The sequence below is a fragment of the Nocardia abscessus NBRC 100374 genome, from assembly GCF_000308455.1.
GTDB lineage: Bacteria > Actinomycetota > Actinomycetes > Mycobacteriales > Mycobacteriaceae > Nocardia > Nocardia abscessus.
This window is the reverse complement of the sequence record NZ_BAFP01000034.1, coordinates 1-56,832: the sequence shown is the minus strand read 5'-3', so window position 1 is coordinate 56,832 and position 56,832 is coordinate 1. Positions and strand designations below refer to the sequence as shown.

53 protein-coding genes, 2 tRNA genes and 1 pseudogene (1 of these 56 only partly in view) are annotated in these 56,832 nt (G+C 68.8%); 18 read left to right on the top strand and 38 right to left on the bottom strand.

The features are described 5' to 3' along the window. The 10 genes from ON19_RS06375 to atpB form a co-directional block, all read right to left on the bottom strand. Positions 1 to 468, bottom strand: partial view of a cob(I)yrinic acid a,c-diamide adenosyltransferase gene (locus tag ON19_RS06375; RefSeq protein ID WP_043688230.1) — the 5' portion only. The gene continues 114 nt to the left of window position 1, outside the view; 468 of the gene's 582 nt are visible here — the first part of the coding sequence; the start codon lies at positions 466 to 468; its stop codon lies beyond the left edge, outside the window. Between the two features lie 52 nt (positions 469 to 520). Beyond that, positions 521 to 943: a DUF2550 domain-containing protein gene (locus ON19_RS06370; RefSeq protein ID WP_043688229.1), complete on the bottom strand. Its 423-nt coding sequence runs from the start codon at positions 941 to 943 to the stop codon at positions 521 to 523. Between the two features lie 261 nt (positions 944 to 1,204). After that, the gene (locus ON19_RS06365; RefSeq protein WP_043688226.1) at positions 1,205 to 1,582 is read right to left on the bottom strand and encodes a F0F1 ATP synthase subunit epsilon; all 378 of its coding nucleotides are present in this window, start codon (positions 1,580 to 1,582) and stop codon (positions 1,205 to 1,207) included. Positions 1,583 to 1,588: 6 nt separating this feature from the next. Continuing rightward, positions 1,589 to 3,037, bottom strand: a complete 1,449-nt coding sequence (gene atpD, locus ON19_RS06360; RefSeq protein ID WP_043688224.1) for a F0F1 ATP synthase subunit beta — start codon at positions 3,035 to 3,037, stop codon at positions 1,589 to 1,591. A gap of 96 nt (positions 3,038 to 3,133) precedes the next feature. Further along, the gene (locus ON19_RS06355) at positions 3,134 to 4,105 is read right to left on the bottom strand and encodes a F0F1 ATP synthase subunit gamma (RefSeq protein WP_043688223.1); all 972 of its coding nucleotides are present in this window, start codon (positions 4,103 to 4,105) and stop codon (positions 3,134 to 3,136) included. Positions 4,106 to 4,237: 132 nt separating this feature from the next. After that, on the bottom strand, positions 4,238 to 5,875 hold the full coding sequence (gene atpA, locus ON19_RS06350; RefSeq protein WP_043688221.1) for a F0F1 ATP synthase subunit alpha: 1,638 nt from the start codon (positions 5,873 to 5,875) through the stop codon (positions 4,238 to 4,240). Between the two features lie 53 nt (positions 5,876 to 5,928). Continuing rightward, the gene (locus ON19_RS06345; RefSeq protein ID WP_043688220.1) at positions 5,929 to 6,738 is read right to left on the bottom strand and encodes a F0F1 ATP synthase subunit delta; all 810 of its coding nucleotides are present in this window, start codon (positions 6,736 to 6,738) and stop codon (positions 5,929 to 5,931) included. A gap of 19 nt (positions 6,739 to 6,757) precedes the next feature. Continuing rightward, positions 6,758 to 7,318 carry a F0F1 ATP synthase subunit B gene (locus ON19_RS06340; RefSeq protein ID WP_043688218.1) on the bottom strand — a complete coding sequence of 187 codons (561 nt, stop codon included), beginning with the start codon at positions 7,316 to 7,318 and terminating at the stop codon, positions 6,758 to 6,760. Between the two features lie 5 nt (positions 7,319 to 7,323). Beyond that, entirely contained in the window at positions 7,324 to 7,572 is a 249-nt protein-coding gene (locus tag ON19_RS06335; RefSeq protein ID WP_039796339.1) for an ATP synthase F0 subunit C, read from the bottom strand. 76 nt (positions 7,573 to 7,648) lie between these two features. Continuing rightward, a complete protein-coding gene (gene atpB / locus ON19_RS06330) occupies positions 7,649 to 8,476 on the bottom strand; it encodes a F0F1 ATP synthase subunit A (protein ID WP_483238127.1) in 828 nt (275 codons plus the stop codon). A 20-nt stretch (positions 8,477 to 8,496) separates the two neighbouring features. Between atpB and ON19_RS06325 the strand changes: the two genes are divergently transcribed. After that, positions 8,497 to 8,751, top strand: coding sequence for a hypothetical protein (locus tag ON19_RS06325; RefSeq protein ID WP_043688216.1), 255 nt, complete (start codon positions 8,497 to 8,499; stop codon positions 8,749 to 8,751). Positions 8,752 to 8,767: 16 nt separating this feature from the next. Here the strand turns inward: ON19_RS06325 and ON19_RS06320 are convergent, their stop codons facing one another. The 12 genes from ON19_RS06320 to argS form a co-directional block, all read right to left on the bottom strand. Next, the gene (locus ON19_RS06320; protein WP_043688215.1) at positions 8,768 to 9,223 is read right to left on the bottom strand and encodes a Cg1360 family ATP-synthase-associated protein; all 456 of its coding nucleotides are present in this window, start codon (positions 9,221 to 9,223) and stop codon (positions 8,768 to 8,770) included. A gap of 11 nt (positions 9,224 to 9,234) precedes the next feature. Then, the gene (locus ON19_RS06315; protein WP_043688213.1) at positions 9,235 to 10,392 is read right to left on the bottom strand and encodes a glycosyltransferase family 4 protein; all 1,158 of its coding nucleotides are present in this window, start codon (positions 10,390 to 10,392) and stop codon (positions 9,235 to 9,237) included. Beyond that, on the bottom strand, positions 10,389 to 11,057 hold the full coding sequence (locus ON19_RS06310) for an L-threonylcarbamoyladenylate synthase (RefSeq protein WP_043688245.1): 669 nt from the start codon (positions 11,055 to 11,057) through the stop codon (positions 10,389 to 10,391). The genes ON19_RS06315 and ON19_RS06310 overlap by 4 nt, the downstream gene beginning before the upstream one ends. Before the next feature lie 240 nt (positions 11,058 to 11,297). Continuing rightward, positions 11,298 to 12,170: a peptide chain release factor N(5)-glutamine methyltransferase gene (gene prmC / locus ON19_RS06305; protein ID WP_043688212.1), complete on the bottom strand. Its 873-nt coding sequence runs from the start codon at positions 12,168 to 12,170 to the stop codon at positions 11,298 to 11,300. A 31-nt stretch (positions 12,171 to 12,201) separates the two neighbouring features. After that, a complete protein-coding gene (gene prfA / locus ON19_RS06300; RefSeq protein WP_043688210.1) occupies positions 12,202 to 13,272 on the bottom strand; it encodes a peptide chain release factor 1 in 1,071 nt (356 codons plus the stop codon). 81 nt (positions 13,273 to 13,353) lie between these two features. Continuing rightward, positions 13,354 to 13,584, bottom strand: coding sequence for a 50S ribosomal protein L31 (rpmE, locus tag ON19_RS06295; protein ID WP_039796334.1), 231 nt, complete (start codon positions 13,582 to 13,584; stop codon positions 13,354 to 13,356). 694 nt (positions 13,585 to 14,278) lie between these two features. Continuing rightward, entirely contained in the window at positions 14,279 to 16,378 is a 2,100-nt protein-coding gene (gene rho, locus ON19_RS06290; protein WP_043688208.1) for a transcription termination factor Rho, read from the bottom strand. A gap of 328 nt (positions 16,379 to 16,706) precedes the next feature. Next, a complete protein-coding gene (thrB, locus tag ON19_RS06285; protein WP_043688206.1) occupies positions 16,707 to 17,660 on the bottom strand; it encodes a homoserine kinase in 954 nt (317 codons plus the stop codon). A gap of 25 nt (positions 17,661 to 17,685) precedes the next feature. Further along, positions 17,686 to 18,747, bottom strand: coding sequence for a threonine synthase (gene thrC / locus ON19_RS06280; RefSeq protein ID WP_043688205.1), 1,062 nt, complete (start codon positions 18,745 to 18,747; stop codon positions 17,686 to 17,688). Positions 18,748 to 18,827: 80 nt separating this feature from the next. Further along, complete coding sequence (locus ON19_RS06275) at positions 18,828 to 20,183, bottom strand: homoserine dehydrogenase (protein WP_083899172.1); 1,356 nt, start codon at positions 20,181 to 20,183, stop codon at positions 18,828 to 18,830. Then, positions 20,180 to 21,601 (bottom strand): diaminopimelate decarboxylase, encoded by a 1,422-nt coding sequence (lysA, locus tag ON19_RS06270; RefSeq protein ID WP_043688202.1) that lies wholly within the window; start codon positions 21,599 to 21,601, stop codon positions 20,180 to 20,182. The genes ON19_RS06275 and lysA overlap by 4 nt, the downstream gene beginning before the upstream one ends. A gap of 61 nt (positions 21,602 to 21,662) precedes the next feature. Next, on the bottom strand, positions 21,663 to 23,321 hold the full coding sequence (argS, locus tag ON19_RS06265) for an arginine--tRNA ligase (protein ID WP_043688201.1): 1,659 nt from the start codon (positions 23,319 to 23,321) through the stop codon (positions 21,663 to 21,665). A gap of 93 nt (positions 23,322 to 23,414) precedes the next feature. On the opposite strand from argS, the gene ON19_RS06260 reads away from it, so the two are divergent. From ON19_RS06260 to ON19_RS06250, 3 genes are all read left to right on the top strand, one after another. After that, entirely contained in the window at positions 23,415 to 24,335 is a 921-nt protein-coding gene (locus tag ON19_RS06260; RefSeq protein WP_043688199.1) for a thioredoxin-like domain-containing protein, read from the top strand. Between the two features lie 332 nt (positions 24,336 to 24,667). Beyond that, positions 24,668 to 25,480 (top strand): DUF305 domain-containing protein, encoded by an 813-nt coding sequence (locus ON19_RS06255; RefSeq protein ID WP_083899171.1) that lies wholly within the window; start codon positions 24,668 to 24,670, stop codon positions 25,478 to 25,480. 106 nt (positions 25,481 to 25,586) lie between these two features. Beyond that, positions 25,587 to 25,659: transfer RNA gene (locus ON19_RS06250), tRNA-Arg, on the top strand. An 85-nt stretch (positions 25,660 to 25,744) separates the two neighbouring features. Here the strand turns inward: ON19_RS06250 and ON19_RS41680 are convergent. The 3 genes from ON19_RS41680 to ON19_RS06240 all read right to left on the bottom strand — a co-directional run bounded on the left by ON19_RS41680 (position 25,745) and on the right by ON19_RS06240 (position 27,099). After that, positions 25,745 to 26,041, bottom strand: coding sequence for a hypothetical protein (locus tag ON19_RS41680; protein WP_218006380.1), 297 nt, complete (start codon positions 26,039 to 26,041; stop codon positions 25,745 to 25,747). A gap of 227 nt (positions 26,042 to 26,268) precedes the next feature. Next, on the bottom strand, positions 26,269 to 26,646 hold the full coding sequence (locus ON19_RS06245; protein ID WP_043688197.1) for a hypothetical protein: 378 nt from the start codon (positions 26,644 to 26,646) through the stop codon (positions 26,269 to 26,271). Between the two features lie 78 nt (positions 26,647 to 26,724). Further along, the gene (locus tag ON19_RS06240) at positions 26,725 to 27,099 is read right to left on the bottom strand and encodes a hypothetical protein (RefSeq protein ID WP_157229604.1); all 375 of its coding nucleotides are present in this window, start codon (positions 27,097 to 27,099) and stop codon (positions 26,725 to 26,727) included. Between the two features lie 324 nt (positions 27,100 to 27,423). Between ON19_RS06240 and ON19_RS06235 the strand changes: the two genes are divergently transcribed. Next, positions 27,424 to 27,972, top strand: a complete 549-nt coding sequence (locus ON19_RS06235) for a L,D-transpeptidase family protein (RefSeq protein ID WP_218006379.1) — start codon at positions 27,424 to 27,426, stop codon at positions 27,970 to 27,972. A gap of 119 nt (positions 27,973 to 28,091) precedes the next feature. Here ON19_RS06235 and ON19_RS06230 read toward each other — a convergent pair whose 3' ends face one another. Next, positions 28,092 to 28,775: a hypothetical protein gene (locus ON19_RS06230; RefSeq protein WP_043688194.1), complete on the bottom strand. Its 684-nt coding sequence runs from the start codon at positions 28,773 to 28,775 to the stop codon at positions 28,092 to 28,094. 186 nt (positions 28,776 to 28,961) lie between these two features. Further along, positions 28,962 to 29,327 (bottom strand): hypothetical protein, encoded by a 366-nt coding sequence (locus ON19_RS06225; protein WP_043688192.1) that lies wholly within the window; start codon positions 29,325 to 29,327, stop codon positions 28,962 to 28,964. A gap of 148 nt (positions 29,328 to 29,475) precedes the next feature. On the opposite strand from ON19_RS06225, the gene ON19_RS06220 reads away from it, so the two are divergent. The 6 genes from ON19_RS06220 (at position 29,476) to ON19_RS06195 (ending at position 35,748) form a co-directional block, all read left to right on the top strand. Then, a complete protein-coding gene (locus tag ON19_RS06220) occupies positions 29,476 to 29,877 on the top strand; it encodes a nuclear transport factor 2 family protein (protein ID WP_043688190.1) in 402 nt (133 codons plus the stop codon). Between the two features lie 132 nt (positions 29,878 to 30,009). Beyond that, positions 30,010 to 30,606: an Rv0361 family membrane protein gene (locus ON19_RS06215; RefSeq protein ID WP_043688189.1), complete on the top strand. Its 597-nt coding sequence runs from the start codon at positions 30,010 to 30,012 to the stop codon at positions 30,604 to 30,606. 4 nt (positions 30,607 to 30,610) lie between these two features. Beyond that, positions 30,611 to 32,029, top strand: a complete 1,419-nt coding sequence (locus ON19_RS06210) for a metallophosphoesterase (RefSeq protein ID WP_227954452.1) — start codon at positions 30,611 to 30,613, stop codon at positions 32,027 to 32,029. Positions 32,030 to 32,126: 97 nt separating this feature from the next. Next, positions 32,127 to 33,149 (top strand): iron ABC transporter substrate-binding protein, encoded by a 1,023-nt coding sequence (locus ON19_RS06205; protein ID WP_043688186.1) that lies wholly within the window; start codon positions 32,127 to 32,129, stop codon positions 33,147 to 33,149. Positions 33,150 to 33,151: 2 nt separating this feature from the next. Then, the gene (locus ON19_RS06200) at positions 33,152 to 34,705 is read left to right on the top strand and encodes an ABC transporter permease (RefSeq protein ID WP_051168583.1); all 1,554 of its coding nucleotides are present in this window, start codon (positions 33,152 to 33,154) and stop codon (positions 34,703 to 34,705) included. Beyond that, on the top strand, positions 34,702 to 35,748 hold the full coding sequence (locus tag ON19_RS06195; protein WP_043688185.1) for an ABC transporter ATP-binding protein: 1,047 nt from the start codon (positions 34,702 to 34,704) through the stop codon (positions 35,746 to 35,748). The genes ON19_RS06200 and ON19_RS06195 overlap by 4 nt, the downstream gene beginning before the upstream one ends. Before the next feature lie 107 nt (positions 35,749 to 35,855). Here the strand turns inward: ON19_RS06195 and ON19_RS06190 are convergent. Then, a tRNA-Cys gene (locus tag ON19_RS06190) sits at positions 35,856 to 35,930 on the bottom strand. Between the two features lie 114 nt (positions 35,931 to 36,044). On the opposite strand from ON19_RS06190, the gene ON19_RS06185 reads away from it, so the two are divergent. Then, positions 36,045 to 36,596, top strand: coding sequence for a MarR family winged helix-turn-helix transcriptional regulator (locus ON19_RS06185; protein WP_043688183.1), 552 nt, complete (start codon positions 36,045 to 36,047; stop codon positions 36,594 to 36,596). Between the two features lie 124 nt (positions 36,597 to 36,720). Continuing rightward, positions 36,721 to 37,767: an Hsp70 family protein gene (locus ON19_RS06180; RefSeq protein ID WP_043688182.1), complete on the top strand. Its 1,047-nt coding sequence runs from the start codon at positions 36,721 to 36,723 to the stop codon at positions 37,765 to 37,767. A gap of 49 nt (positions 37,768 to 37,816) precedes the next feature. On the opposite strand, the gene ON19_RS06175 is transcribed toward ON19_RS06180, so the two are convergent. The 6 genes from ON19_RS06175 to ON19_RS06150 form a co-directional block, all read right to left on the bottom strand. Continuing rightward, positions 37,817 to 38,644 carry an enoyl-CoA hydratase gene (locus ON19_RS06175; protein ID WP_051168582.1) on the bottom strand — a complete coding sequence of 276 codons (828 nt, stop codon included), beginning with the start codon at positions 38,642 to 38,644 and terminating at the stop codon, positions 37,817 to 37,819. A gap of 3 nt (positions 38,645 to 38,647) precedes the next feature. Continuing rightward, positions 38,648 to 39,541, bottom strand: coding sequence for a 3-hydroxyisobutyrate dehydrogenase (mmsB, locus tag ON19_RS06170; RefSeq protein ID WP_043688181.1), 894 nt, complete (start codon positions 39,539 to 39,541; stop codon positions 38,648 to 38,650). Further along, positions 39,541 to 40,602, bottom strand: coding sequence for an enoyl-CoA hydratase/isomerase family protein (locus ON19_RS06165; protein ID WP_043688180.1), 1,062 nt, complete (start codon positions 40,600 to 40,602; stop codon positions 39,541 to 39,543). Before ON19_RS06165 ends, mmsB begins: the two co-directional genes overlap by 1 nt. Before the next feature lie 148 nt (positions 40,603 to 40,750). Continuing rightward, complete coding sequence (locus ON19_RS06160) at positions 40,751 to 41,893, bottom strand: acyl-CoA dehydrogenase family protein (RefSeq protein ID WP_043688179.1); 1,143 nt, start codon at positions 41,891 to 41,893, stop codon at positions 40,751 to 40,753. Positions 41,894 to 41,898: 5 nt separating this feature from the next. Continuing rightward, positions 41,899 to 43,398, bottom strand: a complete 1,500-nt coding sequence (locus ON19_RS06155; protein ID WP_043688178.1) for a CoA-acylating methylmalonate-semialdehyde dehydrogenase — start codon at positions 43,396 to 43,398, stop codon at positions 41,899 to 41,901. Between the two features lie 185 nt (positions 43,399 to 43,583). Continuing rightward, entirely contained in the window at positions 43,584 to 44,558 is a 975-nt protein-coding gene (locus ON19_RS06150) for a DUF2157 domain-containing protein (RefSeq protein WP_043688177.1), read from the bottom strand. 177 nt (positions 44,559 to 44,735) lie between these two features. On the opposite strand from ON19_RS06150, the gene icmF reads away from it, so the two are divergent. The 3 genes from icmF (at position 44,736) to ON19_RS06135 (ending at position 49,584) form a co-directional block, all read left to right on the top strand. After that, positions 44,736 to 47,954, top strand: coding sequence for a fused isobutyryl-CoA mutase/GTPase IcmF (gene icmF, locus ON19_RS06145; RefSeq protein ID WP_043688176.1), 3,219 nt, complete (start codon positions 44,736 to 44,738; stop codon positions 47,952 to 47,954). Between the two features lie 94 nt (positions 47,955 to 48,048). After that, positions 48,049 to 49,119, top strand: a complete 1,071-nt coding sequence (locus tag ON19_RS06140; protein ID WP_051168581.1) for an amidohydrolase family protein — start codon at positions 48,049 to 48,051, stop codon at positions 49,117 to 49,119. Between the two features lie 57 nt (positions 49,120 to 49,176). Beyond that, positions 49,177 to 49,584, top strand: a complete 408-nt coding sequence (locus ON19_RS06135; protein ID WP_043688235.1) for a DUF3224 domain-containing protein — start codon at positions 49,177 to 49,179, stop codon at positions 49,582 to 49,584. Here the strand turns inward: ON19_RS06135 and ON19_RS06130 are convergent. The 3 genes and pseudogenes from ON19_RS06130 to ON19_RS06120 form a co-directional block, all read right to left on the bottom strand. After that, positions 49,569 to 50,357 carry a helical backbone metal receptor gene (locus ON19_RS06130; RefSeq protein ID WP_043688174.1) on the bottom strand — a complete coding sequence of 263 codons (789 nt, stop codon included), beginning with the start codon at positions 50,355 to 50,357 and terminating at the stop codon, positions 49,569 to 49,571. The genes ON19_RS06135 and ON19_RS06130 overlap by 16 nt on opposite strands. A 288-nt stretch (positions 50,358 to 50,645) precedes the next feature. Further along, positions 50,646 to 51,413, bottom strand: a complete 768-nt coding sequence (locus ON19_RS06125; protein ID WP_043688173.1) for an SWIM zinc finger family protein — start codon at positions 51,411 to 51,413, stop codon at positions 50,646 to 50,648. Then, positions 51,410 to 54,227 (bottom strand): annotated as a pseudogene (locus tag ON19_RS06120) (DEAD/DEAH box helicase). Before ON19_RS06120 ends, ON19_RS06125 begins: the two are co-directional and overlap by 4 nt. Before the next feature lie 150 nt (positions 54,228 to 54,377). Here ON19_RS06120 and ON19_RS06115 point away from each other — a divergent pair. Then, positions 54,378 to 54,740, top strand: a complete 363-nt coding sequence (locus ON19_RS06115) for a hypothetical protein (protein WP_043688171.1) — start codon at positions 54,378 to 54,380, stop codon at positions 54,738 to 54,740. 66 nt (positions 54,741 to 54,806) lie between these two features. Here the strand turns inward: ON19_RS06115 and ON19_RS06110 are convergent, their stop codons facing one another. Beyond that, positions 54,807 to 55,625 (bottom strand): sulfurtransferase, encoded by an 819-nt coding sequence (locus tag ON19_RS06110; protein WP_083899170.1) that lies wholly within the window; start codon positions 55,623 to 55,625, stop codon positions 54,807 to 54,809. Between the two features lie 237 nt (positions 55,626 to 55,862). Here ON19_RS06110 and ON19_RS06105 point away from each other — a divergent pair. Then, a partial coding sequence (locus ON19_RS06105; protein WP_051168585.1) for a benzoate/H(+) symporter BenE family transporter occupies positions 55,863 to 56,832 on the top strand: 970 nt, incomplete at its 3' end.

Here is a 56,832-nt window from a genome sequence, read left to right as displayed (position 1 = left end):
GACGCCGGTGTCCTCGGGATTGGCCTCGATCGCGGCCCAGGCCGAGCGCTCCGCACGGCGGGCGACCGTGCGAGCGGTGTGCAGCAAGGCCGCCAACGGCGTGCCGCCGGGCAGGATGAACGAATCGAGCGCCGGGAGTTCGGCATTGAACTCGTCGCACCACGCCTCGAGCCGGTCGATGTAGGGCTGGGTGACCCGCAACGGCGGATACTTCGGCTCCGCCACCACGGGTGTGGAGAGGTCGGCGCCGGCGTCGAACAGATCGTTCTGTATCTGCCGCAGCACCGCGAGCATCGTCTCCTCCGGCCCGCCGAGCGCGATCGCCACACCGATGGCGGCGTTCGTCTCATCGCAGTCGGCGTAGGCGACCAAGCGGGGGTCGGTCTTCGCGACCCGGGAGAAGTCGCTCAATCCCGTGGTCCCGTCGTCGCCGGTCCGGGTATAGATCCGCGTCAGATGCACGCTCACAGCACAACCCTAGCGGGAGCAGCCGGACGAAGTCCGGGCGGGAACGCGCGAACTACAGGCCAGGCATCCGGCGGGTGCGGTCGGACGGGCGGGATTCCACCCAGGAAAGGAAAGCGGTCAGCGAGTCGCGATCCAGGGCAAGTTCGAAGTCGCCCGCGCGATCCGAGACCGCGATCACGGCGATGTCGTCGGTCATGATGTCGTACTCGTCGCCGCGGGGACCGCGCCGATCACCGATCTCGATGCCTTGCCGCCGAATGCTGGAGTCCGGGCCGAGTTTCAGGCTGGTGAGCTTGAAGAAGACAAGTCGATCCTCGTCGTAGCGCATCAATCCGTGCCGCCACCCCTGACCGCCACGAGCGGGGAGGACGCGCAGAATCGCGGCAGTCCCGCCGCGGCGCAACATGATCAGACGGTAGGTCGAGGCGAGCGCGAGGAACACGAGCGTGAGCACCAGAATGATCAGCAGAACCATCCCGGTTTGCAATGCCGTACGTCCCTTCGCTACGCCGCCATGTCGTCGACACGGCATCCGATTGGCGGTGTTCACAGGTTCTTCGTGAGCACGCGGGCTGTGCGCCCGGCGAGCCCTGATGTTCACACCGCGTGCGGCCATTCAATCACGGCCCCGAGTTTACAAATGGCCCGGCCGTGTCCGACTCGCCTGAAAGACGCTGTCGGCGGTGAAGGGACTCTTCACCGCCGACAGCATTTGTTCTGGATGACAGGTTGTCGATCAGGCGTTCGCGACCTGTTCGACCGCGCGCACCCGGGCCTGAGCCGCCTTCTGCTGCTCCTCGCTGGCGTCGGAGTCGGCCAGCACCCGGCGGGCCGCCTCCACGTCCACCTCGTCGGCGAATTCCGCCGACTCGGCGAGCACCCGGACCGAGTTCGCGGTGACCGAGAAGAAGCCGCCGTGCACCGCGGCGACGATGCGCTGACCGTCGGTGTCCACGATCGTCACGGTGCCGCCCTCGACCAGCTGGCCGAGCAATGGCTCGTGGCCGGCCATGATGCCGATCTGGCCCTCGGTGGTCTGCGCGCTGACGAACGACGCCTGGCCGGACCAGAGCAGTCGCTCCACAGCGACGAGATCGACTGACATTTCCGCCATCGGTGACTACTTTCCGAGGATCTTCTTGGCGGCCGCCTCGACGTCGTCGAGACCACCGCAGCTGTTGAAGGCCTGCTCCGGGTAGCTGTCGAACTCGCCCTTGCAGACACGATCGAAGTCGTCGATGGTCTGCTCCAGCGGCACGACCGAACCCGGCTGACCGGTGAACTTCTCGGCCACGATGAAGTTCTGGCCGAGGAACTTCTCCAGACGACGGGCGCGACCGACGAGGACCTTGTCCTCTTCCGACAGCTCGTCCATACCGAGGATGGCGATGATGTCCTGCAGTTCCTTGTACTTCTGCAGGATCCGCTTCACCTCGTTGGCCACCCGGAAGTGCCGGTCGCCGACGATCGAGGCCTCCAGGATGCGGGAGGTCGAGGTCAGCGGGTCGACGGCCGGGTAGATGCCCTTCTGCGAGATCGGGCGGGAGAGCTCGGTCGTCGCGTCCAGGTGGGCGAAGGTGGTCGCCGGGGCCGGGTCGGTGTAGTCGTCGGCGGGCACGTAGATGGCCTGCAGCGAGGTGATGGACCGGCCACGGGTCGAGGTGATGCGCTCCTGCAGCTCACCCATCTCGTCGGCCAGCGTGGGCTGGTAACCGACGGCGGAGGGCATGCGGCCGAGCAGGGTCGACACCTCGGAACCGGCCTGGGTGAACCGGAAGATGTTGTCGATGAACAGCAGCACGTCCTGGTGCTGCACGTCGCGGAAGTACTCGGCCATGGTCAGGGCCGAGAGGGCGACGCGCATACGGGTGCCCGGCGGCTCGTCCATCTGGCCGAAGACGAGAGCGGTGTCCTGGAGGACGCCCATCTCCTCCATCTCCAGGTGCAGGTCGGTGCCCTCACGGGTGCGCTCGCCGACGCCGGCGAACACGGAGGTACCGGAGAACTCCCGGGCGATACGGGTGATCATCTCCTGGATCAGAACGGTCTTGCCGACACCGGCGCCACCGAACAGACCGATCTTGCCACCCTTCACGTACGGGGTGAGCAGGTCGATGACCTTGATGCCCGTCTCGAGCAGCTCGGTCTTGCCCTCGAGCTGGTCGAACGACGGCGGCTTGCGGTGGATGCCCCACTGCTCGCCCTCACGGCCGAGGCCGGGGGTGTCCAGGCAGTCGCCCAGCGCGTTGAAGACGTGACCCTTGACCACGTCACCGACCGGCACCGAGATCGGCTTGCCGGTGTCGGTCACGGTGGCGCCGCGGACCAGGCCGTCGGTCGGCTGCATCGAGATGGTGCGCACGATGCCGTCGCCGAGGTGCTGAGCGACCTCGAGGGTCAAGGTCTTGGCCACCGAGGTCAGGGCGATCTCGGCGTGCAGAGCGTTGAACAGCTCGGGGATGGCTCCGCGCGGGAACTCGACGTCCACGACGGGCCCGATGACCCGGACGACGCGGCCCGCGGCGGCGCCGGTCCGGCTCGTGTTGTCTTGAGTGACAGCTGCGGTCATTGGTGTTGGTTCTCTCCGTGTCGATGTGCGGCCTTCGGGGGGCCTTCGTGGTTGCGCACGCTTCCGCTTCCGGCCCCGTGCCTCAGGCCGCGGCGCTTAGTCGCGGTCCGAGCTCGACGCCAGCGCGTTCACGCCGCCGACGATTTCGCTGATTTCCTGCGTGATCTGGGCCTGACGCACCGAGTTCGCCTCGCGCTGGAGCACACTCGCGAGTTCGTTGGCGTTGTCGGTGGCGGCCTTCATTGCGGTGCGCCGAGCCGCGGACTCGGATGCCGCTGCCTCGAGCAACGACGCGTAGATACGCGTATTGACGTACTTCGGCAGCAGTGCCGCCAGCAGCACGTCGGCGTCGGGCTCGAATTCGTACTGCGCGTGGACATCGGCGGTCGGCGAATCCGACACCATGTCCTCGCCCAGGTCGAAGTTCTCGTCGACGTAGCTCACCTGGATCGGCGCCAACCGGCGCACCTCAGGGGTCTGCGTCAACATCGAGACGAAGCGGGTGTACACCACGTGCAGCTCGTCGACACCGGCGATGTCACCCGTTCCGTTCGGAGCGGGAACCGCGCCGTCGGAGCCCGCCATGAAGGCGTCCACCAGGTGGTGGCAGGCGGCCGAGGCATCGGTGTACTTCGGCTGCTGCGAGAACCCGGTCCACGCCGACACGTACGGGCGGTCGCGGAAGGCGTAGTACGTCAGGCCCTTGTTGCCCATGACGTAGAGCACCGGCTCCTTGCCTTCGTCGCGCAGGGTGGTCATCAGCTCTTCGGCGCGCTTGAGCACGTTCGAGTTGTAGCCACCGCACATGCCGCTGTCACTGGTGATCACCAGCACGGCCGCCCGGCGCGGGTTGGGCCGCTCGGTCAGCAGCGGATGCGAAAGGTTCTTCGACGCGCCGGCCAGCTCGCTGAGGACCTTGGTGATCTCCTCGGCGTACGGCTTCGCGGCCGCGACCCTGGCCTGGGCCTTCGAGATGCGCGAGGTCGCGATCAGCTCTTGGGCCTTGGTGATCTTCTTGATCGAATTCACACCACGAATGCGGGAGCGCAATTCACGCAAGCTTGCCATCAGCGGTTCACACTCCCTTCATTCCCTGCGTTGGATTGGCGGCATTTGCGGGGCACGACGAGGTTGCGCACGCTTCCTCCTTCGTGCCCCTGGCTCCTGCCGCGGATCGAATAGCGCATTGGCGGGCTCGCGTTACTTCTCGACGTGCTTGCGGGTCACCGACAGCGACTCGACCTCTTCGTGGTCGAGCTGGCCCGCCTCGGCCTCGTTCACCAGCGGAGTGCCGTCGGAGGTGAGGAAGGTCCCCAAGAACTTCTTGGTGGCCGCCTCGATCTGCTCGGCCGCCTCGCCGTCGAGCACCTTGCCGCCCTCGATCGCCTTGAACGCGTCGGCGGCGCTGCGGTGCAGGTCCTCCAGCAGTTCGGCGTTGAAGCGGCGGATGTCGCCCACCGGGACGGAGTCGAAGTGGCCACGGTCGACCAGGTAGATCGAGATGATCTGGTCCTCCACCGGCACCGGCGAGTACTGGTCCTGCTTGAGCAGCTCGACCCAGCGGGCGCCACGCTCGAGCTGGGCCAGCGAGGCCGCGTCCAGGTCGGAGGCGAAGGCGGAGAACGCCTCCAGCTCGCGGTACTGCGCCAGTTCCAGACGCAGCGAGCCGGCCACCTTCCTCATGCCCTTGGTCTGGGCGGCGCCACCGACACGGGAGACCGAGGTACCGACGTTGATCGCCGGGCGGACACCCTTGTTGAACAGGTCGGACTCGAGGAAGACCTGGCCGTCGGTGATGGAGATGACGTTGGTCGGGATGAACGCCGAGATGTCGTTGGCCTTGGTCTCGATGATCGGCAGGCCGGTCATCGAGCCGGCGCCCCGCTCGTCGGAGAGCTTCGCGCAACGCTCCAGCAGCCGGGAGTGCAGGTAGAAGACGTCACCGGGGTAGGCCTCGCGGCCCGGCGGGCGACGCAGCAGCAGCGAGATGGCGCGGTAGGCCTCGGCCTGCTTGGTCAGGTCGTCGAACACGATGAGCACGTGCTTGCCCTGGTACATCCAGTGCTGGCCGATGGCCGAACCGGTGTAGGGGGCCAGCCACTTGAAGCCGGCGGAGTCGGAGGCCGGGGCGGCGACGATGGTGGTGTACTCCAGCGCGCCGTGCTGCTCCAGCGCGGCCTTCACGCCCGCGATGGTGGAGCCCTTCTGGCCGATGGCGACGTAGATGCAGCGCACCTGCTTCTTCGGGTCGCCGGTCTCCCAGTTGGCCTTCTGGTTCAGGATCGCGTCGATGCAGACCGCGGTCTTACCGGTCTTGCGGTCGCCGATGATCAGCTGACGCTGGCCGCGGCCGATGGCGGTCAACGCGTCGATCGCGGTGATGCCGGTGGCCAGCGGCTCCTCGACCGGCTGGCGTTCCAGCACGGTCGCGGCCTGCAGCTCGAGCACGCGCTGTTCCTCGGACTCGATCTCGCCGAGGCCGTCGATCGGCTGGCCGAGCGGGTTCACCACGCGGCCGAGGAACTTGTCGCCGACCGGAACCGAGAGCACGTCACCGGTCCGGCGGACCTCCTGGCCCTCCTCGATCTCGGCGAACTCGCCGAGGATGACCGCACCGATCTCACGGTCCTCGAGGTTGAGCGCGACGCCGAGCACGCCGCCCGGGAACTCGAGCAGTTCGTTGGCCATCGCCGAAGGCAGGCCGCTGACGTGCGCGATGCCGTCACTGGTGTCGGTGACCACACCGACTTCTTCGATGGAGGTCTCGGGGGTGTAGCTCTGGGTGTAGCTCTCGATCGCGCTACGGATCTCATCGGAGGAGATCGTCAGCTCCGCCATGTTCTTCCTGCTCTCGCTGTCTGGGTCTGGAATGTCGGGGTGGTGGAAGCGCGCTAGGCCAGTGCCCGGCGCAGCTTCTCCAGTCGGCCGAGGGCGCTGCCGTCGATCACGTCGTCACCGACGCGCACCACGACTCCGCTCAGCAAACTCGGGTCGACCTGGATGTGCACCGTGGTCGCCTTGCCGTAGATGCGCCGCAGGGAGGCGGCCAGCCGGTCGCGCTGCTGCTCGGTGAGCCCGATCGCGGCGCGCACATGCGCGACGATCTGATCGCGGCGAGCCGCCGCGAGGTCGGCCAGTTCGTCGAAGGCGGCGCCGATGCTCGACCGCTGCCTGGTCACCACCTGCTCCGCCAGGGTCAGGGTGATGGCCTCCGTCTTGCCGGTCAGCAGCTGGTGGATCAGCTCGCGCTTGGCCGATTCCGGCTGCGACCGATCCGACAGCGCCTGCTCCAGGTCCGGGTTGTCGCTGATGATCCGGCCGAGCCGGAACAGTTCGTCCTCGACCGCTTCGAGCCGGCCACGCTGGGCCGCCGACTCCAGCAACGCCTCCTGGCCGAGCAGCACCAAGGTGGCCACCAGGTCGGAGGTGCGCGACCAGTTCTGGGCCACCGCGGTGGTCAGCACTGCCAGCGTGGCAGCGCTGACCTTGCCGCCGAAGACCCGCTCGCAGAGTTCCGCGCGCACGGAACCCGGCACCGACACGTCCGCGAGCGCCACACGCAGCGAACGCTGGTCGTCCAGCACGGCGACAACGGCGAACAGTTCCGACCCCGTCGTGGCCGCGGCACTGTCGCTTCCGGTCAGAGCGGCCCGAAGCGCCTCCCGAGACCGGGCACTGGCCTCGCGGCTCGCTGCGTACATGCTTCTCACTTTCGCGTCGTTACCTTCCGACCCCGATGCCTGCGTCCGACTGATCGAGTTCGTCGAGGAACCGGTCGATCGACGTGGCCTGCTTGGCCTCGTCGGACACCGACTGCCCGATGATCTTCTCGGCCAGGTCGACGGCCGTGCGGCCGACTTCCGAGCGCAGCTCGGTCAGGATCTGCTGGCGCTGGGCTTCCAGCTGGGTGTGGCCCGCCGCGATGATGCGGTCGGCTTCGGCCTGGGCGTCCGAGCGCATCTGCGCGAGGATCTCCTGGCCCTGGGTGCGCGCGTCCTCACGGATGCGAGCGGCCTCGAGCCGGGCGTCGGCCAGTTGCTGCTGGTACTGCTGCAGGGTGAGCTGAGCTTCTTCCTGCGCGGCTTCGGCGCGAGCGATGCCGCCTTCGATCTTCTCGGAACGCTCGTCGAGCGTCTTCATCAGGCGCGGAACCACGTACTTGTAGAACAGGATTCCGATGATGACGACGCAGACGATCGACCAGACGATGTCGTACGTTTCGGGGACGAGAGGATTCACTTCCTCTCCCTCCGCCGCGGCGAGCAAAACTGACTCGTACATCGGAATCAGAAAATGAAGCCGGCGACGAGACCGATGAGGGCCAGGGCTTCGGTGAACGCGATACCGAGGAACATGTTGGTACGGATGGTGCCCTGCAGCTCAGGCTGGCGCGCGATGCCCTCGATCGCCTTGCCGACGACGATGCCGACGCCGATGCCGGGGCCGATCGCGGCGAGACCGTAGCCGACGGCGCCCAGGCCCTTGAAGGTGCTCTCGTTCGTCGCGGCTTCCTGGGCCAGGTAAGCGAGGCTCATGAGTCTTCCATTCCCTTTCTGTTGCTCACCCGCCGGTCGGCGTGGTGCAGCAGGTTTCCGGTAGTTGTCGGTCAGGTCAGTGATCGGCCGCGTGCTGTGCGAGTCCGATGTATACGGCGGTCAGCAGCGCAAACACGTAAGCCTGCAGGAAGATGACCAACAGTTCGAACAGCGTGAATCCGAGTCCCGCGATCAGCGAGAACGGCGAGAACACCTTCATCCACGCGGCGGCGTCGAACAGGAAGAACCAGGTCGCGCTGAAGAACAGCACCAGCATGATGTGGCCGGCCAGCATGTTCGCCATGAGTCGGACGGTCAGCGTGAACGGACGCAGGATGAAGGTCGACACGAACTCGATCGGAATCAGCAGCACGTGCAGCGCGGGGGGAACATTCGGAACGACGATGCTGCTGCGCATGTAGGTGAGGAAGCCGTACTTCTTGATACCGACGTAGTTGAACGCCAGGTACGCGACGACGGCCAGCACCAGCGGCATGCCGATTCGAGCATTCGACGAGATGTTCAACCCCGGAACGACGCCGGAGAAGTTCAGAAAGAGGACCGTGAAGAAGATCGTCGCGATCAGCGGGAAGTACTTGCGTCCGGTGTCCTTGCCGAGGACCTCTTCGCAGATCTGCTCCTTGACGAAGACCAAGCCGATTTCGGCGACATTCTGCAGGCCGCGCGGCACGATCCTCGGCGAACGGAAGGCCAGCAGCATCACGCCGACCAGAACGAACGACATCAGAATGCGGATCAGCATCAATCGATCGAGTTCGAACGGTGTTCCCTCGAACAGCACAGCTGGAGGGAAGAAGTCGGTAAGCGACGGCGCGTGGAACTCGGCCGCCAGAGTGGTGACGCTCAGCGTTCTCTCCCGTGTTCGGGCCGCGGGTACGGTCATTCCCGCGGTTCGATCGGACATTGACGATCAATTTGGTCGACTCAGGTCGGCTCGAAGTTCGTCAGCAGCTGGGCGGTGGTTTTGATTTCCACCAGGCGTCTGTACGTGTGTCGGCGACATTCGTCGACATGCAGAACCGGAACAACCCCTCGGAGCCCGGCACGGCAGTAAGCATAGCGGCCCAGGCGGTGGATCTCGGCGGTGACCCCTCATCGATCCCCGACTTGGTCGCTTGCTTACCAACACTTTACCAAGTCATCTACGACAGCGTGTAGGGGGTGGGGGTTTTCGTTACTCCCGAGTACCCGGAGCGCTCTGGGGGTCGGTCGTCGTCACGTACGGAACCTTCTGCCGGACAACGCCGTACGTCTCCGCGCCGAGCACGATCACCAGCGCTCCGACCACCGTGAGGAACAGGACGACCCGGTCGTAGAAGTCGAATCGCTGCAGGATCGCGACGACGATCAGGGCCACCAGGACCTTGCCCGCCCAGCTGACCAGCATGATCAGTCCGGCCGTGCTCGGCGGCAGTTTCGCGCCGAACAGCACGACGGCCGCGGTGGTGAGGATGAAGCCGCCGCCGATCGCGGCGCCCAGCAGCGCACCCCACACTCCGGCGGTTCCCGCGACGGCGGCGCCGAGCGCGACCGCCAGGACCACCAGCACGCCCAGGCCGATCAGTCCGTAGCGCAGCGCGGAGCGCAGGGGCGCGTCGGGGCCGGGGACGGGTTGGGGTGTGAAGCTCACAGCCGACGACTTTACCCGGACGCCGATCCGTCTCCCGCCGGGTCCCCACGCCGCAGGCCCGGAATCGCGGTGATCACCAACGCGAATACCAGCCCGCCCGCCATCAGCAACACGACCAGCGTGCGATCCATCAGCGACGTGCCGACCGCGCCGAACGCGAGCACGCCGACCCACAAATAGATCAGCAGCACGACGCGGCGGTGGGAATGGCCGATCTGCAGCAAGCGATGATGCAAGTGCATTTTGTCCGGCGTCGAGAAACTCACGCCCGCCCGGACCCGGCGCACGATCGCGAGCAACAGATCGAGCACCGGAATGAACATCACGGCGCCGACCAGCAACAACGGGGAAAGCAGACCGACGATGTCACGCGGGCCGTACCCCTGCAGCGGGATTCGCCCCGAAGCGCCGGTCGACACCGCGGCCAGCATCAATCCGATCAGCATCGAGCCGGAGTCGCCCATGAATATCCGCGCGGGCTGGAAATTGTGCGGCAGGAATCCGAGGCACCCGCCCGCGAGCGCGGCGGCCAGCAGCGCGGGCGGGTAGGTGTCGACCGAGCCGCCCTGCTCGTTCATCAGTCCCAGGCAGAACACGAATACGGCCAGCGCCGCGATCAGGCCCAGGCCCGCCGCGAGGCCGTCCAGCCCGTCGACGAAGTTCATGGCGTTGACCAGCGTGACGGTGACCGCGACCGTGACCAGGCCGCCCTGCAATCCGTCCAGCACGACTGTGGTGTTGCTGAACGGGTTGTAGACGACGTACCAGCCCAATCCCATGACGGCCATGACGCCGGCTGCCGTCACCTGGCCGGCGAACTTGGTGAGCGCGTCCAGGCCCCAGCGATCGTCGACGATGCCGACCAGCACGATGACCGTGCTCGCCACCAGCACGGCGATCGGAATGTTGGGCTTGTAGTCGAAACCACTGCGCAGCGCGGGCAATTGGTGGGCGAACAAGACCGCGGCGACCACGCCGATGTACATGCCGACCCCGCCCATTCGCGGAATCGGCTTGACGTGCACGTCCCGGTCGCGCGGCACGGCGACCGCCCCGAAGCCGATCGCCAGCACCCGTACTCCGCCGGTGGCCAGGAACGTCACCACCGCCGAGATGAGCAGCACGACGAGCAGCTCCCGCAGGGGGACGACGGCGCTCGAACCCATCATCCGAGCTGCGCGGCGCCGCTGAGCGCTTCCGGCGACATGCCGAGCACCTCGGCGATGTCGGCGACGGGCACCGCGCCCACGCGCAGCACGCGCGGCTGGTCGGCGGTCAGGTCGATGATGGTGGAGGCGACGGCGTGTTCGGCCGGGCCGCCGTCGAGGTAGACGCCGACCAGCTCGCCGAGCTGGTCGCGGGCCTCGGCCGCGGTCTTGGCCGGTGGCTGTCCGGACACGTTGGCGCTGGACACCGCCAGCGGACCGACCTCGCGCAACAGTTCCAGCGCGACCGGGTGCAGCGGCATCCGCAGCATCACCGTCCCGCGCGTGTCACCGAGATCCCACGCGAGCGAAGGCGCCTGCTGCACAACGAGACTCAGACCGCCGGGCCAGAACGCCCGGATCAGCTCGCGCGCCTGCGGGCGCACCGAGAACACCAGTCCGTCGATGGTGTGCCAGGAACCGACGAGCACCGGCACCGGCATGTCCCGGCCGCGGCGCTTGGCCGCCAGCAGCGAGCTCACCGCCGTGGCATCGAACGCGTCGGCGGCCAGGCCGTACAGAGTGTCGGTGGGCAGCACGACCAGTCGACCGGATTTCAGGGCGCTGGTGGCCGCGGACAGTCCGGCGGCGCGCGAGTCGAGATCCGCGCAGTCGTAGACGGTACTCACGGCAACCATCCTGGCATCTGTTCCGCTGCCCCGCCTCTCCGGGTCTTCAGGCCGTACTGGTTGGGTGACGCGGGATTTGCGTTCAGGTCCTGCGTCAGGTGACGAGAAGGTCTTGGGCGTACCCGGTGAGGTACCCATGTGCTCCTGAGATCAGTTGTCACGTATGTGGTCGCGGCGGTCGCCGCGCTTTGTCCGGCCATTGAAGTCAGCCGATCGCTGGGCTGGCGGAGCAGGCACGGGTCAGGTGTGGGTGGCGGCGACGAAGCGGGGTTTACCTGCCAGGTCGGGGTGCTCCTCTATGTCGGTGAACACGCCGGTGGCGGTCAAGAGGGCGGCTACGCCGGAGCCGTTGGTGTCGTCGTGCTCGATGGCGGTGGCGCCGCCGGGGCGCAGCAACCGGGTGATGTTCGGGATCATCCCGCGGATGACCGCGAGCCCGTCCGGGCCGCCGAAGAGGGCGACGGACGGATCGTGCTCGGCCACCTCCGGGTCGAGGGGCGCGCCGTCCGGGATGTAGGGCGGGTTGGAGACCACGATGTCCACCCGGCCGTTCAGGTCGGTGAGCAGCTCGGGATCGGTCGCGTCGTCGGCGTAGAGGGTGATCGGGGTGTCGCCCGCGGCGATGCGGTCGTCGGCGTTGCGCCGCGCCCAGACCAGCGCCGCCGGATCGAGTTCGACCGCGCGCACATCCGCGTCGGGGCGCGCGTGCGCGACGGCCAATGCGAGCGCTCCCGACCCGGTGCACAGGTCGACGACGATCGGCGTGTGATCGTGCGGCAGCGCCTCCAGCTGCGCCAGCGCCCACGCGTACAACAGCTCGGTCTCCGGGCGCGGCACGAAGACGCCGGGGCCGACCGCGAGGTCGAGCGCACCCATCACGGCCGTGCCGGTCAAGTGCTGCAACGGGATCCGCCGCGCGCGGCGGTCGACCAGCGCGCGGAACTCGTCCAGTTTTTCCGGCGGCACCAGCGGGGTCAGCGCCAGCCTGGTCCGTTCCACGCCGAGGACGTGCGCCGCCAAATGCTCGGCGTCGGCCCGCGGACTGTGCACCCCGGCGGTCCGTAACGTCTCGACGGCGTCGTTGATGACGGGACGCAGCGCGACTCGGGTCATAGACATGACACCGACTCTGCCCGACAGACGATCATTCCGCGGCCATCCGCGCTTCGCGATCCGCCTTCCCCAGAGCATCCAGCAGCGCGTCGAGGTCGCCGTCGAGCACGGAGTCGAGGTTGTGCGCCTTGAAACCGATGCGATGGTCGGTGATCCGGTTCTCCGGGAAGTTGTAGGTGCGGATCCGCTCGGAGCGGTCCACCGTGCGGATCTGGCTGGCCCGGCCCGCCGCCGCCTCTTGGTCGGCCTGATCTTCGGCCAGCGCCTGCAACCGCGCCGCGAGCACCTGCATGGCGCGCGCTTTGTTCTGCAGCTGCGACCGCTCGTTCTGGCAGGTGACCACGATGCCGGAGGGCAGATGGGTGATGCGCACCGCGGAGTCGGTGGTGTTGACGCCCTGGCCGCCCTTGCCGGAGGAGCGGTAGACGTCGATGCGCAGATCCGACTCGTCGATCTGCACCTCTTCGATCTCATCGGGTTCCGGGTAGATCAGCACGCCCGCCGCCGAGGTGTGGATGCGGCCCTGCGACTCGGTCACCGGGACGCGCTGCACCCGGTGCACACCACCCTCGAACTTGAACCGCGACCAGACACCGTCACGCGACGCGTCGCGGCTCTTGATCGACAGCGTCGCCTCTTTGTAGCCACCCAGGTCGGACAGGGCTACGTCGAGGATCTCGACCTTCCAGCCGTGCCGCTCCGCGTACCGCACGTACATGCGGGCCAGGTCCGAGGCGAACAGCGCGGACTCCTCGCCGCCCTCGCCGGACTTCACCTCGAGCACGACGTCGTCGCCGTCGTGCGGGTCGCGGGGGGCCAGCAGGTCGGCGAGGGCCTGTTCGAGCTCCTCGACCTGCCGTTCCAGATCCGGGATCTCCGCGGCGAACGCGGCGTCGGCGGCGGCGAGTTCCTGGGCGGCGGACAGATCACCGCGCACCGTCTCCAGTTTGCGATAGGTCGCCATGACCGGGGCCAGCTCGGCGAACCGCTTGCCGACCCGGCGCGCGGCGCCCGCATCGTTGTGCAGCGACGGATCGGCCAGCTGCGTCTCCAGGCCCGCGTACTCGGCCAGAATGTCGTCGATGGCGGACGGTTGCGTCACAGTGCTTCCTTCTCCCTGGTAGCTGTCCAGACAAAACACCGACGCCCGGCCTGCGAGCAGGACCGGGCGTCGGCGGGGAAGCTACTTGGCGTCGGCCTTTTTGCCGGCACGCTTGCCGTAGCGGGCCTCGAAGCGGGCCACGCGGCCACCGGTGTCGAGGATCTTCTGCTTGCCGGTGTAGAACGGGTGGCACTGCGAGCAGACCTCGACGGTGATGTGTCCCGACTCCTTGGTGCTGCGAGTCTGGAAGGTGTTGCCGCAACCACAGACGACCGTGGTGTCGACATACGTCGGGTGAATTCCTGCCTTCATGGGTGTCCTCTCGAGTTTGGTCGCCGGGTCGCCCACGCGAATTCGCGCGAAGCGTGAACCGGAACCGACTAGGCGGGAGCTCTGCTCACCTGAGCAGACGCAACGACCGTTCAGTATGCCAGAACTGCCGTTACGCTCCCAAAACGCCCCCGGCGAGTGGTTTGTTCCCGCCCTAGGTACTCCCCCATCGTTCGCGCCCCTGGAAGTCCGGGCACGCGAATCGGCGCCGCCTCCGGGACGCTGAAGTCGGGTAGTCCGCTACTCACGAATGCGAACAGATCCGTTCATAGAGTTGCATACCTGGGTGCACATCGGCGTGCCGAGACAGGAAGGAGACCCCGTGAACATCCGAATCGCGGCCGCGATCTTCGTTCTACTGATTCTCTCGGTCGCCGTCGGTTTGTCCGCACTCCCCGACAACGTGCACTATCCGACGCCGGAGAACGCCGTGCACATCCAGACCGCGCGATCCGCCGCCCCCGAGCCCGATATCGGGCACTGCGCACTGATCCTCGGTCTGCTGATCAGTGGCGCGGCCACGGTCGGCCTCGCCTTCTTCGCCCCCCGGACGCCGAAAGGGTCCCGCACCAGCGGGACCCTTTCGGCCGTTGTCATGGCGACAACTGATGAACTCCAACTCCACGGCACCCGGCCGGTACGGCCTGAATGCCCGGAGAGACGGACGAGCCCAATGCTATTCGTCGAGCGCGCCCGGCGCGGTCTTGCTCACCTGCATCAAGAACTCGAGGTTGTTCTTGGACTTCTTCAGTCGGTCGATCAGCAGATCGATCGCCTGGTGCGAGTCCAGGCCGGACAGTACGCGGCGCAGCTTGTGCAGTACCGCCGCCTCGTCGGGGTTGAGCAGTAGCTCGTCCTTGCGGGTACCGGACGGGTTGACGTCCACCGCAGGGAATACTCGCCGCTCCGCGATCTTGCGGTCCAGCTTGAGCTCGGCGTTGCCGGTGCCCTTGAACTCCTCGAAGATCACCGTGTCACCGGTCGAACCGGTCTCCACCATGGCGGTGGCGATGATCGTCAGCGAGCCGCCGTTCTCGATGTTGCGCGCCGCGCCGAGGAACCGCTTGGGCGGGTACAGCGCGGTGGAATCCACACCACCGGAAAGGATTCGACCCGAGGCGGGCGAGGAGTTGTTGTACGCGCGGCCGAGCCGGGTGATCGAGTCGAGCAGCACGACAACGTCCCTACCCATCTCCACCAGGCGCTTGGCGCGCTCGATGGCGAGTTCGGCGACCGAGGTGTGGTCCGACGGCGGGCGGTCGAAGGTCGAGGAGATGACCTCGCCGCGCACCGAACGCTGCATATCGGTGACCTCTTCGGGACGCTCGTCCACCAGCACGACCATGAGGTAGACCTCGGGGTTGTTGGTCGCGATCGCGTTGGCGATGTCCTGCAGAATCGTGGTCTTACCGGCCTTCGGCGGCGACACGATCAGGGCGCGCTGGCCCTTGCCGATCGGCATGATCAGGTCGATCACGCGGGTGGTCAGCTTGTTCGGCTGGGTCTCCAGCCGCAGGCGCTGGTTCGGGTACAGCGGGGTGAGCTTGCCGAACTCGGGACGGCGCTTGGCCGCCTCGACGTCGCCGCCGTTGACCGTGTCCAGCCGCACCAGCGGATCGAACTTCTGGCGCTGGTTGGCCTGTTCGCCGTCACGCGGGGCGCGCACCGCGCCGGTGATGGCGTCGCCGCGGCGCAGGCCGTTCTTGCGAACCAGGTTCATCGACACGTAGACGTCGTTCGGCCCGGCCAGGTAACCCGAGGTGCGAACGAAGGCGTAGTTGTCCAGCACGTCGAGGATGCCCGCGACCGGCTGCAGGACGTCGTCCTCGCGGATCTCCAGCTCGCGGGCCTCGCCGCCGCCGCCACCACCATCGCGGTCGCGCCCACGACGACGCTCCCGGAAGCGGCGTCCGCGCCGTCCGCGACCGCCTTCCTCGTCGTCGCCGCCACGGTCGCGCGCGCTGCCGTTCTGGCTCTGGCCGCGCTCGCCCTGGCCACGCTCACTCTGACGCTCGCCCTGGCCACGCTCACTCTGACGCTCGCCCTGGCCACGCTCACTCTGACGCTCGCCCTGGCCACGCTCACTCTGACGCTCGCCCTGGCCACGCTCACTCTGACGCTCGCCTTGGCCACGCTCGCGGCGGCGCTCGCCGCCCTGTTCGCTGTCCTGCTTCGGTTCGTCGGCACGCGTCTCGGCGGGAGCGGCCTCGGTGGACGCGGATCGCGCCTGGTCACGGCCACGCCGCTGCCTGCCACGACCACGCTGGCCGCTCTCCCGGCCGGACTCCTCGGTGGTCTCGGTCGCCGTGGACGAGGCCGACTCGGCGGCGGGCGCGGAATCGGCGGCAGCCTTCTTCGCCGGGGCGGGAGCCTCGGTGGACGCGGCCGAAGCCGCGGGCGTCACGTCGAGGGTCGCCTGCTCGGCCTTGGCGGGCGCCGACTCGGCGGGAGCGGCGTTCTTCGCGGGGGCATCGGCCTTGGCGGTTGCCGCGGACTTGGCCTCGCCCTTGGCGGGCTTTTCCACCTTCGCCGACTTTCCGGCGGCCTGATTTTCCTTGATGGCGGCGATCAAATCGCCCTTGCGCATTCCGGAGGTGCCTCGGATACCGAGCTCCCCCGCAAGCGCGCGCAACTGCGGCAACAACATTCCAGTCAGCCCCGATCGTGCGACGTCGGTGTTTTCGATCATCTTCGAAATCTGTCCGGATTCACTTTCGCGGTCGCCCGTCGGGTTCGATTCCACGCCGGGTGTCGCGAGCAGGTCCGTATCTGTCACGGAAATCCTTTCCTTCCCTCGATTGCCGTGTGCTGTTTCGAGGGTTCGTCCCGCAGCCCGGGCATTCTGCCGGACTGGGATGCGTCCGTCCGGGCGCTTTGTGCCGTATCACCTGCCCCGCCGGACCGGCGGCTTCTCCACCGTTGGTGAAAGGTGGGGAGAGATCATTCCAGTTGCGCAGCTACGCAGCACCCCCATGGCCTGGAGGCTCGAGCCTGGAGCCTGCTGGAGCGATTGCCCTGATGAAGCACCGGCGTCTGATGCGCACGATGTACGGACTTGCCCAGGATAGCTGTCCATTGCGAATCTCGGCAAGACAGACTCGCCGTCAGTCGACCAGGACGCCCTGGGCGATTCCCGGCTCCACCACGCGCAGGCCGTCGGCCGCCGCCAGTTCGCGGAGTTCCGCTGGAAATTCGCTGGTACCCAGGGCCAGGATGGTGGGGCCCGCACCGGAGACGGTGGCAGCCATCCCGGCCGCGCGCAGCCGGGTGATCCAGGCGGTGGTCAGCGGTAGCGCGGGGGCACGCTGGGCCTGGTGCAGGCGGTCCGCGGTAGCGGGCATCAGCAGGTCGGGACGCTGGGTGAGTGCCACCACGGCCAGCGCCGCGCGACTGACGTTGAACGCGGCGTCGCCGTGTGGCACCACGTCGGGCAGGAGGCCGCGGGTGTGCGCCGTGGACGAGCGCTCCTCGGGGATCAGCACGACCGGCCGCAGCGCGGGATGCGGCTCCAGCCGCACCGCACGGTAGACGCGACCGTGGTACTCCGTGCCCGGCGCCTCGTCGGCGGGGTGCTCGCTCTCGGTCCACGAGACCACGATCCCGCCGAGCACACTGGCCGCCGCGTTGTCCGGATGACCCTCGAATTCGGCGGCCAGCTGGACCATTCGGTCGGCCGACGTGGCCAGCGCCGGGTCCAGTTTCGCGACCAGGGCGCACCCCGCGGCCAGTCCGCCGACCACCGCGGAGGCCGACGAGCCGAGCCCGCGGGAATGCGGAATCACGTTGCGGCACACCACATCGAGACCGTCGGCCCACACTCCGGCCGACTCCAGGCCGCGCTCGATCGCACGGACCACGAGATGTGAAGGGCCCCAGGGCACGTCGTCGGCGCCCTCACCCTCGACCCGGATGGTGAGCCCGGAATCGGTGGTGCTCACCTGGATCTCGTCGTAGATCCCCAATGCCATACCGAGCGAGTCGAACCCGGGACCGAGGTTCGCGGTGGAGGCGGGCACCCGCGCGGTCACGGTCAGACCGGCGGGCAGCGTCGCGCTCATGAGCCGGCTGTCACGCGAATTCAACTCAAGCCAGCTCTAGTTCGGCGGCGACCGCGACCGGGTCGACCGAGATCGGCTGCACCTGCGGCATGCCCGACAGCGCGGTGTCGGGATCCTTCAGACCGTTGCCGGTCACCGTGCACACCACGGTGAGGCCCGAATCCAGCCAGCCCTCCTTGCGGGCGGCGAGCACACCGGCCACGCTGGCGGCCGACGCGGGCTCGACGAACACTCCTTCGGTGGCCGCGACCAGGCGGTACGCGTCCAGGATCTCCTCGTCGGTGGCCGCGCGGAACGCACCACCGGACTGCTCCTTGGCCTCGACCGCGCCGTTCCAGGAGGCGGGCGCGCCGATCCGGATGGCGGTGGCGATGGTCTCGGGGTCCTTCACCGGAGCGCCGTTGACCAGCGGGGCCGCACCCGCGGCCTGCACGCCGAGCATGCGCGGCAGCCCACCGGTGACACCGTCGGCGTAGTACTCCCGGTAGCCGCGCCAGTACGCGGTGATGTTGCCCGCGTTGCCGACCGGAAGGGCGTGCACGTCGGGCGCCTTACCGAGCACGTCGCAGATCTCGAAGGCCGCGGTCTTCTGGCCCTCGATGCGCGCCGGGTTCACCGAGTTCACCAGACCGATGCTGGGGAAATCGGCGGTGACCTTGCGGGCGAGCTCCAGGCAGTCGTCGAAGTTGCCCTGCACCTGGATGATCTTCGCGCCGAGCATGACGGCCTGGGCCAGTTTGCCCATCGCGATCTTGCCCTGCGGAATCAGCACCGCGCAGCTCATGCCCGCGCGGGTGGCGTAGGCCGCGGCGGATGCCGAGGTGTTGCCGGTGGACGCGCACAGCACCGCCTGCTGGCCGCGGTACTTGGCGTCGGTCATCGCCATCGTCATACCCCGGTCCTTGAACGAACCGGTCGGGTTCAGGCCCTCGACCTTCAGGTAGACCTCGCACCCGGTCACCTCGGACAGGTGCGGCGCGGGCACCAGGGGCGTGCCGCCCTCGTACAGCGTGACCGGCTCCCAGTCGGCTGCGCCCGCGAGCCGGTCGCGGTAGGCCGCGATCAGGCCCGGCCAGCGGGAGTGCACTCCTGCCTGGGGCGCGACGCCGGTCGTGCGCCCACCCGTCTCCCGGCCACCCCTCGTGGCGTCGCTGCGCGACACTGTGGTCATTCTTCGGTGCCTTCCAATCTCAGAACGCTGGTCACGGATGTGACGGATGCCATATCCGCCAAGGCGGCCACGGTCTCCGCGAGCGCCGACTCCACGGCGTGGTGGGTCACCACGACCAGGCGCGCACCCGAGCCGTGCCCTTCTTGACGGACGGTCGAGATGCTCACCCCGTGATTGGCGAATTCGCCCGCCACCGCGGCCAGGACCCCAGGACGATCCTCGACCTGCAGGTTCACGTGATAGCGGGTGGGCGTGTCGCCGATCGGCGCGATCGGTAGCTCAGCATAAACCGATTCGCCCGGAGCGCGACCCCCGTAGAACTTGTTCCGCGCGGCCATCACCAGATCGCCGAGTACCGCGGAGGCGGTCGGGGCGCCACCGGCGCCCTGCCCGTAGAACATCAGCCGCCCGGCGTTCTCCGCCTCGACGACCACCGCGTTGAAGGCGCCGGTCACCGCGGCCAGCGGGTGCTTGCGCGGAATGAGCGCCGGGTAGACGCGCACCGAGACGCGCTCTTTGCCGCCGTCCTCCGGTCCCGGCTCGCCGGGGCCCGCGTCCACACGCTCGCAGATAGCCAGCAGCTTGACCGTGCAGTCGAGCGCCGAGGCGGTCTCCAGGTCCTCGGCGGAGATCCGCGAGATGCCCTCGCGGTACACGTCGGCGGCGGTGACCCGGGTGTGGAACGCCAGGGAGGCGAGGATCGCGGCCTTGGCCGCGGCGTCGTAACCCTCCACGTCGGCGGTCGGGTCGGCCTCCGCGTAGCCCAGCCGGGTGGCTTCGGCCAGCGTGTCCGAGTAGTCGGCGCCGGTCTCGTCCATCGCGGAGAGGATGAAGTTGGTGGTGCCGTTGACGATGCCGACGACCCGGTTCACCCGGTCGCCTGCCAGCGACTGGATCAGCGGGCGCACCACGGGGATGGCGCCCGCGACGGCGGCCTCGAAGTACAGGTCGGCGCGGCTGCGTTCGGCGGCCGCGGCGAGCTCGCCGGTGTAGTCGGCCAGCAGCGCCTTGTTCGCGGTGACCACGGATTTGCCCGCGTTCAGCGCGGCCAGGATCAACCGGCGCGGCGGATCGATGCCGCCGATCACCTCGACCACCAGGTCGACGTCGTCGCGGGCGACGAGTGCGTCGGCGTCGGTGGTGAGCAGGTCCGCGGGGATGCCGCGGTCGGTGTCGAGGTTGCGCACGGCCACACCGCGCAGCACCACCGGGGCGCCGACGCGGGAACGCAGGTCCTCGGTGTGCTCGCGCAGGATGCGCACGACCTCGGTGCCGACATTGCCCATACCCAGGACCGCGACACCGATCGGGCGATCGGTCCCCCACGCACCCTTGTTCGCGTTCGCCGTCACGCTTCCACCTCCAAGCTGAGCAGGTCCGCCACCGTCTCCCGGCGCAGGATCAGGCGGGGCTTTCCGTCCCGCACCGCGACGACCGCGGGACGGGTCAACTGGTTGTACCGGCTGGACATCGAGTAGCAGTACGCGCCGGTGGCGGCGACGGCGACCAGATCGCCGGGGCCGACATCGGCGGGCATCCAGGTGTCCCGGATGACGATATCGCCGCTCTCGCAATGCTTTCCGACGACGCGAGCGACCACCGGACCGGCCTGCGAGGACCGCGAGACCAGGCGGCAGTCGTAATCGGCCTGGTACAGCGCGGGCCGGATGTTGTCGCTCATGCCGCCGTCGACGCTCACGTAGCGGCGGCGCAGACCGCCGTCCAGCGAGACGTCCTTGATGGTGCCCACCTCGTAGAGCGTCACCGTGCCGGGACCCGCGATGGCGCGGCCGGGCTCCACCGCGATCACCGGCGTCGGCAACCCGGCGCGATCCGCTTCGGCGGCGACCAGCTCGCGCAGGTTCGCGGCGAACTGGTCCAACGGCGGCGGGTCGTCCGATGGCAGGTACGAAATACCCAATCCGCCACCGAGATCCAGCGTCGCGATCTGCGCGGTGCGCTCGACGCCGAACTTGTCGATGGCCTCGCGCAGCAGGCCGAGCATGCGCCGCGCGGCGATCTCGAAGCCGTCGATCTCGAAGATCTGCGAGCCGATGTGGCTGTGCAGGCCGACCAGACGCAGATTGTCGGCGTCGAAGACGCGCGCGAGCGCCTCCATCGCGTCGCCGCCCGCGATCGAGAAGCCGAATTTCTGGTCCTCGTGCGCGGTCGAAATGTATTCGTGGGTATGGGCTTCCACACCGACAGTGACGCGCACCAGCACGTCCTGCACCACGCCGGCGCGGCCCGCGACGGCTTCCAGTCGCTCGATCTCGATCAGCGAGTCGACCACCACATGGCCGACGCCCGCGGATACCGCGGTTTCCAACTCCACGACCGATTTGTTGTTGCCGTGCAACGCGATTCGCTCGGCGGGGAAGCCCGCGTGCAGCGCGACGGCGAGTTCACCGCCGGAGCACACGTCCAGCGAGAGGCCCTCGTCGCGGATCCAGCGGGCGACCTCGCCGCACAGGAACGCTTTGGACGCGTAGTGCACCCGCGCGTTCGCCCCGAAGGCGCGCACCATGTCGCGGCAGCGGGAACGGAAGTCGTCCTCATCGATGACGAACAACGGGGTGCCGAACTGGGCGGCCAGCTCGTGCACCGGCACGCCGGCCAAACGGACGACGCCGTCTTCGTCGCGCACGGCGTTGCGCGGCCACACGTTCACGGGCAGGTCGATCATCTGCTTCGGATCGCTCGGACGCTCCGGCAGATTCGGCGCGTGCGGAATCTCGGCATGCCGGGGACCGGCGGGATGTGCGCTCATGCCTTGTCCTCACTCCGCTCGCTCACTGGTACTTCCTTCCTCGCTCTGGTCGGCCGGCCGGTCACATGCGCTCCGGCGCACTGACGCCGAGCAGACCCAAGCCGTTGGCCAAGACCTGGCGCGTGGCGTTCACCAGAGTGAGCCGGGCGGCGTTCGTCGGCGAGACGGGGTCGTCACCCAGCGGCAGGACGCGCAGGTTCTTGTTGGTCTGGAAACGGTGGTAGGCGCCGGCCAGCTCCTCCAGGTAGCGGGCCACCCGGTGCGGTTCGCGCAGGCTCGCCGCGCTGCCCACCACGCGCGGGTACTCGCCGAGGGTGCGGATCAGCTCGCCCTCCTCCTCGGCCGACAGCAGCGCGAGATCGGGGGTCACGGCGTCGTATTCGAATTCGGCGGCGTTGCGCGCGATGGACGCGGTCCGGGCGTGCGCGTACTGCACGTAGTAGACCGGGTTCTCGTTGCTCTGGCTGGCCCACAGGTTCAGGTCGATGTCGATGCTCGAGTTCACCGACGAACGCACCAGCGAGTATCGCGCCGCGTCCACGCCGATCGCCTCGACCAGGTCGTCGAGCGTCACCACGGTGCCCGCCCGCTTGCTCATCTTCACCGCGACGCCGTCACGCAGCAGGTTCACCATCTGCCCGATCAGCACCTCGACGGTCGCCGGATCGTCACCGAAGGCGGCCGCGGCGGCCTTCAGCCTGCCGATGTAACCGTGGTGGTCGGCGCCGAGCATGTAGATGCACAGGTCGAAGCCGCGGGCGCGCTTGTCCTGGAAGTAGGCGATGTCGCCTGCGATGTAGGCCGCTTTGCCGTCGCTCTTGATGACCACCCGGTCCTGGTCGTCACCGTATTCCGAGCTGGCGATCCACCAGGCGCCGTCCTTCTCGTACAGATCGCCGGAGTTCTTCAACCGCTGCACCGCCTGCTCGACCGCGCCGGAGGCGAACAGCGAGCTCTCGTTGAAGTAGACGTCGAAGTCGGTGCCGAAATCGTGCAGCGACTCCCTGATGTGCGCGAACATCAGCTCGACGCCTACCGCGCGGAACAGCTCGAGGCGCTCGCCCTCCGGCTTGCTCAGCGCGTCGGGGTGCGCCGCGATGATCTTGTCGGCGATCTCGCCGATGTAAGCGCCCGCGTACCCGTTCTCCGGAGTCGGCGCGCCGGTGGCGGCCGCGACCAGCGAGGCGGCGAACCGATCGATCTGCGCGCCGTGATCGTTGAAGTAGTACTCGCGCGCCACGTCGGCGCCCTGCGCGGCCAGGATGCGGCCCAGCGCGTCGCCGACCGACGCCCAGCGGGTGCCACCGAGGTGCACCGGGCCGGTCGGGTTGGCCGAGACGAACTCGAGGTTGATCCGGGTGCCCTTCAGCGTGTCGGCCGTGCCGTAGGCGGCGCCCGCGGCGAGCACCCGCTCGATGATCGCGCCCTGTGCTGAGGCGGCGAGGCGGATGTTCAGGAAGCCGGGCCCGGCGACCTCGGCGGCGGCGACACCGTCCGCGTCGGCCAGTGCGTCGGCCAGCCAAGTGGCCAGGTCACGCGGCTTGGTTCCGGCGCGCTTGGCCACCTGCATCGCGACATTCGTGGCATAGTCGCCGTGTTCCGGGTTTCGCGGACGCTCCACCGTGACCTCGTCGGGCAGGACCGCAGGGTCCAGTCCACGTTCGACAAGCACCTTCGCCGCGGTCGAGCGAAGGAGATCTGCAAGGTCAGCTGGAGTCACGAGTCTCTATCCTATGGTCTTGGCGGGTGTACACCTCTGGGTGGGCACTGCGCAGCCAGCGGATCCATCAACGTCGAAAGAGCACACTGAGCGATGCCTAGCAGTCCCAGCGCCAAATCGGCCAAGGCCGCCAAGGCCGCGGCGAAGTTGTCGGGTCCCCGCAAGGGGGGCAAACAAGGGCAGCTTCCGAAGAAGAATCGCCAGGTCCCCTGGCTGGCCATCGGCGCGGCCGTAGTAATCATCGCATTGATCGGCGCGCTGGCTTACAACCTGGTCCCCAAGTACCGGGAGCAGGCCGATCTGGAGAAGTACACGCCGAGCGCGCAGAAGAAGGACCCGTCGGACGGGATCGCGGGCGTGGTGAAGAAGGAATACCCCGCGGGCCTGCACATCGGCTCGAACCAGCGGGTGGCCTACGACCAGGCGCCGCCGTTCGGCGGCCCGCACGACCAGTCCTGGGCGACCTGCACCGGCGTGGTCTACAGCAAGCCGATCCGGGTGGAGAACGCGGTGCACTCGCTCGAGCACGGCGCGGTCTGGATCACCTACAACCCGGACAAGGTGAACGCCGACGGCATCGAGACGCTGAAGGCGAAGGTCGAGGGCAAGCCGTACACGCTGATGTCGCCCTACCCCGGCCTCGACACCGCGGTGTCGCTGCAGTCCTGGGGTCATCAGTTGAAGCTCGACAGCGCGGAGGACAAGCGCGTCGGCCAGTTCATCACCGCACTGCGGCTGAACAACTACACCTACCCCGAGGTGGGCGCCGACTGCTCGACCATCGTCTTCGACACCGACAACCCGCCGCCGTTCGACCCGACGCCGCCCGGACCCGACGCGGTGCCGATGGACGGCAAGGGCCTGCAGCCGGATCCGACCGAGTTCGGTGGTGCGCCCGGCGGCCTTCCGGGTGTGCCCGGCGTTCCCGGCCTCCCCGGGCTGCCCGGTATGCCCGGCGCTCCGGTGCCTGCGCAGCCCGCGCCCGCCCAGCCCGCACCCGGCGCGGGGCAGTAGTGTCCGGCGATCGCGAAGACGCCGCGGCCGGCTCTCGCGAAGCATCCGCTGGGGCCGGCACTCCCGAAACAACCGCTGGGGCCGGCACCCCCAAAACACCCGCCGGAGCTGCAACTCCCAAAACAGCCGCCGGAGCTGCAACTCCCGAAACACCCGCCGGAGCTGCCACTGCCGAAACACCTGCCGGAGCTGCCACTCCGGAAACACCCGCCGGAGCTACCACTGCCGAAACACCGGCCGGGGCCGACACTCGCGGCGCAACCGCCAGGGCTGGCACTTCGGAGGTACCCGTACCCGCCGGGCCCGACGACCGCGAAGCTCCGGGGGCCGGCATGCCCGAATCCCCCACGCACGGCGAGCACCGAGCCGCCGGATCCGACGAGCGCCGAGCCACTACGTCCGACAAGCACGAAGCCAACGGATCCGGCAGGCACGACGTTCCGGACGGATCCGATGACCGCGACGCGTCGGCCGGTTTCGGCGGACAGTTCCGCCGCCAGCGCACGGCGCTGCTGATCCTCGGCATCATCGGCGCCATTCTGATCGGCTTCGCGATCGGCGTGCTGGCGCGGATTCCGCTGGACGGTTCGCCGGAGCCGGACCCGGGCACGGTCGACGCCGGTTTCAGCCAGGACATGTCGGCTCATCACGCCCAAGCCGTCGAGATGGCGGGGGTGGTGCTGGTTCGTTCCACCGACACCGAGGTACGGCGTCTGGCCTACGACATCCTGACCACCCAGCAGAGCCAGATCGGGCGCATGCAGGGCTGGCTGCAACTGTGGGGCGAGCCCGCGCAGGGCGTGGACGGGTTCATGGGCTGGATGACCGAGCCCATGGGCGGACACGACCATTCCGGGACGAACGAGCCGCACCACTCCGGCCCGGTGCCCGCCATGCCCGGCATGGCCACGCCCGCCGAACTCGCCGCGCTGCGCCAGGCCACCGGCCCCGCCCTCGACACCATGTTCCTGCAGCTCATGCTGCGTCACCACGAGGGAGGGCTGCCGATGATCGACTACGCCGCCCAGCACGCGGCCACCACAGCGGTGCGCACCCTCTCGGAGACCATGGCCAAAACCCAGCGCGGTGAATCCGAGCTGATGACCACCATGCTCAGAACCCGCGGCGCTACCCCCCTCCGCTGACCCGAAACCCCGCCGCCGTCCGCGCTTTTTGGCGGACGGCGGCCGATACGATAGGCTGACCCAGCCCGATCGGACCGCCTTCCAGGCCCCGACCGAGACCTATCCCGCCCTCGTAGCTCAGGGGATAGAGCGTCTGCCTCCGGAGCAGAAGGCCGCAGGTTCGAATCCTGCCGAGGGCACGCACGAGAAAGGCCCCTACCAGCTGTTCGCCGGTAGGGGCCTTTCTCGTCTGAATCTCAGCCTAGCCCGATGGATGTGACCGCATCAGCTGCTGCCGAACACGCCATTCGGGATGAGCTTGTGGAACATGCGCCACAGCGGATCATTGCCGCGGCCACGGTCGTGATCCCCCGACCAATCCTTGTCGCGGTCACTGCTCGGGAAGCCAGGACGGTCGTCCCAACGGTCATGCTTGATTTCGGTGCCGACCACGACGGGTGTCGCTGGATCGGCCGAGGCCGGAATCGTCGATATCGACAGGGATACGGCGGCGATTGCGCCGGCGACAACCGCGCGGGCGAGTATCCGGCGCGGAGTAGTGAATGTGATTGCCGAGAGCACCGGCAGATCCTTTCTAGCGTCAGGGAGCGTATTCACCATGCCCCTGATCTGCTGATGGCACCCGGGAGCAGGGAGGAGATCGACAGTGCCCGCGTACGGGCGCCCCGGTCCCCCGGCCATATCGTACGCACGTCCGGTGTGTATGGAGGGGTGGCGTTACCGGGAGTCACACGCGGGCCACCCGCCGAACCACTGGTAGGTGGCCTTTTCGCGCTGCGTAGCCGGATTCAGTCCAGTATGCGGTGGCAGACGCTCGCATCTGCCCCACGGCCGTATGCCCGCTCGAAATCCTCATAGCCCGGCTCTATCTTGCCGTCCAGGTAGTACGGGACAAGGGCCGCCTCGACGCTGTTGCAGACCCATTTTTCACCCGATCCACTGTTCTGCATTTGGAAAGTAATCCAGTGGTGGCCGCTCAACGGAGCTCCCGCCGAGGCCGTGCATTCACGACCTTTCACGGATCCGAAGTGCGGTAAGTCGAGCGTGTAGTTGCAGGTGTAGGTCGGCAGAACTTGCGCGGCAGCGGTGGGGGCGGTCACCAGACCGGCGGTAACGGCCAGCAGGAGTACAGGCAGCCCCAGGCGGGCCAGACGGGTTGTGCTCATCGCGGTTCCTGTTCGAATCGACATCAATTGCGTTGGGGGAAGTGACTCGCGAACGGCCATCGCGCTCGCGTGGCGCGATCAGATCGGGCGACAGTTACTCGCGTCCACCCCGGCGTTGAGCACCGCCTCGGCGTCGTAGGATCCCATTCCCGGATGGATCGGCTTGCCGAGGTACGGGAACACCCCACCGCACTCCCATTTTTCGCCGGTGACGCTGTTCTCCATCCGGACCGGGTAGAAATAATTACCGTCCAGCGGCGCACCCGGCGACGCTGCACACCTGCGCGCTCGCATCGAGCTGCCTATCACGAAGTAGCTCGTGATGGGCGTGTACTTGCACGTGTATGTCGGCAACGGGGGTTGCGCCACGGCAGTGGGAGCCTTCGCCAGACCAGCACCGGCGGCCAGCATGAGCACGGGAAGCCCGAGAAGGGCAAGACGGGTTGTGATCATCAAGGCACCCTCACCGACCGGCCTAAAGAAACCCTTAACGACTCGTAAGCAAGCACAACCGGTCCCGGCCTACGTAGGAAATGATGACGAGTGGCACACCACGGTGAGGTCTACTCGGCGTTCGACGCAGCCATGTGCCACTCGTGAGTCGTTTAGGTAGGGAAGGTGAACGTATTGGTTGGCGGTAGGGCTGGGCGGCGTTGGGTGGTGGTGGGAGTTGTCGTGATTGCTGTCGCGGTGCTCGGGGGTGGCTTGTGGTTCGAGATCGCCAGGGAGCGGCCGCCGTTCGATACGGATGCGGTTTCGGGGACTCAAGTTGTTTGGGTGACGGCGCCGGCGGGGGCCGACCGGGGGACGTTGGAACTGTGGCAGCGGGACCGGCTTCGACGGTGGGAGCGCACGTTGGCGGTGCCCGCTTGGGTGGGCGCGGCTGGGATTTCGCGGGAGGCAAGGGAAGGGGCGGCGTATACGCCGGAGGGCACCTTCGCGTTGACCGAGGGCTTCGGCCGGTTACCTGACGTAGACGCGAAGCTTCCGTACCTGTCGGTGGATCCGTCGAACACCTGGTGGTGGGTATCCGACACGGCGAGCCCGCTGTACAACCAGAAGTATCAATGCGCCGAGGGCGGCTGTCCGTTCGACACCAGCCTCAGCGAGAACCTCGGGCGCACCGACCCGCAATACAACTACGCGTTGGTCATCGACTACAACCGCTTTCCGGTGGTGCCGAAGCAGGGCTCGGCGTTCTTCGTCCACGTCGAGGCGGGCAGGCCGACCGCGGGCTGCGTCGCGGTCGGCGCCGACGTCATGCGCACGCTGCTGACCACCCTCGAGCCGTCGAGGAAGCCGGTGATCGGCATGTACGCGACCTGAATCGCCGCACCGCGCACGCGGACGAGGCGCGAAAAGCATGCTCGCAGACGAGAAAAGGGCCCCCGAATAGTCGGGAGCCCTTTCGCTCGAGTGGTCGGGTGCCGTCTGCGGCCCGACGGCTACGGCAGGGGTTCGGTGGGTTTGTCGGTAGCCGTCAGGACGCCGGCTCGGGTGAGGTAGGTGAAGGCGGGGGCGGTCAGGCCGGGCTGGAGGAAATAGAAGTGGGCTTTGGTGACGGTGCCGTTCTCGGCGGCGTCGCACAGGGCGTGCAGGGCGGTGGGGTCGACGGTGAGGGCGGTGAGCTTGCCCGCCTCGTAGTCCATCTCCACCCACTTCGCGTGGATGGCGGCGCTCATGACGCTGCCGGTGAAGTCCTCCCGATCGGAGGCGGCGCTGAGGCCGAGCTCGAGGCCGTCGTCGAGGTCGGTCGGCGTGTGCTGCCAGCGGCCGAATTCCCACCAGCGCACGAAGCTGACCGGGCCTTCCACGCCGCCGGGCAGCTGCGCCGTCGGTTCCACCGAACGCACCCAGGCGGGCGCCGCGGCCAGCGGATCGTAGGAGGTCCCGGTGACCTCGTTGTCCTCGTCCCTCCCGAATAGCAGCGCGCGGTCACCGGGATATCTGACCAGTGAGTACCAATTGCCCTCACCGTCGTCGTTGATCAGCCGGCCGCTTTCCACTCTGGCCGTCTGCCCGATCTCCTGTCCGCTCGCGACCCGATCGGTGTGGGTCGCGGAAGTGATCACGTCCAAGACGGTCACGCGCGCCCACAGCACCTCGGGATGCGGCAACTGAAATCCCATGCCGGGCAACGTATCACCGGCCCCCTACGGCGACAACCGGGCAACAATCGGCCGGACCACCCGCTCGGCCGGCGCCGCACACTGCGGCAAATCGGCTCGCTATGGGCGCTCACAGGGAACTCCGAAGTTCTGACCAGATAGGCAAACTCGAGGCTACGTGCTCGATCACCACCCGACTGATACGGCCTAAAGTCCCGGAGCGGCGGACTTCCGCGGACGCAGGGCATAGGCGGGGACCAACTGGTCGCGCACGTGCAGGTCCGGGCGGCCGTCGGCGAACTGGATGCTGTAGGTCACCCGGCCCATCCAGTCACCGTCGACGGTGGGCAACCAGTGCGTCAGGGTGCCGGGGCGCTCGCCGCGCATGATGACGCCGGCGCCGTTCACATGCCGCGGAAGCCCCGGGTCGCGGACCAGGATCGCGTCCAGCCGCACCCAGACCGGCCGCGGCGGGTAGGTCAGCGTCCGGTAGTAGTGGCCGGTCCGGCTCGGGTAGACCAGCTCCGGTTCCGTGCCCTCGGTTCGCGGCGTTTCATCGCTTGTCGAACCCATGTTCGAATGTTAGCCGGACATATGCGGCAAGCACCAGGCAAACCGACCGGGAATCGGGCGACATGACGACGACCACATCTCCGGCTCCAACTGAGGCAATCGATCTAATATGATTGTTCTAGAACGATCATATTAGAAGGAGTGCGACATGTCCGCGAAGTTCGAGGTCGTCAAGGGTTTCTACCGGGCGACGCAGACGGGTGACGGACCGGCGATCCTGGCGCTGCTGCATCCGGACTTCGAAGCCCGGACCGCACCGGGGATGCCGTGCGGGGCCGGTGGCGCCTTCCACGGCCCGCTCGCGGCGATGACGCGCATCTGGGGCGCGGTAGCTCGGGATTTCGAAACCGCCCCGTACGACGAAACCTGGCAGGAGACCACGGACGGCACCGTCGTGGTGACGGGCCACTATCGCGGCGCGGCGCGCGGCACCGGCCGCGAATACGAGGCCGAATTCGTGCACCTGTGGCAGGTGGACGACGAAGGACGCATCACGCGGCTGCACCAGTACACCGACACCGCACGCTGGCACGCCGCGCTGACCGCCTGACCAGGCCGGGGAGACCGTTCGCCGTGGGTCACGGCAACCTCGCGAACGGTCCCGTCCGGTTTGGTTTCCGGTGGCCCGGGCACGCCGTTGCCGTAGCGATCCAGGCACCGGGGGTAGACACCGGAGGACGACATGGCTTACCCGCCGGGCGGGCAACCGCCGGATGAGCAACCGCAGTACCCGCAACAGCCGTCTCCTGGACAGGGCCCGCCGCCGGGCCCGGGTTATCCGCCACCCGGTTATCCGCCGGCCGGATACCCGCCGCAACCACCGAAGCAGAGCCACACCGGCTTGATCGTCGGCCTGGTGGTGATAGTCGCGCTGGTGATCGCGGGGGCGGTGATCACGGGCGTGTTCTTGACCTCGCAGGGCCGAGGTCCGCTCGCCTCGGATGAGAAGCGGATCGAGTTGTCGATTCGCGACTTCTACGAGACCCTCGACACCCGCGGTTTCAGCGCGGCGGCCGAGCAGGCGTGCGCGCGCGAGCGCGCCGCGTTCGAGGCGATGACCGAGCGCGAGAAGAACGAATTCGACAGCACCTCCGTATCGGTCACCATCGATAGGATCGAGGACATCGCCGTCACCGGGGACACCGCGACCGCGAAGGTCACCGGCAAGCTCACCGTGGCGGTGCCCGGCGAACAGCCCGATACCGAAACCAGCACGACCGAGCACCTGAAGAAGGAAGACGGGAAGTGGAAGGTCTGCTCCGCGGAGGGCACGCGCTGATCGAATGCACGCACCCATGAGTTGCTGCGGGCCGAACCGCAGAACCGTTCTCGGGGCACTCGGCCTCGCCGCACTGCTTCCCCTCGCCGGACGAACGAAAGCTCGGGCACAGCCGAATTCCGCCGTCGCCACCGATCTCGAAGTGGTGACGATCACCGACACCTCGGTGATCCTCACCTGGACCACGCTCGCGCCCGACCCGGCCGGTCGGCTGATCCCCGTCGACGCCGACACCCGGGTGCGGATCGGCCCCGCCGACTCCGCGCGCGAACCGGTGCCGGTCTTCGCCGACGACCGCCCCACCCCATTCCACTACGCCGAGATCGAGGGGCTCGAACCGGGCCGCGCCTACCGTTTCGAGGCTTGGTCGGCGGGCCTGCGCGCCACGCCGGCGCTGTCGCTCACCACCTCCGACCCCGCCGCACCGGAAGCCCGCGGCGAGTTCACCACTTTGGTCCCGCCGCCCGGCCGCAGGCTGCGCACGCTGGCGCTGGCCAACGACGTGCACTACGGCGAGCAGATCAGCGGCTTGATCGTCGGCGACCTGCCGCCCGGCTTCCGGCAGGCCCCTGACCTCGCGCCCTATCCCGAGGTGATGCTGGCCGCCGTCCTGGACGACTTGCGCCGCCCCGACCGCGGGGCCGAACGCCTGCTGCTCGCGGGCGACCTCACCGCCGAAGCCTCCGAAAACGACACCCGCACGGTGCGGGCCCGCCTCGACGCGTGGGGGGCGCTGGGCCGGGACTACCTAGCGGTGCGCGGCAACCACGACCGGCCGCACATAGGCGCCGAATACGCCGGTTGCGCGGCCGCTCCCGCCGACCACCGGGACTGCTGGGCCGACGTCTTCTCCGCGCGCCAGCAACTGGTCGAACACGAGATCGGCGGCCTGCGGCTACTGGGCGTGGACACCAGCCGGCTCGACGGCGCGGGCGGGTCCATCGAACGGCCCCAGTTCGATCACCTCGCCGAACGCCTGCGCGCCGATCCGGACCGGCCGACGCTGCTGTTCGGCCACCACCCCGTCACCACCGAGTCCGGGCTGACCAACCTCGCCGGGCCGGGATTCGTCCTCGACGGACGCGACAGCGCCGAGCTGCAGACGCTCTACACCCGGTCGCCCGGCGTCTTCCTGCATCACAGCGGCCATACCCACCGCAACCGCCGCACCAGACCGGACGCGTCGTGCGCGGTGGAGTTCCTGGAGGTCGCCTCGGTCAAGGAGTATCCGGGCGGCTACAGCCTGCTGCGTCTCTACGAAGGCGGCTACATGGTCAATTTCTACAAGACCCGCACCGAGCAAGCGCGGCGCTGGAGCGCGCTCACCCGCGGCGAGTATTTCGGGCTGCTCCCGGACTACACGCTCGGCACCTGCGCCGACCGCAATCACGTTGTGCTGCGCGACTTCTCGGGGCTGCGGTAACGGGCGCGGGGATTCGCCACATCCGGGAACGTTTGCGCACGTCGAACGCGGTATCTTCCTTAGGCTAGCCTCAACATACGCGGTCGGAAGGACGAGGATGAAGCCGGTCAGATGGAAGTCGATTGCCGCTGGATTGGCCGTCGCGGTGACGACGCTCGGCATCACGGCTTGCTCCGATTCCTCCGACGACGCGAACGAGATCACCGTCTACAACGCGCAGCACGAATCGCTCACCAAGGAGTGGGCCGACGCGTTCACCAAGGAAACCGGCATCAAGGTGACGTTGCGCCAGGGCGGTGACACGGCGCTGGGCAACCAGCTGGTCGCCGAGGGCGCGGCCTCGCCCGCCGACGTGTTCCTCACCGAGAATTCGCCCGCCATGGCGCTGGTGGAGAACGCGGGCCTGTTCGCCGACGTGGACGCCGCGACCCTGGAGCAGGTGCCCGCGCAGTTCCGGCCGTCCACCGGCAAGTGGACCGGCGTCGCCGCACGCTCAACGGTTTTCGTCTACAACAAGAACAAGGTCCAGCCGGGGCAGCTGCCCGCCTCGCTGCTCGATCTGGCGCAGCCGCAGTGGAAAGGCCGCTGGGGCGCGGGCGTGTCCGGCGCCGACTTCCAGGCCATCGTGGCGGCCCTGCTCGCGCTGAAGGGCGAGGACGTCACCCGCGCCTGGCTGAAAGGCATGAAGGAGAACGCGACACCGTTCCCGAACAACGTCGCGACCATGAAGGCGGTCAACTCCGGCAGCCCGGACGGCGGCGTCATCTACCACTACTACTGGTACCGCGACCAGGCGAAGACGAAGGAGAGCAGCGCCGACACCGCCCTGCACTACTTCAAGAACCAAGACCCCGGCGCATTCGTCAGCGTCTCCGGCGGCGGCGTGCTGAAGGCGAGCAAGAAGCAGGAGGCGGCGCAGAAGTTCCTGGCCTTCATCGTCGGCAAGGCCGGCCAAGAGGTGCTGCGCGACGGCACGTCGCTGGAGTACCCGGTCGCCAGTGGCGTGGCCGCGAATCGGGCGCTGCCGCCGCTGGCCGACCTGCAGGCCCCGGCCGTCGACCCGTCGAAGCTGGATTCGAAGAAGGTCACCCAGCTGATGACCGAAGCGGGTCTGCTGTAGTCGTGGCGCTGCGGACCGTTGTGACGGCACCCAGGGTCGGCAGGCCGGGGCCGGTCGTCACGATCGTCGCGCTGCTGCTGGTGGCGGCGACGTTCGTACCGCTCGGATACATCGTTTCGACGGTCTTCGCCACCGGCCTCGACCAGGCGGCCGAGCTGGTGTTCCGGCCCAGAGTCGGTGAGCTGCTCGGCAATACGGCCGCTCTGGTGGTGTGCACCGTGCCGATCTGCGTGGCGCTCGGCGTCGGGCTGGCCTGGGTGGTCGAACGCACCGACGTTCCGGGCAAGTCTTGGTGGGGGCCGGTTTTCGCGGCTCCGCTGGCGGTGCCCGCGTTCGTCAACAGCTATGCCTGGGTCAGCGTCTTCCCGACCGCGCACGGGCTGTGGGCGGGTGTGGTGATCTCGGCGATGTCCTACTTCCCGCTGGTCTACCTGCCCGCGGCGGCGACGCTGCGCCGACTCGACCCCGCGGTGGAGGAGTCGGCGCGGGCGCTGGGCTCCGGGCCGGTCGCGGTGTTCGCGCGAATCGTGCTGCCGCAGTTGCGCTTGGCCGTCCTCGGCGGCGGGCTGCTCATCGCACTGCATCTGCTCGCCGAGTACGGCGCCTTCGTGATGGTCCGGTTCGACACGTTCACCACGGCCATCTTCGAGCAGTACCAATCCAGCTTCGCCGGTCCGGCGGGCAGCATGCTCGCCGGTGTGCTCGTGCTGTGCTGCCTGGCGCTGCTCGGGGCGGAGGCCGGGCTGCGCGGCCGGGCGCGCTACGCGCGAATCGGCAGCGGGGCGCCGCGCGCCGCGACCCGGGTCCGGTTGGGCGTCGGCACGTTACCGGTCCTGGCCGTGCTCGCCGCGGTAACGGCGGGCGCGCTCGGCGTGCCGCTGTGGACCATCGTGCGCTGGTTGCGCATCGGCGGAACGGCGGTATGGGACCTCACCGACATCGGCAACGCGCTCGGGCAGACGGTGGCGCTGGCGGCCGTCGCCGCGCTGCTCACCACGCTGTGCGCGTTCCCGGTGGCGTGGATCGCGGTACGTTCCACCTCGGCGTTCGCCCGGCTGGTCGAGGGCGCCAACTACATCACCAGCTCGCTGCCCGGCATCGTGATCGCGCTGGCCATGGTGACCGTGACCATTCGGTGGGCGCCCGCGCTCTATCAGACGGCGAGCATGGTGATCGCCGCCTACCTCCTGTTGTTCCTGCCCCGGGCCCTGGTCAGCGTGCGGGCCGGGCTCGCCCAGGTGCCGGTCGGCCTGGAGGAGGCGTCCCGCTCGCTGGGCAAGTCGGGGCCCGCGACGTTCTTTCTCGTCACGCTGCGTCTCGCGGCGCCGGCCGCGGCTGCCGCCGCCGCGCTGGTGTTCGTCGCCGTGGCGACCGAATTGACCGCGACACTTCTGCTGGCGCCCAACGGAACTCGCACGCTGGCGATGCGGTTCTGGGGCCTGTCGGGCGAATTGGACTACGCCGCCGCGGCACCGTACGCCCTGATCATGATCGTCACCGCGGTGCCGGTGACGTATCTGCTGTTCACCAACTCGCGGAAGGCGGCCGGGATATGAGTCGCGTCGTCGTCGCCGATGTGTCGAAGACCTTCGGTCACACCCGCGTGCTGAGGGAGATCAGTCTCGACGTGCCGGACCGCACCGCGACCGCCGTCGTCGGCTCGTCCGGTTGCGGCAAGACCACACTGCTGCGGGTCATCGCCGGATTCGAGTCGCCGGATACGGGTTCGGTGTCGATCGGCGCGCAAACCGTTGTGGGCGAGCGGGGCACGGTGCCGCCGCAGCGGCGCAACATCGGCTATGTCGCGCAGGACGGGGCGCTGTTCCCGCATCTGACCGTCGGGCAGAACATCGCCTACGGACTCGGCCTGCGCCGCCGCAACCGGCAGAGGGTGGACGAGTTGCTGGAGATGGTCTCCCTGGACGCGTCCTATGCCGATCGGCGGCCGCATCAACTCTCCGGCGGCCAGCAGCAACGCGTCGCGCTGGCCCGCGCGCTGGCCCGCAAGCCGTCGGTGATGCTGCTGGACGAGCCGTTCAGCGCGCTCGACGCGGGGCTGCGCGCGACGACCAGGCAGGCCGTGGCCGACACGCTGCGTGCGGCGGGTATGACCAGCATTCTGGTGACCCACGACCAGGAGGAGGCGCTGAGTTTCGCCGAGCAGGTGGCGGTGATGCGGGACGGGCGCTTCACCCAGGTCGGCGCGCCGCAGGAGGTCTACGCCACGCCGAAGGACCTGTTCACCGCCCGCTTCCTCGGCGACTGCGTGCTGCTGGAGGCCGTGGTGGAAGCCGACGTGGCCAAGTGCGCGCTCGGGCGGATCCCGGTGCAGCGCAATGCCCCGGCCGGGTCCGTGACCGTCATGCTGCGGCCGGAACAGCTTGTGGCTCGCGCCGTTTCGGCGGGCGAGCCGGACAGCGGGCAGGTCAGCGCGGTCGAATTCCGCGGCGCCGACGTCGTCCTGACGATCGGCCTCGACGGCGCCACCACCCCGGTGCGGGTACGCCGGGCCAGCGTCGACGCTCCGGCCACCGGCCGGCGGGTGCGTCTGGAAGTGCTCGGCTCGGCGGTGGCGTACGCCGAGCCGAATACCACCTGAAGCCACATCCGGCACAGCGGGCTGCCGCGCTCATGGACCACCCCGATACGCCTCGATGTGCTCGGCTCAGCGGTGACGTGCACCGAGAGCCGAGCACCGAGGACATGTGGAGCGAGCGGCGGGAATTGAACCCGCGTAAACGGCTTTGCAGACCGTTGCCTAAACCACTCAGCCACGCCCGCCTCGCCCTAGATAGTGCCCGTGACGGGTAGGCCCGGCCTACCATTGCGCTCACGCTGATTCGAAGGCTGGTCGGATGTCCCCGTCCCCGTGCGGTGGCATGGAATGATCGGAACATGTCTCGGCCACGCCCGCTTCCGAACGACCCGATCGAGGAGGCCCACCGTCAGTGGGTCGGCCACGGCTGGGGCGATGTCGCCGACGGCATGGCAGCGGTGACATCTCTGGTACGGGCTCAGCAAATCGTGATGGCGCGGGTGGACGAGGCGCTGAAACCCACCGGGTTGACCTTCTCCCGCTACGAGCTGCTCATGCTGCTCAACTTCAGCAAAACCGGGGCCTTGCCGATGGCGAAAGCCAGCGCGCGCTTGCAGGTGCACCCCACCAGCGTGACCAACACCGTGGACCGGCTGGAGGCGGCGCAGCTGGTCGAGCGCGTACCGCATCCCAGCGACCGGCGCGCTACCTTGATCGAAATCACCGACGCCGGACGCGAATTGGTGGCGAAGGCGACCGAGGAGCTCAACGCCAAGGTCTTCGCGCTTCCCGGGCTCCCGCCCGAGCGGCTGCACACCCTCCTGCAACTGCTCGCCGAATTCCGACACGCCGCGGGCGACTTCGACACCGCCGAGGGAACGGCGCGCTGGTCGGGCACGGCCACAGACTAATTCAACGTACCGGTCGGTCGAGTACCTCATCGGGCCGACCGTCGAGTGACATATGGGCATCCAACCGGCGAATTGCCGGGCATGCCGTCTTGGCAGCGGAAGCGAAAAGGTCCACCATGGACTCATGGTGCTGGTCTTGGGTGTATCGGCGGGCGCTGGCGGCGCCCACGCGATGCTGACACACTCCGATCAGCCGCACCTACCCCCGATCGATCGCTGCGAAGTGCCGCGACGCGCGGGCGGTGGCGTCGAGGAACCGGTCTTCGAGGCGATCCGCCAGATGAACGGCGCCGCCGACCGGCGAGACGAACTGATCTCGGGAACGGCGGTGACGTGCCGCTGTCCGCTGCACGCCGACGCCATCCGCGCCGGAGTGGCCGACCGCGGCGTGACCATCGTCGACGAACCGCTCGCCCAGCTGCGCTATCTGCGCTTCACCGGACAACTTCCGGACAGCGGTTCGGTGATCCTCTACGACCTCGGCAGCTCCGGGCTGACCATCACCCACGCGGACTGCCGCACCGACACGATCCTGTCCGGCAAACGCAGCACGGTGATCGGCGGTGACGGCTACGACGCGCTGTTGCGCTGGCGGCTGGCCCGCGACGGCGTGTTCACCGACACGACGACCATCCGGCGTCACCGCGAAGAACTGAGCGACGCACGGGTGGTCACCGCGATCGACGACGACACCGGCGACCGGGCCGTGGTCACCCGCAGCGACCTGGCCGAACTGTGCGCCGCGGGCATTCACCACTCCGCGTCGTTCGTGCGCCAGATCATCGATGAGACCGGCGTGCGGCCGGAGGCGATGGTGCTGCTCGGCGGCTGCACCCGCAGCCCCAGCATTCGCGCCGAACTGGCCGAACTGATCGACCTGCCGATCATCTACGACCCGGAGCCCGAATTCGTCTCCGCGCGCGGCGCCGTGCTGCTGGCCGCCGAACGACGCGGCGGCGTGGTCCGGATGGCCCGGTTGCGCGCCGGAGCCACGCTGGTCCCCGTCACCGTCGACCGGCGCAAGCTCATCGCGGCGGCCGCGGTCACCGTTGCCCTGGGCGCCACCATCGCCGGACTGCTCGCCACCGACAACGACGCGACCCAGCCGGAAGGAGACCGGGCGCCCACGTCCGCGGAGATCGTCGCGCCCACGCCGGGACGCTTCGGATAGCTTGCGAGGGATCCGCCCGGCCGGGCGGGCCGGCCGGGCGGTACCGGCGTCAGCGGTTGGTGAACTTCGCGGGACGCTTCTCGACGAAGGCGCTCATGCCTTCCTTCTGGTCCTCGATCGCGAACAGCGAGTGGAAGACCCGGCGTTCGAAGCGCAGCCCCTCGGCGAGGGTGGTCTCGAACGAGCGGTTCACCGCCTCCTTGGCGATCATCGCCACCGGCAGTGACATCGACGCGATGGTCTCGGCCACCTCGAGGGCGGTGTCGAGCAGTTGCGCGGCGGGCACGATACGCGAGACCAGCCCCGCGCGCTCGGCCTCCTCGGCGTCCATGTTGCGGCCAGTGAGCACCAGGTCCATGGCCTTGGCCTTGCCGATCGCGCGGGTCAGCCGCTGCGAGCCGCCGATACCGGGGATCACGCCCAGCTTGATCTCCGGCTGCCCGAACTTCGCGGTGTCGGCCGCGAGCAGGATGTCGCAGATCATGGCCAGCTCGCAGCCGCCGCCCAGCGCGTAACCCGCGACGGCGGCGATGGTGGGCTTGCGGAACTGCGCCAACCGGTCCCAGCGGGCGAAGAAGTCGTCCATGAACATGTCCATGTACGACTTGGGCTGCATCTCCTTGATGTCGGCGCCGGCCGCGAAGGCCCGCTCCGAGCCGGTGATCACGATGACGCCGATCTCGTCGTCGTGCTCGAGCTCGTCGAGCGCGGCGATGACGTCATCGAGGACCTGCGCGTTCAGTGCGTTCAGCGCCTTCGGACGGTTCAGCGTGATCCAGCCGACCCGGCCCTTGCGTTCCAGCAGAATCGTCTCGAACTCACGCCCGCCCGTCGCCCGGCCGTCGCCCCCCACGGAATCGCTCTGCGATGCGTTCATCCCTCATGCACCCTCTTGGTCGGAACGGTTACGGATATCGGTGACGATAGCCGAGAAGTCCCGTCCGGCATCCGTCTGGTTGAAGCGGTCGTAGATCGCGGCGGCGAGCAACCCGAGCTGCCCGTCGATGTTGTTCTCGCGCAACGCGTTCGCGGCCAGACCCAGGTCCTTCGACATCAAGGCCGTGGCGAAACCCGGCTGGTAGTCGTTGTTGGCCGGGCTGGTCGGCACCGGGCCGGGCACCGGGCAGTAGCTGGTCAGCGCCCAGCTCTGACCGGAGGCGGTGGAGACCACGTCGAAGAACGACTGATGGCTCAGCCCCAGCTTCTCGCCCAGCACCAGCGACTCCGACAGCGCGATCATGGAGACGCCCAGCAGCATGTTGTTGCAGATCTTCGCGGCCTGGCCGACGCCGGAGCCTCCGCAGTGCACGACCTTGCCGCCCATCACCTCGAGCACCGGAAGGGCCGCGGCGAAGTCCTCGGCGGCGCCGCCGACCATGAAGGTCAGTGTGCCCGCCGCCGCGCCGGCCACACCGCCGGAAACGGGTGCGTCCAGCGCGCGGTGCCCGGCCTCGCCTGCGCGTTCGGCCGCGAGCTTGGCATCGGCCACGTCGATGGTGGAGCAGTCGATGAACAGCGTGCCCGGCGCGGCGACCGGCAGCAGCTCGGCGTACACGTCGAGGACGAGTTTGCCGTTGGGCAGCATGGTGATCACGGTGTCGGCCGCGGCGGCCTCGGTGGCCGAACCGACCACGAGCGCGCCGTCGCGCTCGGCCTGCTCCCGCGCCGCGGGCACCGGGTCGAAGGCGAGCACCTCGTAGCCCGCGCGCACCAGGTTGGCCGCCATCGGCCCACCCATATGGCCGAGGCCGAGGAATCCGATTCGCTTGCTCATCACGCCACCTCCGGGGTCAAACCCAGCTCTCGATCGCCCAATTCGGCGAAGTATGCGTCCACCTGCGCGTCCGTGACCGCCTCCAAGGTGGCGGGCGACCACTGCGGGTTGCGGTCCTTGTCGATCACCTGGGCGCGAATGCCTTCCACCAGATCGTGCGAGGCCAGCGACGCGATGGAAACCCGGTACTCCTCGTTCAGCACCGCCTCCAGGCTCGGCGCGGAGCGTGCCGCACGCAGCGAGCGCAGCGTGACCTTCAGCGCGACCGGCGATTTCGCCAGGATCTCGGTGGCCGCCGACCGTGCTTCCGGCGCGTCGTGCGCTTGCAGCCGCGCGAGGATCTCCTCCACGGAATCGGCTGCGTAGCATGCGTCGATCCAGCTCTGCCCGGCGGCCAGCGCGGAATCCGGCGCGTCGGTGGCGAACTTGGCGATCGCGATGTCCGCGCTCTCCGAACGCAGCGTCTCCAGCAGGGCGGGCAGATCCTCGGAGGCGACGAAATAGTCGGCGAAGCCCGCCGCGATGGCGTCGCCCGCGCTCATCCGCGCGGTGGTCAGCGCGACGTGCGTTCCGATTTCCCCCGGGGTGCGGGCCAGCAGGTACGTGCCGCCGACGTCCGGGACGAAACCGATGCCCACCTCGGGCATGCCGATCTTGGACCGCTCGGTGACGATGCGATGACTGCCGTGCCCGGAGAGCCCGACGCCGCCGCCCATCACGATGCCGTCCATGACCACCACGTACGGCTTCGGATAGCGGCCGATCATTGCGTTGAGTACGTACTCGTCGCGCCAGAACCGCCCGGTCGGCGAATCAGCACCGGCGGCACCGCTTTTCGCGTCCGCGTGGATGGCGACGATGTCGCCCCCCGCGCACAGGCCGCGCTCCCCCGCGCCGGTGACGACCACGGTGCGCACCGCGTCGTCCTCGGCCCACGCACGCAGCGCGTCGGTGATGGCGAGGGCCATCGGGTGATTGAGCGCGTTGATGGCCTTGGGCCGGTTCAGCGTGATCAGGCCGAGACCGTCGCGCTGTTCGAGAAGAACTTCAGGTTCGCTCATGCTCTGTCCTTTCCGGCACGAGCGGGGCCCTGCGTGGTCACGCTGCGCTGCCGCCTCCGGGCCTGACCACTCATGACTGCGCCTCGCTGGCGCTCAGCTCCGTCATGCGCGGTGCACGCTGTGTCGATGATTCGCTCGCTGCGCTCGCTCATGCCGCTCCTACCACCAGTGAGCGGGCGACGACCACCCGCATGATTTCGTTGGTGCCCTCGAGGATCTGGTGCACCCGCAGATCCCGGACGATCTTCTCCACGCCGTACTCGGTGAGGTAGCCGTAGCCGCCGTGCAGTTGCAGGGCCTTGTTCGCCACCTCGAAGCCCGCGTCGGTGGCGAAGCGCTTGGCCATCGCGCACAGCTCGACCTTGTCCGGCGCGTCGGCGTCCAGCGCCGCGGCGGCCCGCCACAACAGCGTGCGGGCGGCCTCCAATTCGATGCGCATATCGGCGAGTTCGAATTGCAGCGCCTGATTGCGCAGCAGCGGCTTGCCGAACGCGTGCCGCTCGGCGAGATACGGCACCGTCTTGTCCAGCGCCGCCTGCGCGCCGCCGACCGAGCAGGCGGCGATGTTGAGCCTGCCGCCGTTGAGTCCGTTCATCGCGATGCGGAAGCCGTCGCCCTCCGCGCCGAGCCGGTTCGCCGCCGGAACCCTGGCGTCGGTGAAGGTCACCTGACGGGTCGGCTGCGCGTTCCAGCCCATCTTCTTCTCGTTGGCGCCGAAGGTGATACCCGGTGTGTCGGCGGGGACGATGAATGCGGAGATTCCGCGCGACCCCGCTTCACCGGTTCGTGCCATCACCACGTAGACGTCGGTGGCGCCCGCGCCGGAGATGAACTGCTTGGCGCCGTTGAAGACGTAGTCGTCGCCGTCGCGAACGGCCTTGGTGCTCAACGCCGCCGCGTCGGAACCGACACCTGGCTCGGTGAGCGCGTAGCTGGCCAGCAGTTCCATCGCGGTCAGCCGGGGCAGCCAGCGGTTGCGCTGGTCGTCGTCGCCGTAACGGTCGATCATCCACGTCGCCATGTTGTGGATGGAGATGTAGGCGGCGATGGCGGGGCAGCCGGTGGCCAGCTGCTCGAAGATGCGCACGGCGTCGAGCCTGCGCAGCGCCGAACCGCCGACATCCTCGCGTACGTAGATGCCGCCGAGACCGAGCGGGCCCGCCTTGCGCAGCACGTCCACCGGGAAATGCTTCTGCTCGTCCCATTCCAGCGCGTTCGGGGCGAGGAATTCGTCGGCGAAGCCGCGCGCGGTGTCGCGGATCGCCTTCTCGTCGTCGTCGAGTGCGAACATCCGCGTCAGTCCATGGTCGGGATGACGAACGCGTTGCCCTCCTTGAGGCCGGAGGGCCAGCGCTGGGTCACCGTCTTGGTCTTGGTGTAGAAGCGGATGGAATCCGGGCCGTGCTGGTTCAAATCGCCGAAGCCGGAGCGCTTCCACCCGCCGAAGGTGTAGTACGCGATCGGCACCGGGATCGGCACGTTGATGCCGACCATGCCGACCTGCACGCGGGCGGCGAAGTCGCGGGCGGTGTCGCCGTCGCGGGTGAAGATCGCGACGCCGTTGCCGTACTCGTGCTCGTTGGCCAGCCGCAGTCCCTCTTCGTAGTCCTTGGCGCGGACCACGCTGACCACCGGGCCGAAGATCTCCTCGCGGTAGATCCGCATCTCCGGAGTCACCTTGTCGAACAGCGTCGCGCCGACGAAGTAGCCGTCTTCGGCGCCCTCCACGACCAGACCGCGTCCGTCCACCACCAGTTCGGCACCCTCATCGATGCCGATCTGGACGTAGTTGTTCACCCGGTTCACGCCGTCCTGGCCGACCAGCGGGCCGTAGTCGGCGCCGGGGTCGTCGGAACGGCCGATGTTGAGCTTGTGCACCCGCTCGGTCAGCTTGGCCACCAGGCGGTCGGCGGTCTCCTCGCCGACCGGGACGGCCACCGAGATGGCCATGCAGCGCTCGCCGGCGGAACCGTAGCCCGCGCCGATCAGCTGGTCGGCGACGTCGTCGAGGTCGGCGTCCGGCATGACGATCGCATGGTTCTTCGCACCGCCGAAGCACTGGGCGCGCTTGCCGTTCGCGGTCGCGGTCTCGTAGATGTACTGCGCGATCGGGGTGGAGCCGACGAAGCCGACGGCCTTGATGCGCGGATCGTGCAGCAGCGTGTCGACGGCTTCTTTGTCGCCGTTGACGACGTTGAACACGCCGGCGGGCAACCCCGCTTCGAGGAACAGCTCGGCCAGCCGCAGCGGCACCGAGGGGTCGCGCTCGGAGGGCTTGAGGACGAACGCGTTGCCGGTGGCCAGCGCGGGACCGGCCTTCCACAGCGGGATCATGGCCGGGAAGTTGAACGGGGTGATGCCCGCGACGACACCCAGCGGCTGGCGCATCGAGTACACGTCGATGCCGGTGCCCGCGCCTTCGGTGTATTCGCCCTTGAGCAGGTGCGGGATACCGACGGCGAATTCGATGACCTCCAGGCCGCGCTGGATGTCGCCCTTGGCGTCGGCGATGGTCTTGCCGTGCTCGGAGGACAGCAGGGCGGCCAGCGAATCCATCTCGTCCTGCACCAGGGCCAGGAACTTCATCAGCACGCGCGCCCGCTTCTGCGGGTTGAAGGCGGCCCACACCGGCTGCGCCGCCTCGGCGTTCGCGATGACCGCTTCGACCTCGGACTTGCTCGCCAGCGGCACCCGCGCCTGCACCTGGCCGAGGTTGGGATCGAAGACGTCGCCGAAGTTGCCGGAAGTGCCCGGCACATGCTGTCCGCCGATGAAATGGGTGAGTTCGCGAACCATGCCAGTCCTGTTCTGGTAGCCGATCGGGACACCGCGGTGCGGTATGCGGTCATCCTATAGTTGGATGTCCAAGTATTGACAGGCCGCCGGTCCGATGTGATTCATCCCACGGCCGGGAGCCGACCGACCCGGCCCGCGGCTGCCGATCGCGCCGGCTACCGCGAAGCACCGGCCAGTACGGCGGTCTACGGCTTCGCTACCGGATCAGCCTTCTTCTCCCGCCACGGCCGCGCGAGCCGGAATGCGCCGAGCCCGAGCGTGATCGCGCCGATCGCCACCACGACGGCCGCCGCGCCCAGCGAGTCGTCGGTCCAGTCCGAGACCGCCTCGCCCGCCGCCAGCGCGATCGCCACACCGCCCCCGATGACCAGCACCGCCGACCGCTGGGTCGCGTACAGGGCGAAGCAGACCAGGGCCACCAGCGCCGTGAGTCCGTAGGCCCAGGTCCGGCCGTCGATGTCCACACTCTGCGCGGCGGCGACAGACGTGACGATCGCGATCAGGTATCCGACCCGGATATCGATCAACGCTCCGAGCCGGGCCAGCGCGAACCACACGCCACCGAGCAGCAGCACCGCCACGCTGCCCCAGGTGTCGTCCAGGTCGATCACCTCGGTCAGCAGCCCCGCGACGGCCGCGGGCACGAAGCACGCGCAGACCAGCATTCCGACGACCGACGGCAGCGCGAGGTAACCGAGCACCGCGATCACCGCTCCCGCCGCACACGCGAAAACCCATGCGGCATCGGAGCCGCCACCCTCCAGCGCCGTGCCGACGGCCCCGGCGAGCGCGACGGAACCCAGCGCGAACAGGACCGCCGCCAGCCGGGCACGGGCGCTGTGCGCGCTCGTGCGGCGCGATCGCACGCCGGTGAGCAGAACTCCGCCGAGCAGCAGACCGGCCGACACGACGGCGAGCACGCCCACCCGGACCGGCCGCCCGAGATCGTCCCAGGATGAGGACGCCACGAGGAAGATCCCACCGAACAGCAGCCCGGCACCGACGTACGCGGCGATCTCGGCCAGCACCTTCCCGCGCGCCACCGCCGACGCCCGCTCGACGGCGAGCGCGGTGAGCACCGCCTCGGCCTGGCCCTCGGACAGGACACCCTCGGCGACCAGCCGGCCCAGCGCGGCGCCTGCCCTCTCATCCCTCACCATGCGCCCAGTATGTCCGAGTCGGCCGCCGGCACAACGCGAACCGGACTCGGACCCCCTGGGCAGCCGGGGGACACGCGGACCGGCACCGGTGAGATACCTGGCGATGTGATCGCAGTCACCGTAGGATTAGTTTGACGTCCTAGTATCGGGCGCCAATGGACTCGCCGGAGGAATTCCGTGGCCGACAGCAGCGCGCTCTACGTACCCACCCATCCCGTTCGTTTCGTCACGTCAGCGGCCCTGTTCGACGGGCACGACGCGGCGATCAACATCATGCGCCGCATCCTGCAGAGCCAGGGCGCGGAGGTGATCCATCTCGGCCACAACCGCTCGGTCAGCGAGGTGGTCGACGCGGTGCTCACCGAGGACGCCCAAGGTGTCGCGGTCAGCTCGTATCAGGGTGGTCATGTCGAGTACTTCGAATACCTGGGCGACGCGTTGCGGAAAGCCGGAGCCGAGCACGTGCGGATCTTCGGCGGCGGCGGTGGCGTGATCGTCGCGGAGGAGATCGCGCGCTTGGCCGGGTCCGGCGTGACCATCTTCTCCCCCGAGGACGGACAGCGGCTCGGTCTGCCGGGCATGATCAACCAGTTGATCCGCGCGTGCGACATCGACCTCGCGGCCGAGCCGCCGGAACTGGACGCGGTGCTCGCGGGCGAGCGCGCCGCCTTGGCCCGCGTCATCACCTGCCTGCAGGCGAACGCGCTGACGGAGGAAGACCGGCTCGAGCTGGCCGACGCCGCGTCCGCGCGCACCGTGCCGGTGCTGGGCATCACCGGCACCGGCGGCTCCGGAAAGTCCTCGCTCACCGATGAATTGGTGCGCAGGCTGCGTTCGGATCAGCAGGACAAGGTGCGGGTCGCGATCCTCGCGGTGGACCCGACCCGGCGGCGCGGCGGCGGCGCGCTGCTGGGCGACCGCATCCGGATGAACGCGCTCGACGGCGAGCACGTCTTCTTCCGCTCGCTGGCCACCCGCGGCGGACGGGAACTGCCGGACAACATCGATCTCATCGTGACCGCCTGCAAGGCAGCGGGATACGACCTGGTCATCCTGGAAACGCCGGGCATCGGTCAGGGCGACGCCGCGGTGACCGATCACGTCGACGTGTCGATGTACGTGATGACGCCCGAGTTCGGCGCCGCCTCCCAGCTGGAGAAGATCGACATGCTGGACTTCGCGGACGTGGTGGCGATCAACAAGTTCGAGCGCCGTGGCGCGGCGGACGCGCTGCGCGACGTGGCCCGCCAGCTGATCCGCAACCGGGAGGAGTTCCACGCCGCGCCGCAGGACATGCCGGTCTTCGGCACCAGCGCGGCGACATTCAACGACGACGGCGTGACAGCGCTCTACCAGCACGTGACTGGGCTGCTCGCGCAGCACGGCCTGCGGCTGGAGCCCGGCGCACTGCCCCGGGTGGACACCCGGACCTCCACGCGCTTCGCCCAGCTCATCCCGCCGGCGCGGGTGCGCTACCTGGCCGAGATCGCCGAGACCGTGCGCGGCTACCACGCCGAGACCGCCGCCCAAGCGCTCGCCGCGCAACGGCTGCAACGCCTCGAGCAGGTGGCGGCCGAACTGCCCGGCGACACCGCGGTCGCCGAACTGGCCGAACGCGCCCGCGCCGATCTGACGCCGGCGAACGCCGCGCTGCTGGCCGAGTGGCCCGCGCTCGCCGAGTCCTACCGCGGGGACGAACAAGTGGTCCGGGTGCGCGATCGGGAGATCCACACCCCGCTGCGCCGGGAAACCCTGTCCGGCAACTCGATTCCGCGCGTCGCGCTGCCCCGCTTCACCGATCACGGTGAGCTGCTGCGCTTCCTGCGCGCCGAGCACCTGCCCGGCCGGTTCCCGTTCACAGCGGGAGTGTTCGCCTTCAAACGCGACAACGAGGACCCGGCCCGCATGTTCGCGGGCGAAGGCGACCCGTTCCGCACCAACCGCCGGTTCAAGGTGCTCAGCGAGCATTCCGACGCGAAAAGGCTGTCCACCGCGTTCGATTCGGTGACGCTCTACGGGCACGATCCCGCCGAGCGGCCCGACATCTACGGCAAGGTCGGCACCTCCGGGGTATCGATCGCCTCGCTCGACGACATGAAGGTGCTCTACGACGGTTTCGACCTGACCGCCCCGACCACCTCGGTGTCGATGACCATCAACGGCCCGGCGCCCACCATCCTGGCCTACTTCCTGAACACCGCGATCGATCAGGCGCTCGATCGCTTCGCGGCCGAGCAGGGACGGCCGCCGACCGAGGACGAGGCGGCCGAACTGCGCGCGCGAACGCTGGCCACGGTGCGCGGCACCGTGCAGGCCGACATCCTCAAGGAGGACCAGGGCCAGAACACCTGCATCTTCTCCACCGAGTTCAGCCTGCGCATGATGGCCGACATCCAGGAATGGTTCGTGCGCAACGGCGTCCGCAATTTCTACTCGGTGTCGATCTCCGGCTACCACATCGCCGAAGCGGGCGCGAACCCGATCAGCCAGCTGGCCTTCACCCTCGCCAACGGGTTCACCTACGTGGAGGCCTACCTCGCGCGTGGCATGCACATCGACGACTTCGCGCCGAACCTGTCGTTCTTCTTCTCCAACGGGATGGACCCGGAATACTCGGTGATCGGCCGGGTGGCCCGGCGCATCTGGGCGGTCGCCATGCGGGATCGCTACGGCGCCGACGAACGCTCGCAGAAGCTGAAGTACCACATCCAGACCTCCGGCCGGTCACTGCACGCGCAGGAGATGAACTTCAACGACATCCGCACCACGCTGCAGGCGCTGATCGCGATCTACGACAACTGCAACAGCCTGCACACCAACGCCTACGACGAGGCGGTGACCACCCCGACCGAGGAATCGGTGCGCCGCGCGCTGGCCATTCAGCTCATCATCAACCGGGAGTGGGGCGTCGCGATGAACGAGAACCCGCTGCAGGGCAGTTTCCTGGTGGACGAGCTCACCGATCTGGTCGAGGAGGCCGTGCTGACCGAGTTCGAGCGGATCAGCGAACGCGGCGGCGTGCTCGGCGCGATGGAGACCGGCTATCAGCGCGGCAAGATCCAGGACGAATCGATGCGCTACGAACAGCGCAAGCACGACGGTTCGCTGCCGATCATCGGGGTGAACACCTTCCGCAACTCCCACGACGAGCCGCACCGGGAGCTGGAACTGGCGCGCGGCACCGAGGCGGAGAAGCAGTCCCAGTTGCGGCGGGTCCGCAAGTTCCAGCAGCGCAACCGGGATGCCGCGCACGCCGCGCTCACCCGGCTCGAAGCCGTGGCCCGCACCGACGACAACATTTTCGAGGTCTTGATCCAGGCCGCACGGGTGTGCACGTTGCAGCAGATCACGGACACGTTCTTCACCGTCGGAGGGCAGTACCGCCGCAACGTGTGAGGACCGGGCCGGGTCGCGCCGATAATCCGGCCCGGCCCGCGCGAGGCGTGTGACAATCGCCGAGCAAACCTTCGGCGTGGTTGGGATGGCAGACATGGACCTCTCGGAAATTCGGATCATCGACGCGCACATCCACCAGTGGGATCCGTTCACCACACCCCGGGATTTCAGTGCCTTGGCGAAGTTGTTCCGGCTGCTGCCGGTTCCGGTGGACGCGGCGAAGCGCCTCGCACCGCGGCGGGATCGCGAGTTCGTCGGAGATCCGATCGCCTACCTGCGGCCCTACCTTCCGTTCGACTACCGCGCCGACGCCGGGAACGCGCCGGTCGAGGTGGTCGCGCACATCGAGGTCGAATGGTCGCAGCCGGGACCGCTGGGCAAGGCCGGGGAAACCGCCTGGGTGGCGGGGCTGCCGCTGGAGGCGGCGCCACGCCTCGGCGCGATCCTCGCGGGCGGCGACCCGGCGGCGCCGGGGTTCGCCGAGCTGCTGGACGCGCACGCGGCCGCGTCACCGCTGCTGCGCGGCATCCGCACGATGGTCGCCCACCACCCCGATCCCGGTGTGCGGTCGTTCACCGACACGCCCGGCAAGCTCACCACCGAAGCCTTCCTGGACGGCTTCGCCCAGCTGGCCGAGCGCGGCCTGTCCTTCGAAGCGTGGGTGTACTCGCACGCCATTCCCGACGTCACCGCGCTGGCCGAACGCTATCCCGAGGTGCCGATCGTGCTGAACCACCTCGGCACGCCCGCGGGGATCTTCGGCGGCGTCGGTAAACACACCGGCACGCATCCGGGGCTGCGCAGGGAACTGCTGGTGCGGTGGCGCGACGATCTCGCCGCCCTGGCCGCGCGGCCGAACGTGGTCGCGAAGGTGAGCGGTCTGATGATGCCGATTCTGGGGCATCCGATCCCGCCGCGCGGCACGCCGACACCCGCGGCGGACCTGCTCGACCGGATCGGCCCGCTGATCGAGCACGCCCTGGACGTCTTCGGCGCGGACCGGCTCATCTGGGGCTCGAACTTCCCGGTGGACAAGCCGGTCACCAGCATCGCGAACAGCATCGAGGCTGTCGCTACCGCCGTCACCGGCCACGGCGGCGGACCGGCGGAACTCGCGCAGGTCTTCCGGACCACGGCGCAGCGCGTCTACCGGATCGCGGACTGAGTGGTGGAAGCCGCGCAGCGGTCGATGCTGTCGGCCCCCGTGGCTAGCATCTGCCGCGTGAAAGTTACCGGCACCTTCTCCGTGCGTTCCTTCGACCCGACCGAGGTGGTGCCCGATCCCACGATCACCACCGCGCTGCCGGTCGGCGTCGCCCTCATCACCAAGCAGTTCGACGGCGCGATCGACGGCCGCTCGTCGACTGTTTTCACCGCGGCGTTCGACCAGGCCACCGGCGTGGGCAGCTATACGGCGATGGAGTCGTTCGAGGGGGCGCTCGGCGGCGTCGCGGGCACCTTCAACTTCTTGCACGTCGCGAGCACCAGCGGCTCCGACCGCACGAACGAGTTCTGCACAATCGTCCCCGGCAGCGGTACCGGCGACCTCACCGGCATCACGGGCACCGGCGGACTGAGTGTGGACGCCGATGGCACGCACCACATCTGGTTCGACTACGAACTGAGTTGAGCCGCCCGCGCCAGTTGCGCGGTGAGCGTGGCGCGAGCGGTCGCCAACGACGGCCCGTACCAGGTGAGGGCGCGGCCCTCCACCAACGCGACCGGGATGTCCGCAAACGCCTCGGGTCCGTCGTTTTCGGTGAAGACATAGGGCTCGTCGGGAAGCACTGCGAGGTCGACGCCCGCGGTCAGTTCGGCCTCCGACACGTGCGGATAGCGGGCGGGGCGATCGGCATGCACCAGGCGCAGGCCCAAACGACGGGCGATGTCGCCGGTGAAAGTGTTCCGCCCGACCACCATCCACGGATCGCGCCAGACCGGGATGACGGCGGCGCGAACCGGTACGGGCGGCGGTGGCGCCCAAGCGGATTCGGCTCGCCGCAGCCATTCCGGGATGTCGGCGCCGAGCACCTCCACGCAGAGCCGGGTGAGCGACACCATCGCCTCGTCGACGGTCTCTATCGCGGTCACCCACACCGGGATTCCCGCCGCGCGCAGGCGTTCGACGTCGATGCGGCGGTTCTCCTCCTTGTTGCACAGCACCAGGTCGGGTGCGAGTTCGACGATGCGCCGCACGTGCGGATTCTTGGTGCCGCGGACCCGCTCGACCGCCAGATCGGCCGGGTGCGTGCACCATTGCGTCGCGGCGACCAGCACTTCCGGACAGGTGTGCGCCACCGCTTCGGTCAGCGACGGAACGAGCGACACCACCCGGCGCGGCGGTGTGCGGACGTCCACCGGAGTTCCGAGGTCGTCGCGAGGCAACCCGCCCAAGGCACTCATCCCTGCCACGCTGTCAGCCTATCCGAACATTTGCCCTGTTCGGGCCCCTTCCCCGGCCCCGGGCACTGCCATGCGACGATCCGGTGGCGCGCGGTGGCAGTTCGACAAGTTCGGCGCAAGGGCAGTGTGCGGGCGCTGTAGGGCAGTTCCGTATCGGGGTCGAAAGGCGGGAGACTTGGAAAGGCACCCGGCATCGGGAAGTCTCCGGTCCCTTCGCTCCGCCGGTCTAGATCCCGCCCCGACAGTCCGGCGGTAACCGACAGCCCCGATGCTGGGTGCCGACCAACGTCAGCGGTCGAACCGCCGATACAGCGCGGTGAGCTCGCGCAGGCCGGTCGCGGCGGTCGTCTCGTCGGCCGAGGTCATCCGCAGCGCCCTGCGCAGCAGCACCGGATCCAAATCCTCGGGCGCCGGGCGGAATTCGACAGTGGGCAGATCCGGCAAAGGGATGTTCGCACCGTACGGGTCGTCGGAAACGGGCGGTCCCGGTTCGCGCTCGATACCACCGATCAGTGTGTCCAGATCGAGTCCGCGCAGGGTCAGGATCTCGCGCGGGTGTTCGTCGAGCCGCTCGGCCAGCAGATAGCAGACTGCCGCCACGTGCTTGCACGGCCAGCCCGGGTCGGGACAGGTGCAGGTGAAATCCAGCTCCGCCGCGGTGCTCGGCAGCAGCAGCGGCCCGAGCCCGGTCGGCAATGCGCCCGAGGCGATCTCGGTCAGCATGCCCGGAGCCGAGCGAATGGTCTCGATGAGCTCCGCGATTTCCTCCTCGCGCAGCGGGCGCACGGTGAACACCGCGGTGAACGGGCGCGGTTGGCTGCCTTGCACTTCCGCCGTCACCGCACCCGGCTCGATCCGGTAGTTCACCACCTGCCCCGACCTGGCGTAATTGCGACCGCGCGCCAGCCGGCCCGGCTCCGCCATCCGCTCGACCGAGTCCACCAGGGCCTTGCCCCACCAGGTGCGCCCGAAGCCACCGCGCCTGCTGCGTGCTTCCACCCCGCCGCGCACCGGCAGCTTCTTCCCGTACTCGGAGTAGTCGACGAAGGGACTCATTCGCCCACCGCCGCCGCGCCCAGGGCGAACAGGTCGCGCAATTCATCGGTGCTCAGCTCGGTGATCCAGTTCTCCCCCGCGCCGACGGCCAGATCGGCGAGTTGCCGCTTCCCGTTGATCATCTCGTCGATCCGCTCCTCGATCGTGTCCACGCAGACCAGCTTGCGCACCTGCACATCGCGCCGCTGGCCGATCCGGAACGCGCGGTCGGTGGCCTGGTTCTCCACCGCGGGATTCCACCAGCGGTCCAGGTGGACCACATGATTGGCGGCGGTGAGGTTGAGCCCGGTGCCGCCCGCTTTGAGCGACAGCAGCATCAGCGGCGGTCCGTCCGGCGCCTGGAACCGGGTGACCATCGCGTCGCGCTTCTTCTTCGGCACGCCACCATGCAGGAACGGGATCTCGGCGCCGAATCGCTCGACCAGATACGGCGCCACCAGCTCGCCGAATTCCCGGAACTGGGTGAACAGCAGAGCCTTCTCGCCATCGGCGAGTACCGCCTCGAGCACGTCTTCGACCAGGGCGAGCTTGCCCGATCGGTGCGCGCCGCGGTGCAGCACGCTCGACCCGTCGGCCAGGAAGTGCGCGGGATGGTTGCACACCTGTTTGAGCCGGGTGAGCGCGCCGAGCACGGCGCCCTTGCGGGCCATGCCCTTCGCGTCCTTGATTTTGGCGAGCATGTCGTCCACGACCGCCTGATAGAGCGCGGCCTGCTCGACGGTGAGGTTCGCCCGCACCGTCATCTCGAATTTCTCCGGCAGATCGCTGATCACCGTGGGATCGGTCTTCACCCGGCGCAGCACGAACGGCTGGGTGAGCCAGCGCAGGCGGCTGATCGCGTTCTGGTCGCGCTCGCGTTCGATCGGCACCGCGAAGCGCGCGCGGAACGACTGGGGGCTGCCGAGCACCTTCGGCATCGCGAAATCCATGATGGAGCGCAGCTCTTCCAACCGGTTCTCCACCGGGGTGCCGGTTAGCGCCAGCCGATGTCGCGCGCGCAGCGACCGTGCCGCCCGCGCCTGCCGCGTTCCCGCGTTCTTGATGTGCTGCGCTTCGTCCAGGACGACGCGGGCCCAGTGCTGCCTGCCGAGTTCCTCGGCGTCGCGCGCGAGCAGCGCGTAGGTGGTCACCACCAGGTCCGCGGCGGCGACCGTCTCGCCGAGTTCGGCGCCGGCCCGCCGTCCCGCGCCGTGATGCACCCACACCCGCAGGTCGGGCGCGAACCGCTCCGCCTCGCGCTGCCAGTTCCCGACCACCGACATCGGGCACACCAGCAGGGTCGGGCCGGGCGGCTCGGCCGCGGCTTCGGCCGTCTCGCGCTCGTGCACCAGCAAGGCGAGCACCTGGACGGTCTTGCCGAGTCCCATGTCGTCGGCCAGGATCGCACCGCAACCCATCCGGCTCATGGCGGCCAGCCATGCCAGGCCGCGTTCCTGGTAGGGGCGCAGCTGGGCCTTCAGCCCGACGGGCGCGGCGACCGCTACCGGCTCGCGCGCGCGGTCGAGCAGGTCCGCCGCCCATCCCGAGGCCGTGACCTCGGTGATCGGCACCTGCGGCACGCGGGAGGCCGCGATCTCGCCGAGCATGTCCGCGAAGGTGACCGGCGAGTCGTCGGTGTGCGCGGCGACGTAGCGGGCCGCGGCCGCCAGCGCCTTGTGATCGGCCTGTACCCACTGACCGCGCAGCTGGACCAGATCGGACTTGCCGCGCACCAGCCGCTGCATCTCGGCCGCCGTCAGCACCATGTCGCCGAGCGCGAGCTCCCAGCGATAGGAGACCAGGCCAGGCAGACCGACGGTGCTCTCCGCGGCGGGCACCGCGCTGTCCACCCGCAGCCGCATGCTCGGTTCGGCCACATTCCACGCGCGCGGCAGCAGCAAGTGGACTCCCGCGGCGTGCAGGGCGTGCGCGCCGTGCGCGACCAGGTCCAACACCACCTCGGTGGGCAACAGCAGATCCATGCTGTGCGGATCGCTCGGCAGGTCGCGCAACCTCGGATACGCGCGCTGCGCCGCGCCGAGCTTGTCCACCGCGATCCGGAGGAGGTTCGGATCCTCGTGCAGCGGCACGGTTCTGGGCGCCTCGCCGGTGACCCGCAAACAGACCTCCAGCCGCCACAGCGCCACCGACTCGTCGGCGACGCCGAGTTCGCCATCCGGTTCGAGCAGGCGCAGCACCAGTTCCGGTTCGTCGCCGGTCAGGCTGGCCCGCCAGCGTTCCAGCACCTCGGCGACCTGATAGCTGCCGTTGTCCAGCGGAGTGTCCCCGGCCAGAGCGGCCACCAGGGGATGCGGCGAATCCGGCAGGTCGGCCAGCGCCCGCGCGATCGGATCGGCGAGCTCGGTGACCATGTCGTCGAGCAGCGCCGCCGGACGCCCGGCCACGCGCAGGGCCTGCGGCATGGCGACCGCGAGCTCGGCCAGCCAGGCGCGTTGCCGCTCGCCGCCGACCAGCCGCCAGCGCACCCACCACTGGCCGTCCTCGCGGCGCAGCTCCGGCACGACACGCCCGGCGCACCCAGCGTTCGATGCCGTGGGCGACGTGCGCGAGGAAACGCAGATCCCCGGAGACCAGCTCGGCGGGCAGTCGCTGCCGCAGGGCCGCGACGGCCGCGACGGGAGCCAGCGCGTGCGCGCGCACCTGCTCGGTCGCGGCGACGCCGTTCGCGACGACCATGACCTCGGCACGGTGCCGGAACTTCGACGCCCGCAGCACGCCGCCCAGCGGATCGGGGAGCTCGGCGGACGACGCGGCCACCGGCGAGTCCTGCCAGAGCAGCAACCCGGATCCCGGCGACCACAGTCCGTGCAGCATCAGCCCATCCAATCAGGCCGGTCCGACACGGCCGCACACACCGCGGCCCGACCGTTGTGGATTTCTGCGCGATACCGGAACATACTGGAATATCCGCAGGTCATCGCAGAATAACCGCAGCTTTGTGGCAAGAGAAGCGGAGGAAGCAGCATGACGATTCTGCTCCAGGTTCTCGAGCAGAGCTTCACCCCGACGACCGCGTGGGAACGGCGCAAATTCACCTTCGTGCACGCCGACAAGATCGTCGGCATGCGGCTCGACGGGCAGGCAGGCGTGTGGCTGGACCTGTCGCGGCCCGGTGAATCCCAGCGGCTGGCCCGCACCGCCGACCCGCGCGAGGCCATCACGTTCCTGCTCACCGCCTTCGCCAAGATCGCCGAATGCGAGGAGCGCGGCGGCTCGTGGGTGATCGGGCACGACGGGATACACGTCGAGTCGATCGCGGCCACCCGATTCCCGCCCCGGGCGAGCGAGGTCGCCGACGACGATCTCCTGGCTCGCGCCTGGCTGTAGGACCGTTCGGCGCGGGCGAGCCGCGATCACCGCCTCCTGCGTGAACCCTCGCGGCGCAGGCGCGGGCTAGCTGCCGGTCGCGACCGGCCGTTTGGGATCGTTCGACCACTGCGACCACGAGCCGGGATACAGAGCAGCCTCCAGGCCCGCGACGGCCAGCGCCGCGACCTGGTGGGCGGCCGTCACACCGGAACCGCAGTACACGGCTACGGGCCCGGACCCGAAACCGGCGAAGCGCTCGCGCAGCTCTTCAGCGGCGCGGAAGCGGCCCTCGGCGTCGAGGTTGTCGGCGGTCGGAGCGCTCAGCGCGCCGGGAATGTGCCCGGCGCGGGGATCGATCGGTTCCACGTCTCCGCGGAAGCGCTCGCTCGCCCTCGCGTCCAGCAGCACGCCCTTCCAGCGCGCCGCCGCGTCGGCGTCGATCACCGGCAGGTGGCCGGGGCTCAATACGACATCGCCCGGCTCAGGATCCGTTTCGGCTCCGGTCGCGACCGGCCCGCCCGCGGCGATCCAGCCGGGCAGCCCACCGTCGAGAATGCGCACGTCGGCGATGCCGGCCCAGCGCAGCAGCCACCAGGCTCGGGCGGCGGCCATGCCGCCGGTCGCGTCGTAGACGACCACCGGGTCGCCCTCGCGCAGCCCCCAGCTGCGCGCGCACTTCTCCAGCTGCGCGAGATCCGGTAGCGGGTGCCTGCCGCGCGCGGGTGAGGGCGGCGCGGCCAGTTCGGTTTCCAGGTCCACGAACACCGCGCCGGGGACGTGCCCGGCGAGATAGTGCTGCGGCCCGTCCGGGTCGCCCAGCGCCCATCGGACATCCAGTAGGCGAAGCCGCTTGTCCGCCAAAGCTTCCCGCAGCTCGCCCGGTGAGATCAGTACCGCGCTCAACTCAGCTCCTCGTCCCGAATCGCGTCCTCGCGCACCGACTCCCCCACCCTACGCATCCGGATGTGCCGGTGTGGCCATACTCTCGTGTCGCACGTCACGACCGGCGCCAAGTCAGGCCAGTTTCGCGGCACTGGCAGGCGACATACCCTCGTGACCAGGGGCAATATCCGACCGGTGTCGAACGTTTCCACCACCCCCGCCACCGCGACGCGGCAACAGGAACGGTCGCGGACCGGACTGCTGCCGCCGCTGGGCGCGGGTGCGGTGACGGCGCTCGTCGGTTTCACCAGTTCGTTCGCCGTGGTGCTGAGCGGGCTGACCGCGGTCGGGGCGAGCCCCGCGCAAGCGGCGTCGGGTCTGCTCGCGCTGTGCCTGACGCAGGCGATCGGCATGATGGCGCTGAGCTACCGCTACCGGATGCCGATCACCCTGGCCTGGTCCACGCCCGGCGCGGCGCTGCTGGCCGGGACCGGCGCGGTGGCGGGCGGCTGGCCCGCCGCGATCGGGGCGTTCGTGGTCGCCGGTGTCCTGATCGTGGTGACCGGACTGTGGCAGCGGCTGGGCGCGCTGGTCGCCGCGATTCCGGTGGAGATAGCGCAGGCCATGCTGGCCGGCGTCCTGCTGCCGCTGTGCCTGGCTCCGGTCCGGGCCGTGCAGACGAGTCCGGCGGTGGTGGTTCCGGTGATCCTGGTGTGGCTCGTGCTGCAACGGTATGCCCAGCGCTGGGCCGTGATCGCCGCCTTCGCGACCGCCGCGGCAGGCGCCGCGATCAGCATCGCGGTGCAGCATCGGCACCTCGACGTCGGCGCCATGGCTCCGCGGCTGGAACTGACGCTGCCGCACTGGAGCTGGCAGGCGCTGATCGGTGTCGCGATTCCGCTCTACATCGTCACCATGGCGTCGCAGAACATTCCGGGTACCGCGGTGCTCGCCTCGTTCGACTACCGGGTGCCATGGCGCGCGGCGATGACCGTCACCGGTCTCGGCACCGTCGTGGGGGCGCCGGCGGGCGGGCATGCCGTCAACCTCGCCGCCATCAGCGCCGCGCTCTCCGCGGCGCCCGCCGCCCACCCGGACCCGAAGCGGCGCTGGATCGCGGCGTTCACCACGGGCGTGATGTACCTGCTGCTGGCGCTGGGCTCCGCCGCCCTGGTCACGCTGATCGCGACCGCTCCGGCCGGAACGCTGGAAACGGTCGCGGGCCTGG

Excerpts from the sequence above, each read along its gene's own strand:
- ON19_RS06370 (WP_043688229.1), bottom strand. The coding sequence starts at position 943 with ATGGTTCTGCTGATCATTCTGGTGCTCACGCTCGTGTTCCTCGCGCTC.
- ON19_RS06365 (WP_043688226.1), bottom strand. The coding sequence starts at position 1,582 with ATGGCGGAAATGTCAGTCGATCTCGTCGCTGTGGAGCGACTGCTCTGG.
- atpD (WP_043688224.1), bottom strand. The coding sequence starts at position 3,037 with ATGACCGCAGCTGTCACTCAAGACAACACGAGCCGGACCGGCGCCGCC.
- ON19_RS06355 (WP_043688223.1), bottom strand. The coding sequence starts at position 4,105 with ATGGCAAGCTTGCGTGAATTGCGCTCCCGCATTCGTGGTGTGAATTCG.
- atpA (WP_043688221.1), bottom strand. The coding sequence starts at position 5,875 with ATGGCGGAGCTGACGATCTCCTCCGATGAGATCCGTAGCGCGATCGAG.
- ON19_RS06345 (WP_043688220.1), bottom strand. The coding sequence starts at position 6,738 with ATGTACGCAGCGAGCCGCGAGGCCAGTGCCCGGTCTCGGGAGGCGCTT.
- ON19_RS06340 (WP_043688218.1), bottom strand. The coding sequence starts at position 7,318 with ATGTACGAGTCAGTTTTGCTCGCCGCGGCGGAGGGAGAGGAAGTGAAT.
- ON19_RS06335 (WP_039796339.1), bottom strand. The coding sequence starts at position 7,572 with ATGAGCCTCGCTTACCTGGCCCAGGAAGCCGCGACGAACGAGAGCACC.
- atpB (WP_483238127.1), bottom strand. The coding sequence starts at position 8,476 with ATGACCGTACCCGCGGCCCGAACACGGGAGAGAACGCTGAGCGTCACC.
- ON19_RS06315 (WP_043688213.1), bottom strand. The coding sequence starts at position 10,392 with ATGATGGGTTCGAGCGCCGTCGTCCCCCTGCGGGAGCTGCTCGTCGTG.
- prmC (WP_043688212.1), bottom strand. The coding sequence starts at position 12,170 with ATGACCCGAGTCGCGCTGCGTCCCGTCATCAACGACGCCGTCGAGACG.
- rpmE (WP_039796334.1), bottom strand. The coding sequence starts at position 13,584 with ATGAAGGCAGGAATTCACCCGACGTATGTCGACACCACGGTCGTCTGT.
- thrB (WP_043688206.1), bottom strand. The coding sequence starts at position 17,660 with ATGAGCGCGACGCTGCCCGCCGGTCTGACCGTGACCGCGCGGGTGCCC.
- lysA (WP_043688202.1), bottom strand. The coding sequence starts at position 21,601 with ATGAGCGCACATCCCGCCGGTCCCCGGCATGCCGAGATTCCGCACGCG.
- ON19_RS06260 (WP_043688199.1), top strand. The coding sequence starts at position 23,415 with ATGCCTAGCAGTCCCAGCGCCAAATCGGCCAAGGCCGCCAAGGCCGCG.
- ON19_RS06255 (WP_083899171.1), top strand. The coding sequence starts at position 24,668 with ATGCCCGAATCCCCCACGCACGGCGAGCACCGAGCCGCCGGATCCGAC.
- ON19_RS06245 (WP_043688197.1), bottom strand. The coding sequence starts at position 26,646 with ATGAGCACAACCCGTCTGGCCCGCCTGGGGCTGCCTGTACTCCTGCTG.
- ON19_RS06240 (WP_157229604.1), bottom strand. The coding sequence starts at position 27,099 with ATGATCACAACCCGTCTTGCCCTTCTCGGGCTTCCCGTGCTCATGCTG.
- ON19_RS06230 (WP_043688194.1), bottom strand. The coding sequence starts at position 28,775 with ATGGGATTTCAGTTGCCGCATCCCGAGGTGCTGTGGGCGCGCGTGACC.
- ON19_RS06225 (WP_043688192.1), bottom strand. The coding sequence starts at position 29,327 with ATGGGTTCGACAAGCGATGAAACGCCGCGAACCGAGGGCACGGAACCG.
- ON19_RS06220 (WP_043688190.1), top strand. The coding sequence starts at position 29,476 with ATGTCCGCGAAGTTCGAGGTCGTCAAGGGTTTCTACCGGGCGACGCAG.
- ON19_RS06215 (WP_043688189.1), top strand. The coding sequence starts at position 30,010 with ATGGCTTACCCGCCGGGCGGGCAACCGCCGGATGAGCAACCGCAGTAC.
- ON19_RS06210 (WP_227954452.1), top strand. The coding sequence starts at position 30,611 with ATGCACGCACCCATGAGTTGCTGCGGGCCGAACCGCAGAACCGTTCTC.
- ON19_RS06205 (WP_043688186.1), top strand. The coding sequence starts at position 32,127 with ATGAAGCCGGTCAGATGGAAGTCGATTGCCGCTGGATTGGCCGTCGCG.
- ON19_RS06195 (WP_043688185.1), top strand. The coding sequence starts at position 34,702 with ATGAGTCGCGTCGTCGTCGCCGATGTGTCGAAGACCTTCGGTCACACC.
- ON19_RS06185 (WP_043688183.1), top strand. The coding sequence starts at position 36,045 with ATGTCTCGGCCACGCCCGCTTCCGAACGACCCGATCGAGGAGGCCCAC.
- ON19_RS06180 (WP_043688182.1), top strand. The coding sequence starts at position 36,721 with ATGGTGCTGGTCTTGGGTGTATCGGCGGGCGCTGGCGGCGCCCACGCG.
- ON19_RS06175 (WP_051168582.1), bottom strand. The coding sequence starts at position 38,644 with ATGAACGCATCGCAGAGCGATTCCGTGGGGGGCGACGGCCGGGCGACG.
- mmsB (WP_043688181.1), bottom strand. The coding sequence starts at position 39,541 with ATGAGCAAGCGAATCGGATTCCTCGGCCTCGGCCATATGGGTGGGCCG.
- ON19_RS06165 (WP_043688180.1), bottom strand. The coding sequence starts at position 40,602 with ATGAGCGAACCTGAAGTTCTTCTCGAACAGCGCGACGGTCTCGGCCTG.
- ON19_RS06160 (WP_043688179.1), bottom strand. The coding sequence starts at position 41,893 with ATGTTCGCACTCGACGACGACGAGAAGGCGATCCGCGACACCGCGCGC.
- ON19_RS06155 (WP_043688178.1), bottom strand. The coding sequence starts at position 43,398 with ATGGTTCGCGAACTCACCCATTTCATCGGCGGACAGCATGTGCCGGGC.
- ON19_RS06150 (WP_043688177.1), bottom strand. The coding sequence starts at position 44,558 with ATGGTGAGGGATGAGAGGGCAGGCGCCGCGCTGGGCCGGCTGGTCGCC.
- ON19_RS06140 (WP_051168581.1), top strand. The coding sequence starts at position 48,049 with ATGGACCTCTCGGAAATTCGGATCATCGACGCGCACATCCACCAGTGG.
- ON19_RS06130 (WP_043688174.1), bottom strand. The coding sequence starts at position 50,357 with ATGAGTGCCTTGGGCGGGTTGCCTCGCGACGACCTCGGAACTCCGGTG.
- ON19_RS06125 (WP_043688173.1), bottom strand. The coding sequence starts at position 51,413 with ATGAGTCCCTTCGTCGACTACTCCGAGTACGGGAAGAAGCTGCCGGTG.
- ON19_RS06115 (WP_043688171.1), top strand. The coding sequence starts at position 54,378 with ATGACGATTCTGCTCCAGGTTCTCGAGCAGAGCTTCACCCCGACGACC.